Genomic DNA, 57539 nt, shown 5'->3' with positions numbered 1-57539 from the left:
TCGTTTGAGCCCGCGCTGGTTGCCCCCGGCGAATTCGATTTCGAAAGCGGTGTATCGGCCGCTCATGCGTTTCTCAATTCACCCCGCCGCCCTACCGCTATCTTCGCCAGCAACGATGACATGGCCGCCGGGATCCTTTCCGTCGCGCATGACATGGGTCTTTCGATACCGGCAGACCTGTCGGTCGCGGGGTTCGACGATACAACGCTGGCGCGGATGGTCTGGCCGCAACTGACCACCATCCATCAGCCCACCCGCGAACTTGCGCTGGCGGCCACGCAACTGCTGCTGGAAGGCATTCAACTCACGCACCGACGATTGCCGCACGATCTTGTCGAGCGGTCATCCGTCGCATCCATCAATCCCGATCTTCTCTCCTAACAGGACTATCCATGGACCTCCTCCCCCTTCCCGACGCCCGCCGCCCGCTGGGCAAAAGCGGCATCACCGTCTCGGCTCTGGCATGGGGCAACTGGCGCCTGTGCGGCGATGATGTCGGTGCGGTCGTCAAGCTGCTGCACTCTGCCCTGGACGCCGGGATCGACCTGATCGACACGGCTGACATCTACGGCCCGGACAACAACGAGGCGTTCGGCGCTTCGGAAAAGCTGCTCGGCCGCGCCCTTGCCACCGATCCATCGCTGCGCGACAAGTTCGTGATCGCCACCAAGGGCGGCATTTCGATGGGCGTTCCCTACGACTCCAGCGCCTCGTACCTGACATCGGCTATCGACGCTTCGCTGCAACGCCTGGGTACCGACCATGTCGAGCTATGGCAGATCCACCGTCCCGACATTCTGACGCACCCTTCGGAAATCGCAAAGGCCATCGACGAAGCCCATAAGGCGGGGAAAATCCGCAGCTTCGGCGTATCCAACTTCACCACCACCCAGATCGCGACGCTGCAGCAGTTCCTGTCGCTGCCGATCGTGTCCACCCAGCCGGAACTGTCCGCGCTGAAGCTGGCGCCCATCGAAAACGGCGAACTGGACCAGGCCATCGCCATGGACATGGCCGTTCTGGCTTGGTCTCCGCTGGGCGGCGGCCGACTGGCATCGCCTGCAGATGAGCGCGCCACCGCCGTCGCAGCGCTGCTGGACGAGGTTGCGAAGGAATTCAGCGTGTCCCGCACGGCGGCGGCCTACAGCTGGATCATGGCGCACCCCGCCCGTGTCATCCCCATCGTCGGATCACAAAAGGCCGACCGGATCGCCGAAGCGGCGGACGCACTGAAGGTCCGGTGGACCCGTGCCCGCTGGTACGCGGTACTGGTCGCATCGAAAGGAGAGCCCCTGCCATGAACGCGACTTCCGAAAAAACTTGCGAGGTAAGCTGGTTTTCGGCGCTGTGCGACGATGACTACGAATTCCTCGGCCAGCCGGACCCGATGCTGGCGGCCAGCTGGGAGCATTGCCGCAACATCGTGCTGCAGGCGGAAAAGGGCGGGTTCGACAATATCCTGCTCCCCTCCGGCTATGCGCTGGGCATCGATACGACGATGTTCGCAGGCGCCATCGCCCCGATGACCGAGACGATCCGCCTGCTTTGGGCGCTTCGCATGGGTGAGGACTGGCCGCCGCAACTGGCCCGCCGCATCGCCACGCTTGACCGCATCCTGGGCGGTCGCCTGACGGTGAACATCATTTCGTCGGACCTTCCCGGCGAAAAGCTGGACAGCCGCGCCCGCTACCAGCGCACGCTGGAAGTCATGCAGATCCTCAAGATCATGCTGGGCGGTGAGCACCTGAAGTACGAAGGCGAGTTCTACAAGCTCGACCTGCCGCCTGCCCGCATCTCCACCGTTTCGGGCAAATGTCCGCCGCTCTATTTCGGCGGCCTGTCCGAAGACGCGCGTGAAGCTGCGGCGCAGGGTTGCGACGTCTACCTGATGTGGCCCGACACGATGGACAAGGTGCGCGAAACGATCGCCGACATGACGGCGCGTGCTACCAGGCATGGCCGCACGTTGAAGTTCGGCTACCGCGCCCACGTGATCGTTCGTGAGACCGAGGATGAGGCACGGGCCTATGCCGATCGCTTGCTTTCCAAGCTGGACGACGATGCCGGTGAGGCGATCCGCAAGAAGTCGCTCGATAGCGCCAGCGTCGGCGTGACGCGGCAGGCCGAACTGCGCTCAGCCGCCGGTGGCGACGGTTTCGTCGAGGACAACCTGTGGACCGGCATCGGGCGTGCACGCTCCGGCTGCGGGGCGGCCATCGTCGGCAACCCGGATCAGGTTCTGGCCAAGCTGCGCGCGTATCAGGCCGAAGGCATCGATGCCTTCATCCTGTCGGGCTATCCTCATGCGGCAGAAGCGGACTTGTTCGCCCGCCACGTGCTGCCCCACATCGCCCACGCGCCGCTGACCCTGTAAGTATCGCGGACCGTCATCCCGGATCGCCCCGGGATGACGGTCCATCGCATCAGAACAGTACCAGCAATCCGCGCGACGGATCGACCAGACCTTCCCAGATCATCTTTCCGGCGACGTAGACGATCACCAGCAGGCCGACGTACGCCAACCAGCGATACCGCTCGATCACGCGGGCAAGGACGTTCGCGGCAAGCCCCATCAAAGCGACCGACAGGATCAGCCCGATGGCAAGAATGCCGGGATGATCGCGCGCTGCGCCAGCCACCGCCAGCACATTGTCCAGGCTCATGCTGACATCGGCAACGGCGACCGCCCATGCCGCAGCGGCAAAGCTGCGCGGCGCCGATTTCGCGAGCGTGGGGTCAGCCTCGCCGGATGCCTCGCCGCTGTCGGTGCGCAGTTCGCGCCACATCTTCCAGGCAACCCACACCAGCAGCAGCCCGCCCGCGAAGACCAGGCCGACGATCTGCAACAGCTGCGAAACGACCAGGGCGAACGCCACCCGCAGGACCAGCGCGGCGATGACGCCGATCATGATCACCTTGCGCCGCATGGCAGGCGGCAGACCGGCTGCCAAAGCGCCCACCACGATGGCGTTGTCGGCGGCAAGCATGATGTCGATCAGCACCACCTGCCCGAACGCGGCCATCGCGGATGGACTGCCGATGTTGGAAAAATCGGCAACGATGTGCTGCCACAGGTCATTCATTTGAGCATATTCCTTATTGGGCGATGCGGCGAATGCCGCATAGCGTCAGTCTTTAGCCGACGAACGGAAAAGCCAACACCAGCATACCCACGATCGTCATGACCAGGCAGCACAACGTTGCCGGGATCAATGTAAACCGCTGGTGATCCGCCAGATCCACACCGGCAAGGCTGACCAGCAGATACGTGGACGGCACCAGCGGGCTTAGCAGGTGAACTGGCTGGCCCATCAGTGAGGCGCGGGCGATCGCCATCGGCTCCACACCGTAATGCGCGCCCGCTTCCGCCAGGATCGGCAGCATTCCGAAGTAGAACGCGTCGTTGGAGATGAAGAACGTGAACGGCAGGCTGAGCAGCGCGGTGATCGGCGCCATGTACGGCCCCAGCACGGGCGGGATGAAATCGACGACCTGCTTGCTCATCGCTTCCACCATGCCGGTGCCCGAGAGAATGCCGGTGAAGATACCGGCCGCAAAGATCAGCGAGACGACCGCCAGCACGTTGCCGGCGTGGGCACTGATGCGCTCCTTTTGCTCGGCGACGTGCGGATAGTTGGCGATCATGGCGATGGCGAAAGCCAGCATCATCAGGATCGGCAGCGGCAGCACACCCCATACCAGCAGCACCAGCAGCGCCACTACCAGAATGGCGTTGAACCAGATCATCCGGGGGCGGCGGGCCTCGGGATATTGGGAAACGGCCAGATCGCTGGCCTCGATCTGCGAAGGCGTTTCGACCTTGCCGATGCGGTGGCGTTCCTTGCGACCGAAATGGACGGCCAGCAGGATCAGGAACACAAGCCCCGCGATCATGCCCGGGATCAGGGGCACGAACAGTTCCGCCGGGTCCAGCTTGAGCGCGCTGGCGGCCCGCGCGGTGGGACCGCCCCATGGCGTCAGGTTCATGACTCCGCTCGTCACCATCAGCAGGCAAACAAGGTACAGCCGGTTCATGTCATACCGCTTGTACAGCGGCAGCATGGCCGCCATCGTGATGATGTAGGTGGTGGACCCGTCCCCATCGAGGCTGACGAGAGCGCACAGCACCACCGACCCGATGAGGATCAGCATGGGATCGCCGTGAACCAGCCGGATCAGCTTGCCGACCAGCGGGTCGAACAGGCCGGTATCCGTCATCGTGCTGAAGAACAGGATGGCAAACAGCAGCATGACGCCGGTCGGCGCCAGCTTTTGCAGTCCGTCGATCATCATGTCTCCCAGCCCGGCGCTGAAGCCGGACAGGAGCGCGAAAACGGTGGGGACCACGATCAGCGCGACCAGCGGCGTCATCCGCTTGGTCATGATCAGCGTCATGAATGTGGCCACCATCAGGAAGCCGATCAGGGCAAGACTCATGTTCGTCCTTCGGTATCGTTGGTGGGGGTCAGAACGTCACGCCGACGCGCGCGGAGAGCGTCTGGCCATCGTCCTTGCCGGTGTAGGGTCCGGCGGCGTTATCGGTGTTCCAGTGGATCGCGTTGACCTGGAAGCGGGTGAAACTGTTGAGGTACCAGTTGACGCCCAGCGTCGCGGCCCAGCCTTTCGCGCCAAGCGCGATGTCGTCGAATTCCAGGTTTTCGTAGCGAGCGGTCAGCTCGATTGCGCCGGGGCCGCCTTCGAAGATCGGGCGCAGGACCTTGGGTTGGCCGAAGCTGCCAAGGCGCGGGTTGTAGGGGGGCAGATCGCCGGTCAGGAACCAGCCGCCCGACAAGCTCCAGGCGCGGGTAACGAAATCGGGCTGTCCGCTGTCCAGCCGAGCATGGCGCTGGCCCGCTTCGGCCATGACCCAGAGCGGGCCGGAATAGCCGCCCACTTCAATGCCGTAGCCCGTCGTGCCCGTTCCGCCGATGATCGGGCCAGTGGACAACCGCAGCGCGCCATTGAAGCGGCCGCCGATGACGGTGTTGCGGGTGAGCGTGTTCTTGCCGGGGTTCAGTGCCTCGTCGAAGCCCCAGATGCCGAGGTGGAGGACCTGGCGATCGTTCTTGATCGGGTTCCAGTGCGCGCGGGCCAACACGGTCCGATTGTCGGAGCTGGACTGATCGCCGTCGATACGATCGCCCGTCACCGTCAGCGATGCATGGCCGGTCTTCCAGAACAGGCGAGGCATGATGCCAAGGCCGTAGAACGCACGCTGCGGAATGATCGCCGTGGCGACCACGGTGCGTTCCAGGAACGGCGTGGAGTCCGATCCGGTCGACCCTTCGAAACTGCGGTCGTTGAACAAGTGGCCGATGCGAACGTCGTAATCCATGCCGGGCGCGATGCGGTTGCGCCAGCCCATGAAGGCGGTGACGACGTCCACCTCGTTCTCGGAAAAGTCGCTTTCGAACTGGTAGAAGAAGTGCGTGCCGACGGTGCCTTCCAGGCCCATGCGCAGGGCGCGCATGCCGGTGGTCGTGATATTGCGCCCGTCGTAGCGCGAACCCATCGTGCTGCTGACATCGGTGATGATGCGCCCGCGCGGCTTGAAGCTGAACACCCCGTCGGCGGAGTGGAAGACCGGAAGGCCCTGCCCCCATTCGGTGCTCACGCCCGACGCGGTGACGGCGGCGGCGCGCACCCGCTCGATATCACGCTCCGCAGGACCTGGTGGCAGAAGCTGGGCAGCATAAGGCTGAGTCCCGGCTCTGGAGGTCGATGGCGCAGGGGCAGGGGCGGGGGCAGGGGCGGGGGCGGGCGTCGGCTGCACCGGATCCTGCGCGGCCAGAACAGGCGCTGAAGGCGATGGCGCGGCTGCTACGGTGCGTTCCGCCTCAAGCCGGTCCACCCGCTGGCGCAGCGATGCGATTTCAGCCGCCTGAGCGCGGACGAGGTCTGCCAGTTCGTCGCGAGTGGGTGCCTGCGCCAATGCGGGGGTCGCGGCAATCAGCGCCAGCGCAGCCGTGCCGGTCGATAGGTATCGGGTCATCGAGAGGTCGTTCCGGAGGCGAGGATCGCGTTCCAGTTGCGCAAGAAACGCTCACGGGTCAGGCGATCGAGGTTGACGAGAAGTTGAGGCCCAACGCGCACCACGCGCCCCTGCCCGGCAGGAAGACGGCGCACTTGGCCATTGGCGGGAATGTCGCTGCGCACCGGCCACAGGCTGTGCTGGGCCAGCTGGGTCTGTCCGGCGCGGGACAGCAGGAAATCAAGGAACAAACGCGCCGCCGCCGGATGCCGGGCTTCGCGGGAGATAAACGCGATGCGTGACGTCACTAGCGTGTAATCACTGGGAAACACCACACCCAGGTTCGGTTCACGCCGGGCGCGTTCCAGCGCATAGGACCCGATCACGTTGTACGCGATGGCCAGCTTGCCTGACGCCACGCCCGACAGCATCGGCTGCGTACTGGTTTCCAGCACCGGGCGGGTAGCGGCGATCGCTTCCATCAGGCTTCGCGTATCGCGGGTGGTCTGGAAATCCTGCGACAGATAGAGATAGCCCGTGTTCGACCGAGCGGGATCGAACGTCGCCACCTTTCCGATGAACGCCTCGCGGTTTTTCCGCAGCAGTGTTTCCAGATCCTGATGGCTGCGAGGGACCTGCCCGGCCCGCACGAGCTTGCGATTGTAGACGATGCCGATCGGCTCGGCCGTGACGCCAAAGCCCATGTTCTTCCACACGGCGGACGCGGGCAGCGCCGGCTTTTCCGGGCTGGCGTACTGCTGGGCATATCCATCGTTGATCAGCTTGATCTGCAAGTCCATCGCCGATGACCACACGATATCTGCGGAATACTGCCTTGCGCGCGTCTCGCGGGTGAAACGCTGGTACATCTGCGTCGAACCAAGATCGGCGTAAAAGACCTTTATGCCGGGATAGCGGCGTTTGAATTCAGCGACGACGGGGACCAGTTCCGCCCGGTCGGCATTGGCGTAGATGCGCACGCGCCCTTCGGCCTGTGCCGCCTCGATGGTCTGGTCGTAGGAGCGCGGATAACCGGCCGGGCGCGGAACCGATCCGGTCGGCTGCGCTGCGCCTGGTGCCGCAAGCAGCATGGCGATTGCCAGAAGAGGGATGGAGATGCGCATTTCGGTTCCTCTCGCTTTCCGCCTCGAATGTCGGATAAGCTGCGAGCATGGATTACCCGCGCAACCTGTCATTCACCTTTCACGGCTTTCGGCTCGGGAATTCCCATCCATGCGCATTCTGATCGTGGAAGACGATGCGGCTCTGGCGCGCGGCATCCTGTCCCTGCTGCGAGCGGCAGGGCACGCAGTGGATCATATCGGCGGCGGCGAAGAGGCACTGTCGGTCCTTGCTACCGAGCCGTATTCATTGGTCATTCTTGATGTTGGCTTGCCCGATATCGACGGTTTCGACCTGCTCGCCCGCCTGCGCAAACGCGGCGATCAGGTACAGGTCCTGATGCTTACTGCACGCGATGGCCTGGACGATCGCGTGCGTGGCCTTGATCTTGGCGCTGACGATTATTTGCGCAAACCGTTCGAGGTGGAGGAACTGGAAGCGCGGGTGCGGGCGCTGGGCCGCCGGCGTGGAGGTGACGCGGCGCCGGAGCTGCACATCGGTTCGATGACCATCAATCGTTCCACCGGCCGGGTGGAAGTGGCCGGGCGGCCGATCGACCTGCGTCGCCGCGAATGGTCGGTGCTGGAAGCGCTGGCGTCACGCGCCGGGCAGATCGTCTCGCGCGAGACATTGCAGGCCGAAGTGTTCGGGTTCGATGATCCCGTCGGCTCGAATGCCTTGGAAGTGAACGTCACGCGCCTGCGCAGCAAGCTGGCACCCGATGGCCCGGCGATACGCACCGTGCGCGGAGTCGGATACATGCTCGACCGCGCATGACGAACAACACCGCGAGCCGCAGCGCCGTGTCCATGCGCTTCCGCCTGCTGGCGGCAATGATGGGTCCGCTGGTGATCCCGGCGCTGGCGCTGGGCCTGATCGGCTGGGTGCTGATTTCCGACGTCGTCCGTCGCACCAGCGACCGCGTGCTGGGCGGGGCGCTGGGCGCGATCGCGGAAACCGTTCAGGTGGAGCGCGGGGAAGTGACGCTGGACCTGCCGCCCGCCGCGTTTGGGATGCTGGAAAACAGCGAGCGCGATAACGTCTATTATCGCATCGCCGTAGGCGGCCGCATGCTGACGGGCTATCCTGACTTGCCCGCGCCGGACGTAAACGTCCTGTCGCCCGACCAGCCGCGTTTTCGCTTTTCGAAATACCGCGGCCAGCCCATCCGCATCGCCGAAATCCGCCGCGACCTGCCGCGCGTCGCCGCGCCGGTCGTGGTGCAGGTGGCCGAAACGCTGGACAATCGGCGCGCGCTGGAGCGCGGGTTGATGACCGCGCTGCTCATCGGTGAATGCGTACTCGTGGGCATCGTCCTCCTCCTCATCAGGCCCGCCCTGCAGTGGAGCCTGCGCCCGCTGGCCGAGCTGCGCACCGTCATCGAAGCGCGTGACACCCGCGCCGCGCCGGACCTGTCTCCGCTGGATACCGGCCCGCTCCCGGCCGAACTGCAGCCCCTGTCACGCTCGTTCAATCGCCTGCTTGCTCGACTCGACCTCGCGACGACGGGCATGCGCCGCTTCACGGCCGACGCATCTCATCAGATGCGCACCCCGTTATCCGTGCTGAAAGTGCAGGTAGCCCTTGCCCGGCGCGGCTCTGGCGAAGCGCTGGTCGAGATCGAGGAAGCGACGGACCGCCTGGAGCGTCTGCTCACCCAGTTGCTGGCTCTCGCCCGCGCGGACGAGGCCGGAAAGCAGCCTCCGTTCGAGCACGTCGACCTTCGCGAGGTCAGCCAGCGAGTCATATCCCGGCGCATCCGGCAGGCTATCGCCGCTGACGTGGAACTGCTGCTGGACAGTGATGAAAGCACTGCCCCGCATATCCTCGGGCACCGCACGCTGGTGTACGAAATGCTGTCCAATCTGGTGGACAATGCCATTCGCTACAATCGGCGCGGTGGTCTGGTTACGATCGCCATCGATGCCGATCACCGTCAGGTTCGGCTATCGGTCACCGATAACGGGCCGGGCATTCCCGAGGCGCACCGCGAATTGGCGCTGGCGCGTTTTGCCCGGCTGCAGGGCGAACAGGGTCCGCCCGGGAGTGGTCTGGGCCTGGCCATCGTCCAGGCGGTGGTCGACAGATTGGACGCTCGATTGGATCTGGCCGATGCAGCACCCGGGTTACGGGTGACTGTCAGCTTCCCGCCAGCTTAGGCTCCCGCTGGCGGCGTCATCTGCGATCCGCATTCGGTGACGCTGAAGGTCCGGTTCCGGCTGCGGTCGAACAGCTTTTCCTCATCCTCGACGATCATCGCCATCGTCACCGGATCGCCGAGCGAGACAAAACAGGCATCGCGCGTGGCCTCATCCGGAAAATCGATCTCCATCACCACGTCGTAGTCGAACGAATGGTCAATGCCGTCCATCGGCGACAGGAAGCGGCGGACATAGCGCGTGGCATAGCCTGACAGGACAGCTTCCCCTATCTTGCGATGTGTCCCTTCGTAGTAGGCGCGAAAATCCTGCACACTCATGCCGGAACGGCGCTTGAGGAGGGTGATGACGGTAACGGTCACGCCAACTGCTCCATCCAGCCGCGCGTCGCGTCCAGCACGGCCTTGGCTCGCAAGGCAGGATGGGAAAACGCCTCACGCAGCGCCGCCGATCGCATCTCAATCGAAAGGGGAATATCGCGAGGCATGGCCGCAAGCATGGCAGCCAGCGGCAGCACCCCCTCCCCCGGATGTTCGCGCAAGTCGATCGCGTCGGTGATCACCGCGTGGAAGTCATTCGGATCAGGCCTCACGCCGCGCGCATCGCAGAACTGGGCGTACGGCAGCAAGGCCGGATCGATCGCGGCGATCTGGTCCACCGTCGTGCCGGATCGGTCGACATGGATCGGATCGATCAGCACCGCCCGCAGCGGATGGCCGACCTCGTCAAGGACGGCCAGCGCCTGGGTCAGGTTCTTCACCTCGGTAAACACCCCGAATTCCAGCGCCACCCGCATCCCCGATCCTTCCGCATGGCGACATAGAGTGGTCAGTTGATCAATCGTCTGCTGCCGGTCGGGATGGGACGATACGCAAAGGACGTTGGCGGCACCCAGTTGCGCCCCCACGTCCAGCACGCGGCGATGATCGTCCAGCGTGGTGTCAGGCCGGATCCACACGACCTCCACATCCAGAACAGGCATCCCGGTACGCTCAAGCGCATTCTTGGTGTCGCTCGTGTGTTTCTCTGTCCACTCTTTAGGATCGATCCAGAGCCCCACCGCATCGAAACCGCACGCAGACCCCGCTTCGACAACGTCAACAGCGGAAAATTCAGGCAAAACACCCGACGCCAAAGACAATTTGTGCATCAACGACCCTTCCCTGCCACCCCGATCACATTGTCGGCTGGGGCAAGGAGGCATCGTCCTGCAAATACCAGTTCAGCCACTCGTGAAAATACTGATTCCCCCGCTCGTTCTGGCCGAAGACTAAGTCATCATGAGCGCCCGATTCCAAGCCTTTCTGGATCTCGAGGCCGATCACGTAGTCTTCCTCATAGGTCACGTCGCGAAAGAAGTTCATCGCCGCTTCCGCCGCTTCCCGGTCCGCATCATCCTTGATCGGATCACGGCGCAGGTAATTCAGGACCGTCCGGTTCCGATCGGGCGTCGGTCCAGGAAAAAGCTGCGCGACTTGCGTGATTTCAGGCGCGATGAAGATCGACACGTTGGGAAAGAAGATGCGCACGAAGTCATAGCCGTAGTTTTCCCGGCTGCCCCATTCGTCACGGGGCACATCCTTCAATTGCTCGGCAATGGTGTGCTGCGGGAAACCGATGCGGATATTTGGCCCGAATCCTTCGTAATGGGTGCAATTCGATGGCGTTCTCGGGAAGATCGTCTCGGGATGGAGGGACTTGAAATGATACCCTTCCAGATATCCGTCAAATGCGATCTTCCAGTTGGCGCCCTCAATGGTCCGATTGCCAAGGTAGGTCCAATTCGCGAAGTCAAGCGCTTCGAAATCCTCAAGATAGCCCTTGAAATAGTTATCGAGATCAATCGGTGCATTGGGCGTGAGGCACACGAAGATCATTCCGCCCCGTTCCTCGCAAGGAAGCTCGCGAAGGCCCATGCTCGCCTTGTCCACCTGACCGAAGGTGCTCTGCTCGGAGATGCCGATCAGCTTGCCGTCAGCGCCATACGTCCACGAATGGTACTTGCAGGTAAAACGCGAGCAATTGCCAGTGCCTTCCGGCGCAACCGGCGCCCCGCGATGCGAACACACATTGAGAAAAGCCCGGACCTTGCCCTGCTTGTCCCGGTTGATCAGCACCGGCGAGCCTACCGCATCCATCGCCTTGAAATCGCCGGGATTGGGAAGTTCCGCCGTGAACGCCAGCATCAGCGGCACGCGCTTGAACACCAGTTCCATCTCGGCTTTGAACTGATCCTTGTCGGTATAGCTGCTGGTCGGCACGCGAAGCGGCTTGTCCGTCTGATACGTCTTTTTATTCTCTACATAGTCGAGCATGATCTCGGCCACGTCGCCAATGCGCTTTACGCGTTCCACGGTCTTCTCCCGGATAGACTTATGGTGTGATCCTGATGGACCCGTGCGTCGGGTACAAGCTGCGCAAGGTAATAGGCGACAACGATTCAATTCAGGAGGCGACCTTTTTATGCCTTGGCATTTTCGCCAGTTGGCCTGCCTCCGGTTACAGAGCACTCAGGTATTCATGATGGAGAGAAAAAGCCCCGCCTGGGCATGGCTGGAAACGCAACCCGGGCAATTGCCGCAACATCTGGCCGCTTATGCCGGCTCAGGACTGTGGGACGAGCGCACCATCGCCCAGCAGGCAGATGAAGCGGCAAATGCCGACCCCAACTTTGTCGCCCTTATCGACGGCGAGTTCAGCGTGACGCGCTCCGACGCGGTCCGGGATGCAGAGGCGCTGAGCGCCGCTATGTATTCCCGCGGACTGCGCCCGGGCGACGTGGTTGCGTTCCAGGTTCCGAACTGGTGGGAAGCCATGGTCATCAACCTGGCTGCGGCAATGTCCGGCCTCGTCATCAATCCGATCGTTCCGATCTATCGCGACCATGAAGTTTCCCTGATGCTTGCCGATTGCGGGGCACGCGCGATTTTCGTTGCATCGAGCTTCCGCCGTTTCGATTACGCAGCGATGGCCCGGCGGCTGCAAGAAAGCCTCCCCGATCTGCAACACGTATTTACAGTACGCGGCGAAGGAGATGACGATTTCACCTCGCTCGTTGCCGAAGGACGCGCTCTGTCTTTCGCTCGTCCTGCCGTTGATCCCCTGGGCGTCAAGATGGTGCTCTACACCTCGGGGACGACCGGGCGGCCAAAGGGCGTGCTTCACAGCCATGTGTCCATCGCCCGGATCGTTCGTGAAAGCGGCGCGTACTGGGGGCTAACGGCGGGCGAAACCACACTGATGCCCTCGCCCGTTACCCATGTATCGGGTTACGCCAATGGACTGGAAGCGCCATTTCTGTGCGGGACGCGCACAGTACTGATGGAAAGCTGGAATTCCGCCGAAGCGCTTGCTCTGATCGATCGTTACCAAGCCGTCGGCACTGTAGCCGCCACTCCGTTCCTGGTGGAACTCGCCGCGGCTGCGAGGGAAAGCGGTAATCGTCTGCCGTCTTTCCGTTACTTCGCCTGTGGCGGTGCGGCGGTTCCGTCCGACCTGATTCCAGCCGCCAACGCCGCGTTCGACCATTGCCGCGCCTTTCGCGTGTTTGGCTCATCGGAAGTGCCGCTGGTGACCTTCGGCTGGCCCAATGTCGAGGCTTTGGCTGCGTCGACCGATGGCGCGATCGTGGATTATCAGGTCCGCATCGTTGATCATGATGATCACGACCTGCCGGATGGCCAGGAAGGCGAGATTCTGGCGCGAGGTCCCGGCATGATGCTGGGGTATGCTGATGAAGTACAAACGCGAGAGGCGATCACGCCGGAAGGGTTTTTCCGTACCGGTGATCTCGGCGTTCGTTCACCGGACGGCGCAATTACCATTACGGGGCGCAAGAAAGACCTGATTATTCGTGGCGGCGAAAACCTTTCGGCCAAGGAGATCGAGGACGTTCTGCATACCCACCCGGGCGTGCGGGAAGCGGCGGTCGTCGCGATGCCGCACGAACGTCTTGGCGAAGGCGTCTGCGCCTACATCATCGCCCAAGGCGATCGACCTGCCCCGGAAATGCTGGCCGCACACGTGGCCGACAGCGGGCTGGCCCGTCAGAAGATTCCCGAGCGTTTCGAATTTCGCGCTGATTTTCCACGCACCGCCTCCGGCAAAGTACGCAAGGATCTGCTGCGCGCCGATGTGAAGGGACTAATGCAGGCCGACGCCTGACGGTTTCAGTTCGGCGGACAGAAGCGGCGGCGGCATCTTTTCGGGATGCCGCCGCCGGCCCCTTCCTCCCCAGGAACGAAACTCAGGAACCGCTCATGGCGGATGCGACGGCGGCGTCAATCTCTGATTTCATGGGATTGCGGCGCAGGGTTAAACCGCCGTTCACCTGCAGGTTCTCGCCCGTCATGAAGCACTCGTCGCTGGATAGCCAAACGACGGCGGCGGCAATATCGTCGCTGGTGCCGATCCGGCCGAGCGGGTAGCCCGCCAGGAAGGCGTCGAACAGCCCGGGGACCTGCTTGGCATCGGAGGTCATAGGCGTGTCGGTCAAACCGGGGGAAATCGAATTTGCGCGGATCCCCTCGCTTCCGAATTCGTGGGCAACGCAGCGGATCACGTGGTCGGCACCGGCCTTGGTACCCATGTAGGCGGCGTGGTCGTTCAGCATGATCGTGGCCGTCGCGGAACTGATCTGGATGATCGAACCGCCCTGCCCTCCCCGGCTGCGCGCCATCTTGGCAACCATGGCCTGATAGAACTCGAACGGACCGACATACTGCAGCATCGTCATCGCCATCAGTTCATCGTGCGTGGTTTCCAGGAAACCCTTGAGCAGTCCCCAGCCGGTAGCGTTGACGGCTATGTCGATGCCACCAAGAGACTGCGTCGCGCGGTCGGCTAGCAGGTTGACGCTCGCCTGATCGGTCAGGTCGCACGTTGCCCAAGCGCATTTGTTGCGGTCGGCAAAATCGGCGAGCACGTCTTCCTTGCGTCCTGAGACAAGAACACTGGCGCCCTCTTCCATCAGGCGCCTGGCGATATGCTGGCCCATATTATCCGGGCTGCTCGCCCCGAGAATTACCGCACGCTTGCCTTCCAGCCGTCCCATACCACGTTCCTTATCGTTTACCCCGCCATCGCTAGCACGCCGTGATTGCGTGTATTCCTGATCAAACTAATAGTGGCTTCCCCGTCATCGAGCGCCGAAAGCACCATGGCACAAAACGCAGCGTAAGGCAGAGGAGCTATACAATGGATCTCGGACTGAAAGGCCTTAAGGCCATCCTCGTGGGCGCAAACGGTGGCATCGGTCGCGTCGTCGCCCGCGTGCTTGCCGCTGAAGGCTGTGACGTCGCCATTTGCGGACGTTCGCAAGGCAAGGTCGACAATGTACTGTCGGAGATCGGCGCGGCAGGCGTGAAAAGCTATGGTGAAGCACTTGATGTAACGCAGGCCGAAGCGGTCCCAGCATTCGTTGAAAAGGCTGCCGAGTCGCTTGGGGGATGTGATATCTTCATCAGCTTCACCTCGATCAACATGGGAGAAGATTCTGACGCTGGCTGGGAAGCGGTTATGCAATCCGATATTCTACCCTTGCGTCGAGGTGTCGCTGCAGCGCGTCCGTTACTTGCAAAGTCGGACAACGCTTCAATCGTATGCCTCAGCTCGACCGGAGCGGTCGAGGAGTTCATGGGTCCGCAGCCCTATAATGCTCTGAAGGCTGCAATCATGAATTATTCGTCCTCGTTGTCGCAGGCGTTCGCAGGCGAAGGGATACGGGTAAATTGTATCACTCCCGGTCCGATTATGACTGATGATGGCCCGTGGCCGAAGATCAAAGAAGCCATGCCCGATTTCTATCAGGGGACGCTTTCAAATATACCTGCAGGTCGTTTCACGACAGGTGAGGAACTTGCGAAAGCAATTGCATTCGTCGTTTCGCCGGCTTGCAAAGGAATGACCGGGGCAAATATCGTTATCGACGGCGGTATGACCAAGCGCACCCAGTTCTAAGAGACACTCCAAGCTTTCAATTCGGCGGCGGACTTCATCGGAAAGTCCGCCGCTTTTTCAATGCCGCACCATTGCGCCGCCATCCACCCAGATGCCGTGGCCCGAAACGAACCGGGCATCGTCGCTGCACAGGAAAGCCACCACGTCGGCAATGTCCTGCGGTCTGCCGAGCCGGCGAAGCGGCGCTTTCCCTTCCCAGAATGTGCGATATTCCGGCATGTCCGTGAAGGCAGGCGCAGTCATCGGCGTTTCGATGGCGCCCGGTTGGACGCATGTTGCGGTCACGCCAAATGGCCCAAGTTCTGCCGCAACAGACTTGGTGAAGCCCAGTACCGCATGCTTAGAGGCAGCATAAGCACTCAGCCCTTCATCCCCGAAGGTGGAGGTGGTCGATCCGATCGTTACAATCCGCCCGTTTCCATGCGCCTTGAGATACGGCGTCGCTTCGCGGATGAGGCGAAATACCGCGATCAGGTTTACCTCCATCACGCGAAGGAAATAGGCATCGTCGTGCGCCTCCAGCGGATGGAACGCGCTGATGCCCGCGCAAGGGACCACGATGTCCAACCCGTCCATTCGTTCGACCGCCGCCCCTATCAGGCGGGCATTCGCATCGGCTTCGGTAAGGTCTGCGGGGAAATCTACCTCGCCCTGAATGTCGGCAGTGAAAACCTGCGCGCCATCAGCTGAAAGCCGGGCCGCAACTGCTTGTCCAATACCTGAAGCAGCGCCCGTCACCACCGCGCGGCGTCCGTGCAACCTATCTTGCGGGCGTGTTATGCTCATGCGATTTTCAACACGAGTTTGCCGGTATTGGCGCCCGAGAAAAGGCGCATGAAGGCGTCGTAGGCATTCTCCAGCCCCTCCTGCACATCCTCGTCCGCACGCAGTTTGCCTTCGCCAAGCCACTTTGCCATCTGCGCCCCGCCCTCGGCGAAACGATCAGCATAATCGGCGATCAGGAAACCGTGGATCGTGGCGCGACGGGCCAGGATTTGCCACAGGTTGCGTAGTCCGAGCTTCTCCGGGGAATTGTATTCGGAAATCAGTCCGCACAACACAATGCGCGCGTGATGAGCCAGCGCGAATACTTCAGCTTCCATTACCGGTCCGCCGACGTTCTCGAACACCACGTTCACGCCATTGGGAGCGGCATTGCAAATTGCCGAGACAAGCGCCCCGTGATCCTTGCCTTTGTAATCGATAGCTTCATCAAACCCGTAATCTTCGATCAGGCGGCGACACTTGTCCGCGCCGCCGGCAATGCCGATGACGCGGCAGCCCATGATCTTGCCGATTTGTCCCACGGCAGACCCGACCGCACCAGCTGCACCCGATACGAGAAGTGTCTCACCGGGTTGCGGCTTGGCGACTTCGGACAACCCGAAATACGCGGTAAGCCCCACTGCCCCCAGCGCGGACAAGTAGTTCGACGGGGAAGCCACCGCGTCAATATCGATTGGCATAGTAAAGCCGCCGGGCATCACTGCTGAGTAATCCTCAAGCGCATTCAGGCCCATCACCCATTGGCCCGCTTTGAAGTCCGGATTTTCCGACGCGTGGACCACGCCCACCGTCGTTGCACGTACAGGATCGCCCAGCGGGATGGGCGGCATGTAGCTTTCCGCGTCGTCCATCCAGCCACGCTGCGCAGGATCCAATGACGCGTAATGATTTCGTACGACCATTCCACCTGCCGGAGGTATCGGCAAGGGCGCGTGTACGAGCGAAAAATCGTCCGGCACCGGAGCGCCATCGGGCCGCCGCGCGAGCAGAAAACGCCGGTTATCGGCCATGGTATCGATCTCCCATTATCAGGGTGCAACTGCTCGAACTTCCTCCGCTCGAACGCACCTGTGCAAAGCAACAGGTAGGCGTTTTCACAAACAGATGCATAGTGAACACGCAACGACGATCGCCGGTTAGCGATCGCACGGGAGGGAAATCGATGACATCCGCATGTTCTCGCGGAGCGTGGAAAACCACGCTCATCAAAGTCGCTTTGGCATCCAGCGCCCTCACCGGCATTTCAGATGCGGCTTTCGCTCAGGAAGCGTCGGCCACGCCGGAAACCATTGCACCAAACCCTGACGAGATCATCGTTTCGGCTCGCCGCCGGTCGGAAACTCTGCAGGAAACCCCAATCGCGATCACCGCGATAAGCGCAGCAATGCTTGAGAACAAGGCTTCGGCGAATATCGGCGATCTTCAAGGCGCCGCCCCGGGCCTGCTCATCACGCAGCAGAATTCGGGCGCACAGGCTGCCAACATCTCGATCCGCGGCCTTACGTATGCCGACGTGGAAAAGTCGCAAACGCCAACGGTCGGCGTAGTTGTCGACGGCGTTACGATCGGGACCAATACGGGCCAGCTTCAGGACGCCTTCGACATTGCACAGATCGAAGTACTGCGCGGTCCACAAGGTACGCTATTCGGCGCCAATACGATCGGCGGCGTCATCAATATTACCCGAACCAAGCCGACCATGGAGCCCGGTGGCAAAGCTGAATTTACCTATGGTCGCTGGAATACCTGGGCCGGCAAGGCCATCGTCAATTACGGTGATGGCTCGACCTGGGGCATCAAGGGCTGGTATTTCCATAACGAAAGCGATGGCTTCTACCGTAACGCCATCCGCAACACCCGTGCGGGCGGCAGCAAGGCCGACAGCTATGGCGGCAGCCTGCTGTTCCAGCCTGCCGGCACCGGATTCGACGCGCAGCTAACCGTCGAGAACGTCGTCCAAAGCTTTGAGCCAGTAGTGAGCACTCTGACCAACAGTACAGAACTTTTTTGCAATCTACAGAACGAAAATGAAGAATTCGTCGTTCCTCGAAACCAATGCAATCGAAACAATACGACCGATCTATATACGGTATTCACTTCTCCCGCTAAAAGCAAGTATCGTGCGCCAAACGCTACTCTTCAGATGAATTACGATCTGGGAGGCATAAAGCTGTCTTCGATTACCGGCTGGCGCCACAGCAAAGAGGCCCAGACTCAGGACTTCGATGGCACTTCGGCAGACTTGTACTATGCCGATCGCATCCAACGTTACACGCAATGGAGCCAGGAACTTCGGGCTGCCGGAAACCTTTTTCAAGGCTTCGACTATGTCGTTGGCGGATTCTATTTTAACTCAAAGTATAGCCTTACGCAGTGGACTCGATTCTTGGGCTTTAATCCGGCCCTCGATCCAAGGATTTTCGATAAGAACCCACAGACCAATATTGGCAAAACCACCAGCTACGCTTTCTTCGGGGACTTCAACTGGGCATTTGCGGACAACTGGCGCCTGTCCTTCGGTGGTCGCTGGTCTCATGATAACAAGAAACTCACCAATAGCTTCGCCCAGGCTGGCCTGATCGGGTCGGGTGACGCAAACTTCACCAAGTTTACGCCAAAGGTTGGTATCGACTATCGTCCGAATAGCGACGTGATGCTCTATGCCAGCTGGTCTCGTGGCTATCGTTCGGGCGGATTCAGCCCGCGCGCCGCGACGGCTGCTACGGCAAGCACGCCTTTCCAGCCCGAAACGGTCGACGCGTATGAAATCGGCGCGAAGCTTGCGGCCTTTGACCGCAAGCTGGAGATTAATCTGGCCGGCTACGTGTCTGACTACAAGAACATGCAGCAGAACCTGACCGTTCCTGGTGGCCCCGTCGGCAACCAGACGATCACTGGTAACGTCCCCGGTGGTGCTATCATCAAAGGCATCGAAATGGACGGCAGCCTGCGGATCACACCGCAGCTACGCCTGACGACATCTGCGGCCTACATGAAATCGCATTTCCGTAACTTCGTGGTCGGTGGCGCATTCGGCACCGCGATCGTTCCGTTCGACTACTCGGCCAATCGCCTGATCTACGCTCCAAAGTTCACGGCTTCGCTTGGCGCCGAATATGAGCAGCCCACCAGCTTCGGTTCGGTCATCGCCACGGCCGGATGGCGCCACATCAGTCCCTACGACGAGCAGATTTCCCAGAACTCACTCACGCCGGTTACCGATGCCAATGGTGCGGTGACACGCGTGATCGTCAATGGGAATGACTCTCGCGTACGGACGACGACACAGGATCTGGTCGATGCCAGCCTGACGTTCAACTTCGACGTCGGCGACAAGGAAGCTTACTTCCGCGTATTCGGGCGCAATCTGGCTAATGAAAAGACTACAACGCACGCCTTCACGGTTGCTGGCCTATTCTCGTTCGGCATGGCCCTGGAGCCCCGGACTTACGGAGCAACAGTCGGCGTAAAGTTCTGACATTATTCGCCTTTTCGGCGTTGACACGGGGGTGTCTGGCTATTTCTCGCCGGGCACCCTTCCCTTTTGAAAAGGAGTAGCACTATGGGTCGTCTTGAAGGAAAGATCGCGCTGGTCACCGGGGCCGGCAATTCGCGTGGCCTGGGTGCTGCAACAGCGCAGCGCTTCGCTGAAGAAGGCGCCTTTGTCTACATCACCGATCTGGATCGAAATGGCGCCCAATCAGTAGCAGACGCAATTACCGCCGAGGGCGGCAAAGCGGACGCCCTCCCCCATGATGTGAGCAGCGAAGCCTCCTGGGACGAGGTCATCGCTACGATTCAGCAAGGTCATGGCCGGTTGGACGTCCTGGTCAACAACGCGGGCATCGCTGTTCTCAAGCCATTGGCTGAATTGACCGCAGCGGACTGGGAAAAGCAGAATAAAGTGAATCTCGATAGCGTGTTCTACGGCACTCAACGAGCGGTCGCGCTGATGCGCAAAGTTGGTCAGGGCGGATCAATCGTGAATCTCTCCTCGATCGCTGGCTTGGTGGGCGTGCCGATGTGTGGGGCCTACGCAGCGGCAAAAGGCGGAGTACGGCTATTTTCAAAAGTTGTAGCGCAGGAATGTGCATCTGACAATATACGGTGCAATTCGGTCCATCCCGGCATGATTGAAACCGCCATGCAAGACGTGGCACGACGCGACAACCCTGAGGGGTTCAAGGATTTGGTCAGCGGCATACCGATGCGTCGCATGGGAAGCCCGCTCGATATTGCCAACATGAACCTCTTCCTCGCGTCCGACGAATCCGGATACATCACCGGTTGTGAATTCGTCGTCGACGGTGGGGTTACATCGATGTGAAATTATGCGGCGCACTTCGTTGCGAGTGCGCCGCGATCGTCCGCCCTTTCATAGAGCACCAAATCTAAGACTAGCGCTGCTTTTTGTACCATCGCCGAGGAAATGTTGCCGGAAATGCCCCTTAGAAGGCCGATACGGCCCCTCCCCTTACCCCGTTATGCCGAGGTCGCAGAGAGCGCCTCAGAAGCCTCCTAGAGCACTTTCACCTCTACCTCGTCTATGATGCCCCATAACTTGGTCAATCATCGGTAGGTTAGAGCAATGATCGGATGGCGGTTATAATCTCTTCGACATCGGCACCCGAATTTGGCGACACGCGCAGCGCCAGTCCGCTGCGGGCTGAATGCGTATAGCGTAGCATCACCTTTCCGTTGGCCGCCTTCACCACCGCTTCCTTCGCCCTGCTTTCGGGTTGTTCAAGAGTTGATTTAACCAACCGCTTCGCGACTTCCGCGCCGCCCAGCCGCGTCCCAAGGTCGGCCCTCTCTCGCACGATCGCCCTTCCCTCTGCTGCCATAAGCGCAAGCGCGCGGGGATCACCGGCAAGAGGCTTGATATCACGCGCAACACGAACCGTTATGTCATGGGTGTCTGCAAAAGCTTGGGTGATCGTGTCAGGCAACCGCGCTACATCCAGAAGCCGGCTGAGCCATGAACGCGATATCTTGAGGTGCTCTGCCATTTCACTTTGCGAGCCATCATAGAACTCTTCTAACGCTCGCATGTATTCCTTGGCGCGCTCCCAATCGGAAATATCTTTTCTGGAGCGATTTTCGATGTCTGAAACTCTGAAAGCTTCTTCATCGGACACATGCTGGATCGTAACGAGGTAATCGAACTCGGGGTGATGGTGCTCACGCAGCCATTGCACCGTCCACCAGCGTCGCACGCCAGCGATGATCTCAAAGTCATGGTCGGGGTCGTTCTGAAGCCTGCGAACAATAGCCGGGATGCGCTGCTTCTTTGCTGACAAAAAAGCATCGATCAGATCTCTGCATGTCTCGTCGTTGAGATGATCAATGTCGCGGTTGTGCAATCGCCACGGACGACACCTAGCCGGGTCAACCCACTCCGTTCTGTCCGTTACCACCTTCCCCGTCGCTAGTCTGGCCAGTGTCTGACTGCGACTTGCCATGATGCTTTCCGACGGAGCAGAAGCATCCAGCTCAGCATCATCGAGGCCTTCGGTAAGGCTGCTTCCGAACCCACGATTGCCCTTACTCATTCTCAAATTCCTCGCACGAGTCTACGCGATCAGCTTGTTGCCACGTGGCAACCGTCAAGTCACACAATCGAAAAACCATCGAGTCACGCCCAATTTGCCGTGCAGCTGAAAATAATTAAGTGATTGAATATAAACGGTTTACGCCGCGTTGCCACGTGGCAACTCATGTCACTTTACCGGCTTTGCTTTGCCAAGTCCGGAGCACGTCTTGCTCAATGTCATAGCACACCTCGTTCAAAAACCGCACGCAGCGGTTATGTACCTCGTGTGATGTTACGGGCCGATCCAGCTCGTAGACTGTCTTCATCCGGGAGCTGGCGTTGTCGATCTCCGCGCTCACCTTCAGTACTGAATTGATCATGGAGCCGCCAAACACCTGCCTCATCATCGACAGTATCTCGCGATGCATCGACTTGCTGTCGTCGACCCGGCTACCGACCATTCGGATGAAATTGTATGCCGGCCGCACCCTGCCCCCCAGCTGTTCGAGCTGCTTCATTGTTGTTCTAGCCATGTCGATGAACGAGACCGTGGACGCGAAATCGATGACACTGGGCGGGGCGGGTATCACCATTGCATTGGCCGCCTGAAGAACGGCCATGGATACCATCCCGAGCGCGGGAGGGGGGTCCATGATGACAATATCATAATCATCGACAACGGTATCGATGGCGCGCGCGATCAGGTCGATAACATCGAAACTCTGGTTCTGGGCGAGATACCCGGCAATCTCATACTCCAGATTATAGAGCTTGAGATTGGCAGGTATCAGATCCAACCCATGGAAATGGGTTTTTCGAATGATCGATCGCACGCCTAAAAGCTCAGGATTGTGGAAGTGCCCATACAGCGTGTCTTCCTCGGTCAGATCGACATCCGGCCGATATCCGAACATCATCGTCGAGCTTGCCTGACTATCACAGTCGATGAAAAGCACGCGGTAGCCGCGAATGGCGAAGTGTTGAGCCAGATGCAGCGCCAGGGTCGACTTGCCCACGCCACCCTTAAAATTTGAGATGGATATGATCGCCGGCACATCCTCCGGCGCCCGCCAGGGACGCGTACCGAACACAGCGCGCATGTGATCGAGTTCTTCCAAGGTGTATTGGACACGGTGCCCGGATGCAGTTCGATCGCGCGGCGGCAGTCTGCCATCACGTTCCGCTTCCCTGATAGCCGATGCAGTTCGACCAACCAAAGACGCTGCTTTAGAGATTGCGAACGACGGGCCAACCTTGCTCCCCGTTTCCGGATCAAGCGCACCGTCGCGAATGCGTTTCAGGATGGTGAGTGCCTTGCGGTGGAGGAGATCCAGATTATCGCCAAGAAGATCGTCGCCGGTTGGGATCGACAGGGCAGGGGAGGGGGGTATAGTCGCCATAAATACCAGTCTTGTAGGGTTCACCTCCATTTATACCCGCGTTGGAGGTTTCAGGCAACGTATTGGCCACCAACATTCCAAATTGACCGATGATCATCGAGTCCTTTTATACTAACAGCGTTATCTGGATGGTGCCAAAGCTAGCAATAGACCTTAATCGCACGGTCATGTCTGGCCATTGACAGATCATGATCAACCACTTTCGAGCGCGGTGCGCTGCCATTTTTTCGCGAATCGATGATCTCAGTGCGAAACGATGAAACCGGTGCGGCGGGCCGATGATTTGCGAGCCAAAACACCGATGATCTGCGAGCGCTAAACCTATAATAGGAATCCTAATCACTTATCCGATACCGGCATCGGCTTGAATTTCATTTTGAAAGCCTTCAGCACCGAGATCATCGGTAAATTTGTAGGTTTGAAGACAAGAACACCGTTGAAACTGCCAAGAGGCTTGCAACCTGCGCCAAAACCTGTTGTCTGGACCGGACAAACAAGGCCTGAGTCGGGGCGAGACAGGGTTGTATGAAGAGCGACGATAGCAACAAACCGATCGGCCACCAGTATGCTTTGGCAATGCTTGATGGCGGTGAAGACAGCGTTCGTTCGGTAGCGCTCAGGGCCGGGTCTCAACTGACCATGGACGCGTTCATGCGTGTTCAAGACGAAGAACCAGTGCCCGCATTTCTGCATTCAGCTTTGTGCGCCATGTCGCTGCCGACCAAACGGCCCAAGGATGAAACGCAGCCCATCCTGCGCGAAGATGGCAAGTACGCGTTGGCAATTAACCCACGCCCTGTGCTGATGAACGTGGACGGTAAGCCTGTTTTGAAGAGCCTTGGGGTCCCGTATGGGGCATACCCGCGAGTTGCGCTCATTTACCTCCTCTCACAGGCCGTTACGAAACGATCCAGAGACGTGTACCTTGGTCGCAATTTCACTGAGTGGATGCGGCGCCTTGGCTACCAGACGGTGTCCTATGGACCTCGCGGCACCGCCAATCGGATGAAGGAGCAGGTGGACCGGCTTCTGGCCTGCGAGTGGCAGATTCGTTGGGACGGGACCGAGGCCGACGACAACGCCTTCGCCGTTCGGGACGTCAAGATTTCGAACGAATATGCCGGATCGCTGGACAAAAACGGGTCCTTTGCCCGCGAGATACGCATGTCAGAGGTATTCTATAGCCACCTTGTTGAACATGCGGTGCCGCTGAATGAAGTCGCTATCCGCGAGCTGAAAGGCACACCGACCGCGCTCGACCTCTACACCTACCTTGCTTATCGGTTACCTCGCATCACTAGTGACAAGGGCCAGACCATTTCATGGGATCAGCTCGCGCGCCATCTCGGAAACGAGTCTGACAACAAACGCTTTCGGCAGACAGTGCGCGAAACCATGCAATTGGTGTCTGCCGTTTATCCCAACGCGAACGTCGATCTGTCTGGTCGAAAAGTCGTACTAAATCCGTCTCCTGCGCCGCTTGAGCGAAAACTGGTGGGCCATCACCTTCGTCTCGTCGGAGCACCAGCCAGCGAAAAGGCACCGAGATCATCGGTGGCAACGCCTGGGCAACTTGGCCAGCCAACGGCTTCTGAACTGCTTGCATTTCCTTCTGGGAGCCTCAGTTTCGGAACGCGTGAAGCGGCGTTCCGCAAGATTGGCGTAGACAAGGGTCATCCGTGGTCTGTTGATCATATGGCGGACGCATTTCGTGCCGGTTTCCCAGGAATATCTCGCCAACGCAGCGAAACGGAGTGGCTTCGGGTGTGGGACTCGTTCGTCGTGAGCTATGCCAAACGTAGATCGAAGTCCGAGATTGAATGACCGATGATGTGAGAGCCAAACATCTACGCTTGAAGTTTCCATGTCGCCTTTTCGCGTAGGCCTTCGGCTAACGTGGCCACATTTGCCGGCCTGAAACCAATCCCAAAGCAAGATCGCAAATCACGCTTCAAACGAACTGCCATCGCCGTTTGGTGATGGCATTCGCCGCTATAACAGGATGTGTGACCCATATCTCATACAGTCACAACCATCAGTCTCACCTGAAATATAATTCGGCCTATTTATCAGCATCTTAAGCCGAAATTTCAAATGATGATCTAGGGAAAGAGCAAGGTGGTTGCATTTCTTTGTATAGGTATGCAACAACATCCGTCGGAAGTGTGATATATATATGTATTCGCGGACAATTATTGGCGGGGCTATGCGATGCCTGAAAATTGGCGAGCAAGATTAGAATCCACGTCGGGTCCAATTGCAAAAGATGACGAGGCTGAATTCTTACCGATTCACCAAAGCAGTTCGTTCGTAAAAAGCGATAAGCACGATCATTCGACGCCTTTTAACCCGCTGGAACCGATATTAATTGTCGATGATGACATACATTGGGAACAATCCTGTTCTTTTAGTTTACGGCAAATGGGGTACGCGCCATTTATTGCCAAAAGCTCGGGCGAGGCACTCGATTTATTCCTTGCCCATAGCGTGTCCATCGCCATCATCGATTACAGCCTGCAAGGTCTCGATGGTGTTTCGCTCGTCAAGAAGATGGAGGAACTGTCGCAACAGCAAGGACGCCAACTGCGGTTCATCATGGCCGCTGGCAATGCGACCAAGGACGTGGCCGTCGAGGCAATTCGCGCATCGGCAGTAGATTTTCTCGAAAAGCCGATAACAGATGCCGATCTGCGGCGTGCCCTCCAACGCGCAGGCGCGGCAGCACCGTCATCGAGTGTCGCCGAAGCGCTACTGGATAAAATCGCTCTTCTGAGCGTAGAGCTTCAGCGGTTTGCCCGTGTGTTGGACGATGGAGCTAACGAGACAAAGCCGATAGCAAGAGAAGCAACGGTCGCTCCTCGAAATGCGTCGGACATACCGCTGTCGGCGTTGACTGGCTTCATCCGCGACCTGCTTCGTAAAGAAACGAGGCGGCGCCAGATCGGTGGCGGCGAATTGTTTGGTGACCCTGCGTGGGCGATGCTTCTGGACCTCTTGTTGGCGAAGATAGAAGGTCGCAGGGTGTCGGTGTCGAGCGCCTGCATAGCCTCTGGCGCACCGATGAGCACCGCGCTCCGTCTTGTTCGACGGCTGGTGGATGACAAGGTTTTGACGCGGCTACCTGACGAGCACGACCGTCGTCGGCATTTCTTGGTGGTCAACTCAAAATTCGAAGATCCGCTCGTGGAATATCTGAAAGAACAATTCAGCCAGGAAAAATAGGTCGCGAAAAGGCACCGAGATCATCGGTGGTTTTTCGTCGCTCAGGCTGCCAGCGCTTCTGATCGCGGATCAAGGACAACCCGGTTTCTGCCGCTTTTCTTGGCGTCATACAGCGCCGCGTCTGCCGCCTTTATCAGCGAAGAGCCGTCGCGATCCATGGCTTCATCCAGAGTGGCGATGCCGAACGACATTGTCATAGATCCAAGAGTACGTCCGCCTTGCTGGACAGTGAGTTCGCTGATGGCCTGGCGAACCGCCTCGACCCGGCTAGCCAGCACTACTGCCGTTGTCCCTGGTGCGATGATGGTGAACTCCTCGCCCCCGAAGCGGCAGATCACGTCTCCGTCCCGGAAGCGGGTGCGCATTTCCGCTGCGACTACCTGAAGGACGGCATCGCCGGCATCGTGGCCGAACTCATCGTTGAAACGCTTGAAATGGTCAATGTCGCACATGACAACGCTCAGCGGTACGCCGGAGCGATTGGAACGTGCGATTTCCAGCGCGAGAGTTTCCTCCATATAGCGGCGATTGAAGAGGCCGGTGAGGGGGTCGCGGATGGTTTGTTCACGAAGGCCACGCTGCAGGCGATGGTTTAGCAGGGCGGAAGCGATGTTTTCGGTGAGGACGGTGAGGCGGAATCGGTTCTCGACCCCGACCACGCCCTTCAGATAGAGCACGCCGATGACCTCACCGCCTGCGAGCAAGGGTTCGCAATGGTAGTGGTGCATTTCCTCGCCGACATGCGCACAGACGATGTCCGAGCCTGGATCGACCACGAAATGGCTCTGTCCTCGGCGCAATGCCCAGCACTGGTCCGGTGCAAAACCCGAGGCCGCCACGTCCAGTCCGCCCCAGGCCGCGATCGGGACTAGGAGGTTACGGGAATTGTTGTGCGCATAGAGCGCGCCTGGGATTTCCGGCAGCACTCGGGGTACGAAAACCCTGATGATCGCGGCGAGTTCATCGTCCGTGCGTGCCGCCTGCATTCGATGAGCCATACCGCCCAGAAGCTCGATCACTTCGCCTCGTTCGCGCAGGACCTCGGTATTTCGACTAAGTTCGAGGTTGGCGATCCGCAGGCGCTCTTCGCTATCCACCTGATCGGCGACTGCATTTTCGAGTTCGAAGGCCATCGCGTTGTAGCCGCTGGCAAGGCGTTTGAACTCGCTGGAATCCATATCGGTGATGACCCGCGCGGATCGTTCGCCAGCGCCAAGTCTGCCCATCACGGACATCATTTCATCGACAGGGCGCCGGATCCGCCGGATGATTGCGATGGCCATCAAACCGATGGCGATGAGCATGACGGGCGTGCCACCGAACACCAGCCAGCGGATATAGTTCAACCGTTTTTCGACCGCCTGAGTACGCGCGACCGAGAGCGCCCGCTCTTCGTTCAGAAGATCGTCGATCCTAGCTTCCGCCAATTGCATCAGATTGCGGCCACGGCCTGACGCGGTGGCCGATTGAGCGGCAGAAAAATCATTGATTCGGGTCAATTGCGCAACGCTGGCGATTTCCGCAGCGCGCTGGTCGACAAGCTTCTTGATCTGCAACGCCCGGGCGTTTTGAGCCGGATTGTCACTAGTGAGGGCGAGGGTGCTGCTCGCCGCCTTTTGCGCCGCCGACAACTCCGTCCCGACTTCATCTGCGAATTGCGAATTGCGGGTGAGTGTAAAGCCACGCTGGCCGGATTCGGCCTGCTGCAAATGCTGGAGCGAACTATTGGCCGTCCGTATCACGTCAGCTGAGTGGGTAACCCAATGGAGGCTGCGGTTCATTTGGGCAGCGCCATCGATCAGCATGCCCGCGAGCAATACCATCATCAGACACAGGATAGTGCATAGCACAATGATCCGGTTGGATAGTGATCCGACCACGGGAAACTCCGTATAAACGGTGACTATCGCACTCAGTCAATTCGGAAATTTATGCAACATAATTCGACCGGGGCCAGTCCGACGTTTGGCATCCGGACTTTCGGGTGATGTCTCGTCTGTTGCTGGCGCGGCGATGCACGACAGGGCGACCGACCGGCGCGACGCTTGGTCACCGCAGTGCAACAAATCGTCCGAAATTCGTTTAGGAACCGTGCACCTCACTGGCCCAGGAACTGATAAACAGCCCTTCATGAACATCGACCGACGTAGCGCTATCGCGGGAATAATCGGCGGTACTTTCGCCATTGGCATGACGCGCCGGGCTTTAGGCGCGGATGAGGTAGCACGTGTCGATGCCCTGATCGCTCGCATGACCATCGAGGAGAAAGCGGGGCAGATGACGTGTCTGGCCGACAGCTTCCGTCCGTTCAATCCCCCCAATCCGGCCGCCGGAATACAGGATCAGAAACGGCTGTCGCAGGAGATACGAAAAGGCCGTGTAGGTTGCCTGTTCAACGGGATCGGCGTGGCCGGTGCCCGCAAAGCGCAGGAAATCGCGGTGAACGACAGTCGGCTGGGCATCCCGCTGCTGTTCGCCGGGGACGTCATCCATGGCCTAAAAACCGTTTTCCCGGTGCCTTTGGCCGAGGCTTCGAGCTTTGACCCCGCATTGGCACAGCGGACGGCGCGGGCGATGGCGCTGGAAGCCACTGCTGCAGGCCTGCACCTGACGTTCGCGCCGATGGCGGACGTTGCGCGCGACCAGCGGTGGGGCAGGGTGGTGGAAGGTTCGGGGGAGGATGTTACCCTTACGTCGTTGCTGGTGGCAGCACGAGTGCGCGGGTTCCAGGGGCGCGATCTACGGCGGGATGACGCGCTTCTGGCGTGCCCGAAGCATTTCGCCGCGTACGGCGCTGTCGCCGCCGGGTTGGAATATGGCAGCGTCGATATCAGCGAGGAGACGCTGCGCGAGACGCACCTGCCACCGTTCGAAGCCGCCTTTGCCGCTGGCGCGCTGACCACCATGGCCGCGTTCAACGAGATCAATGGCGTTCCGGCAACCGCCGATCGGACGCTTCTTACCGATATGCTGCGGACCGAGATGGGCTTTCGCGGCTTCGTGTTCTCCGATTACACGGCGGATGAGGAACTGGTGGCGCATGGCTTCGCGGAAGATGATCGCGATGCCGCCCGGCTCGCGATCCTTGCCGGGGTGGACATGTCGATGCAGAGCGGGCTGTACATCCGCTATCTGCCTGAGCTGGTCAAAAGCGGCGCGGTGCCCATGGCGACCGTGGACATTGCCGTCAGGCGCATACTCTACGTCAAAGCGGCCTTGGGACTGTTCGACAATCCCTGGCGCTCGCTGGACGAAAACGTGGAAGCGAGCAGGGTAGGGCATCCGGCGCACCGGACACTCGCGCGTGAGGCGGCGACGCGGTCCATCGTCCTGCTGCAGAACGATGGCGTTCTGCCGCTGGATGCTGACAAGCCAGCGCGCATCGCCCTTATCGGACCTTTCGGCGAAGACCGCGACAACGTCTATGGGCCGTGGGCGTTCTATGGCGATCCGGGGAAGGGCATCGACATTGCGACAGGATTGCGCGCCGCGATGCGTGATCCGGCCCGATTGGCCGTCGTGCCCGGCAGTGGCATCCACAAGGCTGTGGATGGAGGCATCGAGGCGGCGGTGAAAGCGGCAAAGTACGCCGATGTCGTGCTGCTTGCCGTGGGCGAATCGCAGGATATGTCGGGTGAGGCGCAATCGCGAACGACCATCGAATTGCCGCCAGCGCAGCAGGCTCTGGCGGATGCAGTGGCCGCGACAGGCAAGCCAGTCATTGTGTTGCTACGTCATGGCCGCGCCCTTGCTCTGCATGACGGCGTGGCGAACGCCAATGCGGTGCTGGCCACCTGGTTCCTTGGATCGGAGAGTGGCAACGCCATCGCCGATGTCGTTTTCGGCAACGTCGATCCCTCAGGCAAGCTGCCTGTCAGTTTTCCCTGGGAATCGGGGCAGGAGCCGTTCTTCTACGATCGCAAGTCCACGGGCCGGCCGGTCACGGGCGCGGGCAGTACCGAATACAAGGCGCGCTATGCCACTACCGACAACAGCGCGCGTTACCCGTTCGGCCATGGCCTCAGCTATACGAAGTTCGCGCTCGACAAGTTGCAGCTGTCCGACAACGCGCTTCGCTGGGACAAAAGCATTACCGTTGCCGTCAGAATCACCAACAAGGGAAAGCGCAGGGGCAGCGAAGTCGTGCAGCTCTACATTCGCGATCGTGTGGCAAGCCGGACCCGGCCCATTCGTGAACTGAAGAAAATGGAACGCGTCACGCTTGACCCCGGCGGCAGCAAGACGATCCGCTTCGCCTTGTCGCGTACCGATCTGGAATTCATCGGAGCGGGCAACAAACGTATCGCGGAGCCGGGGCTGTTCGACATTTGGGTCGGGCAATCTTCAGTGGGCGGACTTCACACGCAAATTACGCTCTACGCCGCCGCTCCCAGCGCCTGAAAGAAAAACCGCACCGAGATCATCGGTGCGGTTTGTTGTTCAAATGGGGATCGGGTCTGCTCAGGTGCTGCCAACTGCACCCGTGGCAACCAGCTTCTCCACCGCATCGGGGTCATAGCCCAGCGACGCAAGAACGCTGCGGGTATCGGCGCCGGGGGACGGCAAGGTTACATGCGAGCCTGGTCGAAGCCCGCCCATCTGCAGCGGTATTGTCGGGAGACGGGTTTCCGCGCCGTTGTCGAGCGTGACCGGTTCCAGTCCGCCTTGGGCCAGTTGCGGATCATCGAACATGTCTTCCGGTCGCGCGATCGGTGCGAAGGGAAGGCCGGTCCCTTCCAGCTTGGCGACCACTTCGTCACGCGTCATGCTCGCGATCAGCGCACGGACGTGCGGCAGAATGCGGTCGCGGGCCAGCACGCGCTGGTTGTTTGCGCGCAGGCTTTCGTCGGCCCACAGCTCGTCTAGCGCAAAGAGCGCGCAGAATTTTGCCCACAAGGGGTCGCTCACCACGCCGATAAAGACGGGCTCGTCCTTGGTCTCGAACACGTCGTAGATCGCCCAGGCGGAAATGCGGGCGGGCATCGGTGCAGCAGCTTTGCCGGTCACCGCAAACTGCGCCATGTGCTGGCCGACGAGGTACGCGGTGGTTTCGAACAGGCTGGCGACAACCTTCTGGCCACGGCCGGTCCGGTGGCGTTCCTCCAAAGCCGCGAGAATGCCGATGACCCCGAACATGCCGCCGGTCACGTCAATCACGCTCGATCCAGCGCGCAGCGGCCGTCCGGGAGGTCCGGTCATGTAGGCCAGACCGCCCATCATCTGCGCGACTTCGTCCAACGCGGTGCGCTCTTCATAAGGTCCCGGAAGAAAGCCTTTTTCCGAGCAGTAGATAAGACGGGGATTCGCCTCCGACAGCGCTTCGTAGGACAAGCCGAGCCGGTCCAAAGCACCGGGGCGGAAGTTTTCGATCAACACGTCCGACCGTTCCGCCAGATTGCGCGCTATCGCCTTGCCGTCTTCGCTCTTGAGATCGACGCAGATGGACTGCTTGCCGCGATTGTACATGGCGAAGTAGCCGGAACCGGACCCCAGCAGTCGCCGGGTCTGATCACCGCCGATCGGTTCCACCCGCACGACTTCCGCACCGAGGCCGGCCAGGATATGGCCGACCGTCGGGCCCATGACCATGTGCGTGAACTCGACGACGCGAATGCCCGCGAGCGGTTGCGGCACAGCGGCCGTGTCTGCGCTCATCGCGCGATCCTTTCGTTGTAGTCGAGCATCGGCCCGGCATCTGGGGTGAAGCCGTAGAGCGGCTCATCGGGCAGGGCGGCGGCAAGAATCTTGCGCACCTCCAACAGGCGTTCAAGGTCGATGCCGGTATCGTAACCCATTGCGTTGAGCATGAGCACCATGTCCTCGGTCACGAGGTTGCCCGACGCGCCGGGCGCGTAAGGACAGCCACCCAGGCCACCGAGTGACGAGTCGAGCGTCGTGATGCATTCGTTCAACCCGGCAAGCGCGTTGGCGAGCCCAAGGCCACGGGTATTGTGGAGGTGCAGGGTGGTCAGCTTGTCGTCGCCCACGGCTGCTTTCACCTTGCGGACAAGACGCGTCACCTGAGCGGGGTCAGCATAGCCGGTGGTGTCCGACAGGCTGAACTCCATGGCTCCCGCTTCCGCCGCCGCGACCGCAAGGCGCACCACCGCGTCTTCGGAGACGGCGCCTTCGATCGTGCAGCCGAACGCGGTAGACAGACCGACCGCGAAATGGACCCCAGCATCGCGCGCGATCTGCGCAACGGCAGCAATCTCCGCCAACATGGCCGGATGATCGCGGCGCACGTTGCGGATGGAATGGGTTTCGCTCATCGAAAAGGGGATGGACATGCCATGCACGCCGGCTTCGACCGCGCGCGTTGCGCCCTTGGCGTTCGGGACAAGCGCCACGACATTCAGTCCTTCGATCCCGCGAGCGAAAGCAACCAGTTCGGCGGTGTCAGCCATTTGCGGCAGCAGGCTGGGCGGAACAAAGCTGCCAACCTCTATCTCGCGGACGCCAGCTTCGGCCTCCGCCTTGATCCACGCTTTCTTGGCCTCCAGCGGCATGACCGCCTTGATGGACTGCAGGCCGTCGCGAGGGCCGACTTCTGAAACGAGTATCTTTTGGCTCACGCCGATTTCTCCAAATATACCCATGGCCTCGCCGCGTGGTCTGCCGAGGTCCAGCTTTCGATGGAGGGCAGCGATTTCAGGGTGAGGTCGATGGCATCCAGCCCTTCGAGCAGCATTTCACGCGGCTCAGGCTCTATTTCAAAGGAATGGGTCGCGCCGTCGGAACTGACGTGCTGGCGGGGCAAGTCGATCGTGACATCCCGCCATGCCAGTGACGCGACTACGTCCGCCGCGAGCACTACCGGGAGCAGTCCATTGCGAATGCAGTTTGCCCGGAAAATAGGAGCGAAGCTCGGCGCAATAACGCAGCGTATTCCGTATTCTGCCAGCGCCCATACCGCGTGTTCACGGCTGGACCCGCACCCGAAATTGTCTCCGCCAAGCAGAATCTGAGCCCCTTGGGCATCGGCTTTGTTCAGCGGGAAGTCTGGATCGGGCTGGCGCGCGGCGACGTCGATGTATCGCCATGGTGCGAACAGGCCATCAGCCAGTCCGGTGCGGCCGGTGCTTTTCATCTCCCGGCTCGGAATGATGGCGTCCGTATCCACGTTGTCGCGCAGGATTGGCACCGCGCGTGAGGAAAGAGTGGTGAAGGGTGTCATTGCGCGGCCTCCTCCAGGCCAGCGCTGGCCAATTCCCGCGGGTCGGCGATTGCACCGGCGATGGCGCTGGCTATCACGGTTTCCGGGCTGGCAATATGCGTCCGGATGCCCGGACCCTGACGGCCTTCGAAATTGCGGTTGGTGCTGCTTATCGTGCGGCTGCCTTCAGGAAAGCGTTCACCGCCCGCGAAGAAGCAAAGCGAACACCCGCTCGCCCGCCATTCGAAACCAGCATCGGTAAAGACCCGGTCCAGCCCTTCGGCTTCCGCCTCGCGTTTCACCGCAGAACTGCCCGGCACTACCATCGCTTTGCGGATGGAGGGCGATATACGCTTCCCTTTCACCAGGGCAGCGGCGCGGCGCAGGTCGGATAGTCGCGCGTTGGTGCACGAACCGATGAATGCCACGTCGATCGGCGTCCCGAGCAGCCGATCGCCAACGTCCAGACCAATGTACTCGTGCGCGGGGTCCGGTCCTTTGGGTACCGTCCCGTCGATCGGCATGGAATGGCCGGGGCTGGTCCCCCAACTGACCATCGGCGCAAGCGACGCTGCATCGATCGCGATTTCCTGATCGAAAACGGCGTCTTCGTCGGTCCGCAATGTTTGCCAGTAAGGATCATCGAACGTGGTGGGAGCGTAACGGCGACCGGCCAGGTAGGCGAACGTCTTTTCGTCCGGCGCGATGATGCCGGTCATGGCGGAGAACTCGGTCGCCATGTTGCACAAGGTCATGCGCGCTTCCATGTCGAGCGCCCGCACCGCTTCGCCCGCGAACTCGACTACGTGGCCCGCGCCGCGCCCAGCGCCGTGCGCCGCAAGCAGGGAAAGCACCATGTCCTTGGCGGTCACACCAGCTGCCAATGTGCCATGGAATGTGACGCGCATCGTCTTTGGGCGATCGAGCCGCAACACGCCTGTCGCCATCGCGTGCTCGGCTTCGCTTGACCCGATCCCCCAGGCGAGGGCGCCCAACGCGCCTTGAGTACAGGTATGGCTGTCCGGGGCGACCAGCGTCACGCCGGGCAGGACGATACCGAGTTCGGGAGAGATGACATGCGTGATGCCCTGGTCGGGGTCATTCACATCGAACAGGGTTATTCCGGCGGCATGGGCGGCCGCGCGAGTCTCGGTGATGAACGCGGAGCCGCCCTCCATCAGCGTGCCGTCGCCGCGACCGAGGCGGGTATCCACGATATGATCCATCACCGCGAAAACGCGTGCGGGATCGCGTACCGGGCGCCCTGACGCGGCCATGGATTTCAAGGCGGCGGCGCCAGTGCGTTCGTGCAGGAATACCCGGTCGATCGCGATCAGGGCCGCACCGCCAGCGGCCGGGGCAACCTGATGCGTATCCCAGATTTTCTGGAAGAGGGTCTTGCTGGTTGTCGTGTTCATAGTTTTCAGACGCATGCTCTTGCTGCGTCAGTCTCCAGACTTGATGATATCTACGACGACTTTGCCCATCGATTTGCCGGACAGCAGTCTTTCCACACCGTCGTAGATGCCTTCGATGCCGTTCAGGGGCACGTCGTCAAAGTGGACCTTGATCTTGCCTTCGGCGTACATTTCGAACAGCCGTGTGCGAGCGTCATCCCAATACTGCGTCAGCAGGCCGTTCATGAAGCCGCGAACCGATGCGCCCTTGTAGTAGATGGCGTGGGCGATGCGCGGAGCGGTAACGACTTCGGGCTTGCCTTCGAGATCGGAAGCGGCACCGCCAACGACCAGCCTGCCGTGAGGCGCAATATTAGCCAGGAATGCGTCAAAAATGGCACCGCTGACCGTGTCCACCGCGACATCGATGCCCTTGGGATATTCGGCAACCAGGACGGCGTTCACGTCCTCAGACTTGTAGTCGATAACGCGTTCGGCGCCCAGCGACGCAACGAATGCGCACTTTTCGGTACCCCCGGCCACACCGATGACGCGGCAGCCCTTCAAGACGGCAAGCTGCACCAGCAAATGACCGAGGCCACCTGCGGCCGCCGAAATGGCAACGGTTTCACCGGACTTCACCTCGCCGATCTGCTCCAGCGCGACGAGCGCCGACACGCCGGTCGATGCCAGGGCCAGGTACTCACGCGTGGCCTCGGGAGCCGGGGCGAATTGTGACACCGGCCCGATGTTCGCTTCTCTGTAGCCGCCGGTGAAGCGAACAGTGACGGCTGCATCACCCGGCGCAAAGTCGCTGACGCCATCGCCGATGGCCTCCACCGTGCCGATCGCTTCGACGCCAGTAAAGGTGGGAAGTGCGATTTTCACATAATCGACAGCGTTGCGCGCGATCTGGGTATCGAAGATCGCGTTGACGCCGCAGTGCAGATTGCGCACTCGAATTTCCCCCGGTCCGGGCTGGCCAAATGGTACTTCGACAATGTCGGCGGCATCCCGGAAGCTGGGCGCGATCCGCTCAAGCCGGATCGCGCGGTACGTTTCTTCTCCGCTCATTGCGCAGCGTCTTTATGCGGGAACCCCAGGCCGCCCGGATTGAACAGGCCCTTCGGATCCGTCACTGCCTTGACCGCGTCGAGCACATTGCGGAACGCTTCGTCCCGGCTGTCGCGATAGGCATAGGCGCGACCGATCTGGAAATGGCCGGCGCCATACTTCTTGCAGATGGACTTCACCTTCTCGCGCGCTTCCGTGACCATCGCGGTCGCCTCGGCATTGGGGCCGAACTGCTTCAGTCGCTTGAGGTGATCGGCTTCGACCATCGAAGCATGAACCGGGCGATAGCCTTCCGGCCAGAAGAACACCGGCTCGATCACGATCGCGTTGGTGGACAGAGACGAGAACAGGAAGCCGGTGTGAACGCCCAACGCATCGAACCGATCCTTGACGGAATCGAAGTACGCGCGAATTTCGCCGAACACAGACGGGGCGGTGGAAAGCGATACCAACCCGTGCACCGGAACCCAGCTTTCGCCCTCCGGCCCAAGGATCGAATTCGGTGCAGGGAAGGGCATCGCGCGGATGACCTTGGCGATCGAATTTTCTATCTCGACGCCTTCGAAACGCTTGGCGATCTCCCGGGCAGCTGCAAGATCAGCCGCAACGCCTTCCGCAGTGCGGCCTTCAGCAGTGATGTGCAGCGGATATTCGTCCTCGGGGATGAAATCGCGGCCGCCCATCGCAATTTTGGCGGCAGCGATCAGACCCTTGCCCCAGGATTTTTCCTTGGCGATGACTTTGCCCAACGTTTTCACATCGCTGGCCATGGACATGCGCTTCATACGCACTTGCGTCAGGCCTGGGTCAAATCCGCAGGTCTCCGCGGCGATCCCGGCGCGAGCCATTTCGGCAAGCGCTTCGAGCATAACTTGACCGGTCTTGAAGGAGAAGCTGGCCGAATCCTCAAACTGCGGCGTGCGCATCAGCCGGAAGGTCGCTTCCGCCTTGATGCCAAGGGTGCCGGAATCCCCACAGAACAGGCCCGCAAGATCGGGGCCGAAGTGGCGATAGTGGGGTGTCTCCCCATCCGGCCCGCGCGCGCCGGTCTTCAGGACCCGACCATCGGCAAGCACGATGGTCAGCGCGATGAGGCTTTCGCTCGACGTGCCGTGGTGTCCCGCGCCGAACATGGCATTCAGCTGCGAAAGGCCGCCACCAATGGTCGAATAGATGCCCGACATCGGCCCCCAGAACGGCGTGCGCAGACCGTGGGGTTTCAGCGCTTCGTTGAGCGCCAGCCAGGTGCAGCCCGCTTCCACCGTGACGGTCATGTCTTCCGGGCTGATTTTCAGCACCCGATTCATGCGCCGCATGTCCAGTGTGATGGTCGTATCAGTGGTCGGCGTGTAGGAGCTGGTGTAGCTCATACCTGCACCGCGCGGCGCTATATCGACGCCCGCTTCATGAGCGGCGGCAACGACTTGCGCCAGTTCACGCGCGTTGTCCGGGGCGACCGCCAGAACACTGACAAAGTCGCCCTTCGACCAGATATCTTCGCTATACAGGCGAAGGTTGTCCTGATCGTCCGAGACATTCTGGGCACCGACGATGCCGTTCAACTGCTGGCGCAGGTCTGCGAATGAAGGCTGGGCACGGGCTATAGTCTGGGCTTCGGGCATTATCGGGCATCCCAAAAGTTGAAGAGGGAAAAATCGGAAAACAGGTCAAGCATCGGTGAGCTGGCCCTCACTGAGACGGGCTGCCGTCATGCCGGCGAGCCGTCCAAAAGTGACGGCCGTCGCCAGCCCCATGGCAGGCAGATACCCCCAGTGCGCCGGACCCGAAACGGAACGGGCTGCGCCGCCGCCAGCCAGCAGATTGGGCAGGGGAGTGCCATCCGGACGCAGCACCCGCGCTTCGGCGTCGATCTGCAGTCCGCCCTGTGTGTGGTAGATGGCGCCCACCACTTTCAGCGCGCGATAGGGTGCCGTCGGCGGTTGGTCATCGCCCCAGTTACGGCCCTGCTCATCCGGGAGGCCACTGCGCTGCGTAGTCCACGCCTCGTTGAGAGTTTCTGCCAGAGCTGCCGAGGGAACGCCGATCGTCGCGGCCAGATCCTCTACGGTGTCTGCGGATCGTGCTGCATTGAGGGCCAGCAATTGCTGCATCTCAGGGATGTAGTCAGCCGTCTTCTCAATACGTTCGTCGAAAACGACCCAGACATGGCCGCCCGGCTGCGCGAGGACGGGATGCACCATCCCGGCAATGTCGGCAGTCTCATTGGTGAAGCGTCGACCGTCGATGTTGACAAGTACGCCGCCTTCGATGGGAACGCCGGGAGGGACGGAGATGCCCTGCGGCTCGGTCAGCATCGCATACCCTTGGTATGATGCCATGTCCCCGAATGCCGCGCCGAGCTGCTGCCCGACCTTGACCGCAATCCCCTGACTGCCCTCGTGACCATTGTTTCGCGCGGTCGCCACTTCCGGCATGTGCTGCTGGATCATGGCGTGATTAGCGGCAAAACCCCCGCATGCGAGGATCAGGGTGTCGCAGCCGACTTGCTCGATCCCGCCGTCGGGCCGTTGCAATGATACGCCAAGCACACGCCCGTCTTCCTGGGCGTGAACCTCTATCAAGCGGGCGCCAAGCATCACGTCGATGCCCGCATCGTCCAAGCGACGATGCAGCAGGTCGACCATGTCCTGGCCACCATGCCCGCGCCATCCATGAACGCGGAAGGTTGAATTGCCGTAGGCGGGACGGAAACCGCGATCCAGTTCCCAGGGCAGGTCGTGAACCTGTGCCATCCAGTCCACTGTGGGTCCGGCATTCTCGGCAATGGCGCGTGCGATCACCGGGTCTGTCTGGCCGCGCGTTTTCGTCATGATATCAGCGTAGAAACGCTCGGCATCGTCTTCGATACCATTGTCGGCCTGGGCTTTGGTGCCGGCGGCGCAGATCAGGCCCTGGGACATCCCCGTGGATCCCATGGGCCGCTCATCCTGTTCGACAAGGAGCACTTCCGCGCCGCCATCATGCGCTGCCAGCGCCGCGACGCAGCCGCAGGCACCGCCGCCGATGACAAGCACCGGGATCACGTATTCGAAGTCGGGCGTCATGCTTCGCGCGCCAGTTCGTCGCCGACGTCGCCGGACGCGACATCGTTGTTGGCCATGGCCGCGCTGTTCTCCTGCTCGACGATGCGCAGGATGCGAGCGATGTATTCCTGGTTCCACATCTGGCGTTCCGCCGAAGCGCCACGATCCGGGACAAAGGCATCGATCTCGCCCGGTGCGAGGATGCCCTTCTCCAGCAACAGGCGCTCCATCGTATCGGCGCGCTGGCGCGATACTGCCAGTTCCTGGGCAACCGCCATCGTGATTGCCAGCACGCGCTCTACTTGAGCGTCGAGAAAATAGGGACGCTTGCCTGCGGGCTTTGCGCCTGCTCCGTCCAACGCATCCGCAAAGCTCATGCGACAGCTCCGATCACGTGCCAGGCGGCCTTGCGGCCATAGTCTTCGGTTTCATCCTCTTCGGCGGCGGGGAACAGCTCACGATCGACGACGGCCGTGACGCCTCCATGGATCAGCTTGTCCCGATCGAACCCGGCGCGCACCATTTCGGTGTCGAGGTCCATTTCGTGCATCCGGCTCCAGAACGGCTCGTTGTTGTAGAACGCGTCCCAATCACGCATCGCCTGTTCAAACAAAGGCATCTGCGGCGTGTATTGGGGCTGTTCCACGTGCAGCACGACGCCGCCCGGCTTCAGCAAACGGCGCGTCTCTGCGAAGATGTTACGAAGCGCGGTGGTCGACAACTCGTGGAGGAACATTGTCGTCTGGATCCAGTCGAAACTGGCGTCGGGAAAACGCGACAGGTCCTCTCCACTGGCCTGAACGAAACGCACGTTGTCCACGCCCATCGACTTGGCCCGTGCCAGGCCATAGCGCAGCACCGGGGCGCCGAGATCGACGATGGTCATGTCGGCTTCGGGGAAAGCCTGCGCCAATGGCAGGCTGGAATGGCCGACGGTTCCGCCGATCTCCAGGATACGCTCAGGTTTGAAGTCCGGCAGGTTGCGGCGCACCCACTTCACCACGGCGTGGCCGCCGCCGTCCGAATACTTGCCGAGCAGGCCGCTGGTCGTCACGAAACCGGCGTGGTCGTAGTTGACGCCGTTGGTTACGTCCTGCGGGTAATACTCGGTATGGTAGCTGCCGGGCATACAGTGATGATCGACCGCGGAGACATAGCGAGGGATCTTAACCGATGGATCAAGTTCAAGCCGATTGTCGCCATCGGTCAACTCGGCAGCGATGCGGTTGGTCCGCTCGCGTTGGCGCAGCGCGGTCCAGCGCCCGGCCTGCTGGCGCTGCTCCATGGTCATGCGGCGCAACGCCGACCAGGACTGAAACGCCGGATCGGCCAGTAGCGCCTTGCGCGCTTCGTGCCTGTCAGTGATCGGTCGGCCGTTGGCGGCTTCGAACGCCGGTGCGACGCGGGTATCATAGGCGGCCTTGACTCCCGGTACGATACGGGCAGCAAGGTGGCGGTTCATTTGCGCCAGAAAGTTGATCCGCTCGACCTCATCATGACTGGTCTGCGGAAAAACCGCATGGCGGCCAATGACGCGGTAGTCCGGCGGGCCATCGTATGCGGCGCTAGGATCGTTTGCGATGGCGCTTGTGGAAGGGGTGTCTGCAGAAGAGTTCACGGCCTGCCTCATTTGTTATAAAGATATAATATATTGACGGCTCGCCAGAAGCAAGGTCATGGTTATCATTATCCGCAAGGCGACAACGCGAGGGACAAATCGATGCTAATTTTCGCGCTTTTCAATCTCAAGCCGGGCGTTTCGCCGGAAGCCTATACGCAATGGGCCAAGGAAACCGATCTGCCCACGGCCAATGCACTGCCTTCAATCGAAAGCTTCCGCGTGTTTCGCACTACGGGGGTACTGGGCAGCGATGAAAAGCCCCCCTTCGGCTACATCGAGGTTCTTGACGTCAAAGACATGGACCAGTTCGGCAAGGACGTATCCACCCAGGCGATGGTCGAAGTGGCGCAGGCATTCCAGGGCATGGTCGAAGTGACGTTCCTGACCACCGAGGAGATCTCGGGAGCCGCTGCGTGAGGTTCGCTGGCAAAGTAGCCGTCGTCACCGGGTCGGGCCGGGCAGGGGGCCTCGGCGAAGCGATCGCTCGCCGACTTTCCGAGGAAGGCGCTAAAGTCGTGATCGCTGATATCGGGGCATCGAAGGATGTCGCTACGCCCGACACGATGATCGGCGGAACCGACGAAATGCAACAGATCGCTGCAGCACTGCCGGGTGATGCCTCCACCTTCGCGTGCGACGTGCGCGACCCCGATCAGGTGAAAGCCTTGGCCGCACACGCGGTCGAAGCGCATGGCTCTTTGGACATCTGGGTGAACAACGCCGGTATCGGTTACATCATGAAGCCACTGCGCGATGTCTCGCCCGATGACTGGCGCGCGGTGATCGACGTCAATCTTACCGGCGCCTGGTATGGGCTTCAGGCCGCTGCCGAAATCATGATCGCGCAGGGACGAGGCGGCAGGATCGTCAACATCGCCAGCCAGGCCGCCAAGTCGGGCTTCCCGCATGCTCAGGCATACACCGCTTCAAAGCATGGACTGGTGGGTCTGGTGCGTTCGGCATCGATCGAGTTGGGCGAGCACGGGATCACGGTCAACAACGTCTGCCCGAACCATGTCACCACCGGCCTCGGCAAATGGCAGAACGAACACTTTGCCGAAGTTCAGGGCATCACGGTCGAAAAATACATAGAGAACATGTCCTCGCGGATCCCGATGCGCCGCCCCGGCTTGCCACAGGATACCGCCAACGCCGTTGCTTTCCTGTGTTCGGACGAAGCGATCTACATCACGGGTGAAAGCATGAACGTGTCGGGTGGCGAGGAGCCGCACTGACATGACTGAGGCCAGTACGACCAATGCCGCCGAAGTGCTGATCGACTATGTGCTGTCCCTCGATTGGGCCAGCATACCCGATGAAGCACGCGAAAGAGCTGCGACTTTCGTACACGATTCGCTGGCGGTTGGCGTGGCGGGGCGCAATGCCGCGCATGCTGATGGCGTACTGGCAATGGTCGAAGGATGGGGCGCTGGCACTGCGGCCTCGGTGCTTGGCCGTCCGGGAGTGCGACTACCGGCCGCTTCTGCGGCGTTCGTGAACGCATTCCAGATCCATGGTCAGGAATACGACTGCGTTCATGAACCTGCCGTGTTGCATCCTATGGCGACTGTCCTGGCGGCATTGCTGGCAGAAGCCGAACGCGGCGCCCCGGTGAGCGGAGAGCAGTTCCTTACCGCTATCGTCGCGGGTGTTGATGTGGCCGTGACGCTAGGCATCGCCGCGCCTGACGGGCTGAAGTTCTTCCGCCCGGCGACGGCGGGCATCTTTGGCTGTGTGGCCGCCATCGCCAATTTGCGGGCGATGCCGCGCCAGCAAGCACTCGATGCCTTTGGCCATGCATTGGCGTTCGTTTCCGGAACCATGCAGGCGCATGTCGAAGGCAAGCCGGCGTTGCCGGTGCAAGTTGCCAACGCAGCGCGCAACAGCTTGGTGTCAGTGGATCTGGCGCGGATCGGCATGCCCGGCGTGACCCGCCCGATCGACGGACCTTTCGGCTATTTCGCCCTCCTCGAATCGCGTGAGGAACTGGCTGCGGCCTTGGCGCAGCTGGGGAAGGTTCACCGCATAACCGAGGTCAGCTGGAAGCCGTTTCCGACCGGCAGGGCAGGTCACGGCGGCATAGTTTCGATCCAGGCGCTGATGGCAAAAGGGCTGACGAGTGGCAGTCTCGATCGTCTGGAATATCGCGCCCCACCGCTGATCCATCGGCTCGTCGGCCGCCCGGCCAAACCGGGTATGGAGCCTGGCTACGCCCGTTTATGTCTGCCGTATCTTGGGGCCGTAACGCTGCTGCGGGGGACGGTGTCGCTGGCCGACTTTGCGCGAGACACGTTGGACGATCCGAAGGTTCTGGAATTGGCGGGGCGCATCACCGTGATCGCAGACGACAATCCGGATATGGCCGCCTTCGTGCCGGCACGTGCCACCGCATGGTTGCACGATGGGGCAACGCTGGTCGAAGACGTCGCGGCCCAGTTCGGATCGCCTCAGTGGCCGCTCAGCGACGATCAGCATTGCGAGAAGGCGCGGGCCTGCCTTGCATTTGCCGGTCTGGCAGAGTGCGAAGATGCGTTGGTTGGTGTTATTGCCGACCTGCCGCAATCCCACGATGCGATCGCTACACTGCAGTCAACCGGCGTGATGGGATGAACTTTATTCAAGCGTGACGATCATCGCGCTTGAATATGTATTAAATCTATATCAATTGTATCGGGTAGGCAGGAGCGACCCGGCATGACCTTATTGAAGTGCGCCACCCATATCGTAGCTGATCTTGGCGCAGCCATCGAACGATACGAAACCTGGATGGACTACCGGGCGGTAGAGCAGGGCGAGCTTGCCGCTGATCTGGCTGCCGCATGGCAGGCTCCCGCCAGCGCCGGTCAGGCATATGCGATCCTTCAGCCTGCATCGGGCGAAGAAGTGTTCCTGCGTTTCATCGAAGGTGATCCCGTCGCGGACTATCTTCCGATACGGTCGTACGGCTGGGCGGCCATTGAGCTATGCGTTACCGACGTCGAAGCCGTGAACGAACGGATGTTGCGCAGTCCCTTCGACGTCATCGGGCCGCCACGCCCGCTGGATGGATTTGCCACGGTAAAGCCAATGCAGGTGCGTGGTGCGGATCAGGAAACCGTTTACCTGACCCAGATCCTTCAGCCAGGGCCGGATACTGGTTTGCCTCAGCCAACATCGCTGATTGATCGTCCCTTTATCATGGTTCTGGCTTGCCCCGACCTGCGAAAGTCCGCTCAGTGGGTGAAGGACGTGCTGGGTCTGCCGGTGATTGATCCGGTTGCGATCCGCTATTCTATGATCACGCAAAGTTTTGGGCTGGCAGAAGATGCCAAGACCGAACTCGTCACCGCAAAGGGCGGGGGGCAAGTGTTCATCGAGCTGGACCAATACCCCCAAGAAGCCACGGAACGCCCCCGCCATCCCGGCGCGTTGCCGCCCGGCGTAGCGATCACGACCATGCTGCATCCGGACTTCGACCGGCTGGAAGGGCATTGGGCCTCGCCCCCGGTCAAACGCGACGGCGCGCTGTATGCCGGACGCCGAACCGGTGTGTTGCTGATGCCAGAGGGGGCGCTTCTGGAAATCATCGAAGGCGGGGAAATCTGATCATGAGCACCACCAAAATCCGTCGTGGCTTCGTCGATGTCGCGCATGGCCAGATGCACTATCGTCAAGCGGGCGAATCGGGCGAGCCATTGCTGATCCTCCACGCGTCTCCTGGCAGTTCGCGCCAGCAAGTGCGCCTGATCGAGGATTTCGCCGGAGAGGCGAGGGTATATGCCCCCGACACCCCCGGCAACGGTGACAGCGTGGCGCTTTCCGATGGCGAGCCCACCATGCCGGACCTTGCCGCTGCGATGCTGCAATTCATGGACGAGGCCGGTCTCGACAAAGTGCGCGTCTACGGTTCGCACACCGGCGCTGCGATCGGTGCAGAACTTGCCATTCTTGCGCCTGACCGTGTCTCCGCACTCGTGCTGGATGGTGTCAGCCTGATGGAAGGCGAAGAGCTAGCGGAAATTCTCGCGACGTATGCTTTCCCGTTCGAGCCGGACCTGGACGGTGCATATCTGACGCGGCTGTTCCAGTTCTGCCGCGATCAGTATGTTTTCTTTCCCTGGTATCGCCGTACTCGTGCTGGACGCCGTGATGGTGGTCTTGGATCTCCGGAAGATCTGCACGCGTGGATCGTCGAAGTGATGAAGGCGAGTACTACGTATCATCTCAATTATCGTGCTGCTTTCAAGTGGCCGGCAGACAAGCGCATGGGCCTGATTACGTGTCCCACGCTGGTGACAGCGGCGGTGAACGATCCGCTATATGATTCCAGTGTCGCACTTGAAAAGCTGTTGCCGAATGGCCGTTTCGCCGAATTGCCGCGGCTGGACGCGCCGGAATTCCGCGCGGCCCGGCATGATGCGATGGCAGCACTCTTCGCTGCCGGGAACTGAGCCATGGATATTGCTCTGTCGCTCCTCACTCTCCTGCACATTCTGATCGCGGTTTACTGGCTGGGCGGTGACCTTGGCGCTTTCTACAGCTCCAGCTTCATGGTCGACCCCAAGCGCTCAGTCGCCGAGCGCATGATGGCGCTCAAGATACTGAACAACATCGACATGGCCCCCCGCACCACGCTGATCCTTGCATTTCCTACAGGTTTCGGCCTGGCAGTCGCGAAGGGCTGGCTTGACGTGCCGGGAAGCTGGGCCGTCGCCGTGTGGGTTGTGTTCCTGGCGTGGCTGGCTCTGGCGTGGACGGTCCACATCAAGCATGGGCCGCAGGGAGCCACCTTCAAGCGCATTGATATCGCCGTGCGCTACATCGTATTGGCTGGCCTGGTAGCTGGTGGTATCGCCGGGGTGTCCGGCGCCATCGCTCTGCCGTTCTTTATTGGGCTGAAGCTGCTGATATTGGCAGGCTGCATCACCTTGGGGCTGATCGTGCGCCGTCAGTTGGTGCCGCTATTCCCCGCTATCATTCAGATGCGTGAAAGCGGTCCGACACCGGACACCGATCGCATCATCGCCGCCGTCAATTCGCGGGCGCGGATCAGCGTCATCAGCATCTGGGTGCTGGTCCTGGCGGCGAGTTTCCTGGGCATTGCCACCCCGGTTTAAGACCTGACAGTACCTCACAGAAGGAAGGGAGATCATCGTGCAACAGCATCGGACCATCACCGGAAAGATACTCTACACCTCGCGCAAGCCTGGCCGCGAAGGCCACGAACGAGGCCGGGAGTTCTTCACCTTCACTCACCACACCGACGGCAAACGGTCACTGCGCGCGCGGTGTGAAATCGACGAGCCAGCGCCGACCGTACATCGCGATATCGTCTACAGTCTCGATGAAAACGACCGTCCGATGGACTGCTTCGTACGCCTGACAGTGGGCGACAAGTTCATGGGCGCCGGGATGTTCATAATCGGCAAGGACACGGTCGAATGTGAAAGCTACGGGCCGACGATCGGCCGCGTATCACAGACGCTGCATATCAATGGCGAATTCGACGGGTTTGGGACGCATCCGATCTCGGGCGATGCTTACATCACCAAGAAGATCGACCGCTCGCGCGGGCCGCACAAGCGTAATTTCCGCTGCTTCTTGCCTTCAGCAGACCATCGCGGCGCGACGCCGCCCCTGATCGCCGAATCGAATATCGATTTGGCTTATGTCGGTCAGGAAACGGTGACTGTTCGCGCCGGGACGTTCGATTGCCACAAGTATCAGTTTACCGACGATGCCGGCGGCATGATCTCGATCGACGGCCACGCCCACCCGCCGTACGAAGTATGGGTGACAGCGGACGACGACGCCATCTTTGTTCAAGGCGGAGTCGGCGGATACATGCAGACCTGGTACGAACTGGTCGAACTCGAGCGTTCCGACGCCAAGTAAGTGATAGAGGGGGCGCCCATTCGGTGCCCCCTTTTTCGTCACTACCAGGCCGGCGCCAACGGAAGTGGCTCTGCCCAGGATTGAGGCGTACCTTCCGGCATGACCGGCCGATAAGGCGCACCAATCGGCAACGGTCGCAATTCATCGCTCCAATGAGTGACGATGCGGTTGGCGCCGGGCGAACGCATGATCTGCAGGCATCCCGTTTGCGAAACATGCGGTCCATGCAGGATGTTTGGTGGGCGATAGAAATAGGCACCCTGCCGCATGCAGCCTTCGGGTGCCCACATCTCACCCTGCAGCATGAACATCTCCTCGGCATGGTCATGCCGTTCGGGAGGGAGCCGGTCCTCCTGCGGAACGCCGTGAGGCATCCCCATCAGCAGGAACGTGCGGCAACTGTCGCTGGGGCCCAGTCGGAGGACCTTTCGCGCCAATCGCAAGTGAATGAGCTTGGGGTCGTATGTAGATACGTCCCACGGCATCGCCGTCGTATCTAGGGCAAGGTGTTCCGCGACACCGCTGACTGAGTTGGGATCGTCGCGCCCGTAGCGAAAGACCAGCATTACGGCGCCCGCTGCGGAATGACGAATGCCAAGACCTGAGCCGCGAGGCAGGAAGCCGTAGCCGTGAAGACCCCGCTCGGTGCCGTCCATGACAATCGAACCGCCGAGTACGAGGAATTCTTCCGCACCTTCAACGGTTCTATTGGCGTCGCGAGAGTATCCCGCCGGATACTGAACCAGCATTGTCGCTTCGCCTGACTCCGGGTCGGCATTCAGCAACTTGATGGAACTGCCATCGGGTTGCGGCTCCCAATCGACATTCTGGGTCTGCACGAATTCGATGTGCGGGCGGGCCATCAGCGTCCTCTCTTCAAAACAGTTCCAGCGCGCCCGGGTTCATCAATCCATGGGGATCGACGGTGCGCTTCAATGATTGCAGAAGATCGCGCGCTTCGGGGCGCAAGACGGAAGCGTAAGGATACGTCCGGCCGATCTGATTGGACGCAGCGCCCTGTTCCGCGAACAGATCGATAAGTTCGGCGCGGACCTGCATCACCAGCGCCCGCGCATCAGGAGCCGCGTCCGGTTCAGCGAACGTATTTGTTCCGGCCAGAATGTCCTTATGCAGCGGCATCCACGCATCGCGCCAGTTCAGCACTGGCTCGTAACTGAAGGCATGCGTGCCCAAGACGGTCAGCAGCCGCGAGACGACGACCCCGGCAGCGTCCAGCGCTGGTTTGTGCCGAGTGATCAGTGCTTCGATCGATGCAGTGAGCCGCTGGGCTTCGCTATGCGGGACTTTGGCATTCAAAGCGATCCAGCGGTCCGAATTGGGGCCGACGATCAGCCTGTCCACCGGCATGAACAGTTCCGCCCTGCCAGCGCGAGGGATTGAGTCGGGAAGTTCCGAACCGCCGAAGCGCGCGACGATGGATCGCGCTTCGGCGATGTCCGCGTCTACCGTCTGCTCGCTCCGCCCGGCAAGGACCAGGTGCAGCGAATGGCAGCCGTCTTCGATGAAGTTGCGACCAGCCATCGCCAATTTGGCGCCCGCCTTGATGCCCTTGAAAAGACCGCGTTCCTGGCCGACGACTTTGACCAGGGTGCGGGCATCGCGGGCAAGATCGCTGGGAGTGGCGAGAGCGGTTCGCGTCTTGTCCGGATCCATGAGATACGCGTCTTCGGCGATATCACAGCGCGCTACTTCGCAGAGAGCCTTGATCCCGCTAGCCTGATCGCCGAATCCGAACGACAGGTATCCGGTGTGCTTCGGGGCACGGACAAGCCGCAAGCTAATACGCGCCTTGATCCCAAGAGCACCTGCATCATGCACGAATAATCCAGTCGTGTCTGGCCCGAAGGTGCGCATGAACGGTTTGGGCGCGTTCGCCACGGCCCTCTGCCCTGTATGGAGCTGGGAGCCGTCTGCCAGCAGGATCTCCATGCCGATGACGGCTTCTGCGGCTGACACGTGCCGGGCGGTGCCAAGGAACAGCGCACCGTTGGAAAGGCCGCCTCCCACAGTCGCACGATGGCCGGAAAAGGTGCCGAAGAATGGGAGCCGCAAGCCAAGCGGGGTCAAAGCCTCGTAGATCTGCCGCCACGTCGCCCCCGCTTCGACGGTTATGACCATGTCTTCTTCGCTGACGTCGAGGATGCGGTTGAGCCGCGCGACATCGATTGCGGCGAACGGTCGATCCGTGGGCGTATAGCCGCGAACGTATGTCAGACCACCCCCGCGTGGGGCCATGGCGATGCCGGCCTTGCCGATAAGTGTCACGGCCTGTGTGAGTGCTTCGACGGTGGAGGGGCGAACGACCATGATGCAGGCAGCGCCCTGGTCCAGCAGGTCGGATCCATGGAGCCGCAGCGATTGCTCATCGGTCAGCAGCCCGTCAGGGCCCAGGATGGCGCGAAGGTCATTGATCAGGTCGTCAGTGACGGTAACGGTCATGCATCTTCCTTTTCGGCGAGTGCGAGAGAGGCTTCGCGAAATCCCTTGCGGGCAGCCATGAGGATCAGGAGCGCCGCAAGTCCGCATCCGAAGAATACGCAGCCCAGCGCCCAGGCGATGCCGGTCCGCCCGGTGAAGACGGTGTCGGAGAGGAAACCCACGATGAAATTGCCCGCCGTCAGCGCGACAAGTCCGGACGCGATCGTCTGCAGCGCCATGACTTGCGCGCGCAAGGCATTCGGCGTGATCTGCGCGAAGCCGGAATAGACCGCAGACGTGTTCCAGTTGAGGAACAGGGCGTTCAGGGCATATCCCAGCAACGCCAGTCCACCGGTCGGCGCAAGGCAGGCGAGAGTGCCGAACACCACCATCGACAGCGCGCAACCCATCGCGCACAGCACCGGCGCGTCGACATGCCCGCGTCGGTTCAGCCAAGCCATGACCCAACCGCTGTTCACGGCGGCGAACACCGACACTGGCAGGCCGACCATGCCCAGTATCTTGCCGGTCTCAGCCGCTTCCCATCCGTGCGCTCTGATGAAAAGGGCAGGGAACCAGCCGATGATGGCATAGACGCACACAAGGTTTAGCACCGACCCCAGCATGAACAGGCCGTAGGCGCCGGGTCGGTCGAGGAAGAGGCGGATGATCGGTTTCAGGCTGATCGGTTCCGTCGAAGGGCCGCCGCGTCGGAACGGTTCGCGGCTTGTCGCGAGGAATACCAACGCGAGCAGGATGCCTGGCGTGCCGCACAGGACGAAGACGACTTGCCATGGCTGCATTGCGCCAAAGATCGATGGAATGCCAACGATCAGGCCGTCCGCCCAGTCAAGGAATATGCCGCCAAGCGCCATGGCTGCGGCGGTTCCAAGCGAGCTTCCGGTAACGAAGATGCCGTAGGCCTTGGGCCGGATGTCCGGGGCGAAATAGTCCGCGATCAGCGATGTCGCCACCGGAACCAGTGCCGCCTCCCCGACGCCGACCATCATGCGCGCGAAAAACAGTTCATGAAAGTTCGACGCGAACGAACAGCCGATGGTGGCCGCGCTCCACAATACGAGGCCGCCGAAGAGCAGGGTGACCCGTCGGCGGCGGTCGCTAAGCATGCCCAGCGGTAAACCTAGAACGCTGTAGACGACACTGAACGCCATCCCCTGCAGCAAACCGAACTGCGTATCGTCAATGTCCATCGCTTTTTGCAGCGGCTCGATCAGCAGGGCGATCGAGACCCGATCGAGGATCGCCAAAGCATAGGCGAGCGTCAACAGCGACAGGACATACCAGGCGTAGGAACGGCGCGGCCAAGGGTGCGCGGCGCGAGCGGCGCGGTCAACTGCCTCGTCCGTCAATTCACGCACTCCGCTGCAGCGACCTGATCCAACGCGGCAACCAGAACGGCGGCATCGGCTTCCATCACGCCAGTGATGGGCATACTCCGCGCACGGGGGGCGAGAGCGAACAAGTCCGCCGACTGGGCCATCGCCGGGTCATTGCCTTCGCACGCGAGCATGGGCGCTGATACCGCACGCCAGACCTCGGGCCGCGCCACGGACAAGGATGCCCGAACTGCCTGATCATAATGGCGACGCTGCTTCAGCACACCGGTAAGCGCGTGATGCAGATCGGCCGCGTCGCTTATGCCGAACAGGGGACGGGCGGCGTGCGGGTGGCTGTCGTTCCATGGAAACTGGACCTGACTGTCGCGCAGCATGTGCCATATCTGGTGGAGATGCGATCCCGCCACCGCGTCGAACTCGATCGGCGGACAGATGGAGTCGGCAAGCAGTACATCTGCTGTATCGATTGGCGGTGCGCCTTGCACGGTGATCGACGCCACATGCCCCTGATGGCGGCTGGCGAAGTGGGCGCCCAACGGTGAGAGCAGGTCGATCGCCAGCACGTCCACCGTGCCGAGGTCCAGGGCTTCGACCAGAACGGCCAGCGCATCTGCCATCGCGACGGGCGTCGCTTCCCTGAGGGGGTCTGAGTTTCCGTGGCCCGGAAGGTCCGGCACAATGACACGGCGGTGGGGAGCCAGTGCCCGCGCCCATCGCTCCGCCTCCAGCGTGGTCGGCCCGGACAATGCCAGTATCGCCCGACCGGTGGCCTTGCCGAAACTACGCCAATGGAGTTGGCCGCCATCAAGATCGACATATCCTCGCGCCAGATCGGCACCAGCAAGCTTTTCCGATAGCTGAGCAGGCAACTGACCTGTGGCCATCCCGAGCGTTCGAGCTATCCATTCGACCCACGCATCCCGATCCGGTCCCAATCGCTCGACCGACAAATTGCGGTTTTCCGCGCAGGGCACTTTATCAAGATGAGCATAGAGCACGTCATCGCTGCGCGCGCCGATTACGGTCCGCACCGGAACGCGCACCAGATCCGCCATCGGGTTCCACCGCATCGCGGCGGCATAGGCGTCGGCGTACTGCGGGCCGGCACTGAACAAGTCGATCCCGTAGTCTTCCATCCAGTCAGCAGACGGCGGTTCCATCGGGATGCGATTGGCTGCCGTCACCGCGAACCAGGGGAACCAGCGCAGCATGTCACGCGTGCGGCTCCATTCCGCCGCGATCCAAGCGCCGGTCGGCTCTGGCTGGAACGGGCGCATGTACTGTTCGATGAACGCCTCGGGCGTTGTTGCTGCAGGAATGGACAGGCCATCCAACATCAGCAAAGGCATCGTTCCACCGCGAACGGCAAGCGCGAGGGCGATCTTGGCGCTCGTATGGGTCGCGTAGACCGGGGCGTGGCCAATGCCTATCGCCGCGATTGCAAGGCCGAGGGCCTCAGCGAAATCCGCGATGCCGGGGCCTTCCATCCCGATCGGATCGGAATCACCGTAACCCGGCGTATCGATGGCAAAAACCTGGAAACGATCGGAAAGCTGTTGCATCAATGGTATGTGCAGCCGTGACGATCGGGGGGAATCGTGCAGCAGGACAATGGCCGGACCAGACCCGCAGACCCGGTAATGAACCAGACGCCCGGCGGCTTCGACGTAGTGACACGATATTCCAGCGCTCATGCGGGACTGTACCTTTGCTCCGAAGGGTCTTCACCACGACAGACGAGTCATTATGGTATATTCCTATAACTATTAGTGTGCCATGAAGATGGCGTTGTCCAGTGCCGTACGCGGCAGACCGTAAACAGGTGATCGATGGTCTCGAGCGTTATCCCCACCGAGCCGAACGTGCCGGGCAGAACTACGGCTGCGCTACCCGACCGGGATGGCAGGGCAGGGTGGCTGGTGGTCGTGGCGGCGATGGTCGGACTGTCCGTCGGCCTCAGCCCGCTGCCGTTCTATACGATCGGCATGTTCGCTCCGCAGTTGCAGGCACAGTTCGGCTGGAGCTTCGCATCGTTGATGGGGTCGATCACGGTCCAGTCTCTTGTCGTCATGGCGACCGGGCCGATGGCGGGCGTGGCCATCGATCGCTACGGGGCCAGACCGGTTGCGCTGGTATCGCTGGTGCTGTTCGGGCTGACCTTCATGAGCTTGGGGCTGAACAACGGCAACATCTGGCTCTACTATGGCCAGTGGGTTATCATGTCGACCGTAGGCGCGGGCACGCTGACCGCCACGTGGACCTACACGGTTAACGGCTGGTTCGAAAAGCATCGCGGCCTCGCCATCGGCATTGCCAGCACCGGGACGGGTGTGACGGGATTCCTGATCAAACCCCTCGCCGCTTGGTTGATCGAGAACTACGGCTGGCGTCTGTCCTTCATGGCGATCGGCCTGCTGCCGATTATCATCGGCGTTCCGATCGTGGCATGGTTGTTTCACGAAAGGGGCGGCGGCAAGATCAGGCCCAAGCGGGGCGCGTCCATCATTGCCGAAGCGCCGCCCAGCGAGGCAGGCCTGACGCTTCGCGAAGCCGTGGCCAGTCGTCAGTTCTGGATCATGATATTCGCGTTTCTGCTCATCGCCTTTGCCCTGACAGCGCCGACGCCCAATCTGGAAAACATCCTTCGCACTCAGAAATTTTCGCTTGCGGAGATCGGCGGCATCACTGCCGGGTTCGGCCTGTCGGTCATCGCCGGGCGGGTAATCGGTGGATGGCTGCTGGATCGGTTCTGGGCGCCTGGATGTGCACTGGTAATCCTGCTGCTTCCCGCAGCCGGCAGCATCCTGCTCTCTCGCCCTGACATCGATACGGGTCACGCCATTGTTTCCGTGATCGCCCTAGGACTAGGCGCCGGGTTTGAATTCGACCTTCTGGCTTACCTGATCGCCACGTATTTCGGCAGGCGCGCCTACGGCAAGATCTACGGTTGCCTTTACACCGTGATCGCATTGGGCGGCGGGCTGGGTCCGGTTGTCTACGGTTGGTCATTCGACAGGACGGGGCGGTACGACATCGCTCTCGCCGGAGGCGCAGGGCTGGTTATGGTGGGCGCGCTATCCCTCTTGCTTATGGGCAAGTACCCTCGCTGGACGAGCGAGGCGGCATGACCGCAGACGAGCCGCTGCCTGCCCTGAGCTACGTGTTCGAGGGCGGCGATACTACCCCCGGCTTGACTATGGGTACCTTACCGCCAATTAGCGTGCGGTCGACGGGGGCCGAAATGAGCAGTCAGGGAATGGAAATGCTGGACCGCGAGGGGGCGGTACCTCTTTACCACCAAATATACCTGCAATTGCGCGACCAGATCATGTGCGGTCAGAGGGCCTATGGCAGCGCCCTGCCGACCGAGCAGGAACTGTCCGAGATATACAGCGTATCGCGCATCACCGCGCGTCGGGTGCTCAACGATCTGGCCGAACAGAATTATGTCGAGCGCAAGCGGCGGATCGGCACTCGCGTGACCTTCCGCTCCCCCGCCAGGCCGATCGAAGCCAACATCGATCAGGCCGTGGACTCGCTCATGGCGCTGGGCGAGGGTACGACCGTCAACGTCATCTCGGTCGAGACACGCGGTGCGACGGACATCATCGCTGACGCGCTGAAGATCGAACCCGGCGCCGATGTGGTAAGGGCGGTTCGCGTCCGGCGGCTCAACGACGTGCCGATCGGGTACGTGGTCAGTTACGTTCCCGGTGATCTGGCGCATATCGTCACGCAGGATTCGCTGATGAGCGGCCCGATCCTGAAATTGCTGGACAAGGCGGGGTATCACGCCGCCCATGCCGAGCAGCTGATAGGCGCGATGCAGGCGGACGCCTTGCTGGCAGATACGCTGCAGGTGGCCTTGTCATCGGCGATCCTGCGCATCACCCGCACCGTCTACAACGCGGATGACCGGCCATTCCTGCGCACGTATGCGCATTATCGCGCTGATCGCTTCCATATCCGGCTGGATCTGCAAAACCCCAAGTCAGCCTGAAAGACGGCTCGCATAAAAAAGGACCGCCAACCGAAAGGCTGGCGGTCCAGTTCAGGCTCGTCAGGGCCTTGGGTCAGATCTTGAAGCGCAGGCGCACCGTGTAACGACGCGGATCACCTGGGAAGAGCGAGAGGAAGTTCGCCGTGACCGTCTTTTGGTCGGTCAGGTTGGAAACTTCGAACGACACCTTGTAGCTGTCATCGTCATCGGTGAAGCTGAGACCGGCGTCGATGAAGTCTTCAGTCGTGGTGCGCGAGGTATTTGCCACAGCCACCCAGTAGGGCGAGTTGTGCCGGTACGTGACGTTAGCCGTGAAGTACCCGCTAAGCGACTCAACCGGTATCTCGTAGGCCGCGCCGCCGCTGAACTGGAACTTCGGCACGCGAACCGGGATCAGGTCGGTGCTGAGCGTTGTCGCCAGCGGTGATATGTACGTGTAACGGCCGTGCATGTACGATGGGTTGGCAAACAGGCTGAGGTTGCCGAATTTAGCCGTGCTTTCCACTTCGACGCCGTATACTTCAAGTGTCCCGGCGTTGAAAGGAAGGCTTGCGATCACGCCCAGGTTGTTCACGACGCCTGCGGTCACCTGAAGGTCCTTGGTGCGGGCATAGTAACCGGTCAGGTTGAAGCGAACCTTGCGATCGAACAGTTCCGACTTGATACCGCCTTCGTAGGACCAAGTCGTTTCCGGACGGAACGTCACCGCGTTCTGCGGCAATGCCGCGGTGCCGTTCCAACCGCCCGACTTGAAGCCGTTGGTCGCGGATGCAAAGACCATGACGTCAGGATTGATCTTGTAGTTCACCGCTATTCTTGGAGTGAACTTCTTGACCGTCTGGGAAAGCGGAATGCCGTTGGCCAGTACGGCGGCATCGTCATACGACAACGTCGGGAACTGGGTCGATTTGATGATGTGAAGGTTCTTTTCTTCCCAGGTGTAACGTCCGCCCAGGGTAAAGGTCAGCGCGTCTGTCGCATGAAGGTCCGCCTGCGCGTAGATCGCGGCAGTCTTCACTTCATGATCATAGGCAGCGTCCTGGATAGGACGGAAAGCCGTGGTGCCGCCAGAGAAGCTGGTCTGGCGATCGTCCGCAGTCTCCCGAAGGTAGAAAACGCCGGTAACCAGATCAACGACGCTGCCGAACGAATAGTTCAGCTTCAGTTCGTGGCTCTGCTGTTCGTACTTGCCGTTATCAACCAGGATGTACCCAGCGTACTTGTTGACAGCCGATGCGTTGTATTCGTTGATGTAGCCTTGATCGAGATGACGGTATCCGGCGATGTAAGTGAACGCACCGTTGTCCAGTTCGTAATTGACGTTTCCGCTGAACGCTACGACCTCAGACAGGTTACAGTTGCCACGCCCCGTAGTGAGCAGCGTGGTGACGTTGTCATCCGTACAGCCGGTGTTGGGCAGTCCCGATGCGTTCTCGTAAAATACCGGACGATTGGTGGCGTTCGGTACGTAAGGGTTCGTACCCGGCACATAACGGAGGCCGGAATACGTGCTGGCGTTGCTGGTGTATTCGCCGGACACGTCGATCGTCAGCCGATCCGTCGGCAGAAGCCTGATGTCGCCACGAATGCCGTAGCTCTTTTCACCGTTCAGCCAACCGCCAGTGGTTACCTTTTTTAGGTAGCCACGATCCTGGACGGCGAAGCCGGAGATTTTGGTGAGAATCTTGTCGCTCAGCGGCAGATCGGCGCTGGCCTTCACGGTGTAGCGCTCATACGAGCCGCCCGTGATTTCCATCTTCATGCCGGGCGTAGCCGCCGGCTTGCGCATAATGACGTTGATGGCGCCGCCGGTCGTGTTGCGTCCGAATAAGGTTCCTTGCGGACCGCGCATTACTTCAACGCGCTCCGTGTCGAAGAAGGCGTAGTTATTGGCGTTCTGTCGCGCAATGTAGATGTCGTCCACGTAAGCCGTGACGGGGGCATCGAATGTTGCGGTAGACTGACTGTTGCCCAGACCACGCAAATAGTACGCGTTGGCAGATGCGAGGCCAGCGTTATGCTGCGAAATCATGCCAGGTACGAACTTCGACGTGCTCAGCGTGTCCTGTACGTTGAGTCGTTCAAGCATCGCATCGCTGAATGCGGAAACGGTTACCGGCACATCCTGAAGTTTTTCAGCTCGGCGCTGGGTGGTTACGACGATTTCTTCCAGTCCTGACGACCCGTCCCTGGGCGCCGGCGCGTCTGCGTCTTGCGCATGCGCCGCTACGGCGACGAAAGTGAGAGATGATAGAACCGTCGTTAACAGCAGTCGGTGATTGGTCATGGTCTAAGCCCTCATCTTTGGCGACCTTTCGCCGGAGCTTATTGTTATAATGATATATCTATATGTCAAACAATTGACGCATTGAGATCAAGTTTATCATTTTATCACGATAATCCAATGACATAACGTTGAAAAGGCATAGGCTGGCTTGCGTGTGCTCGAAGCAAGGGGTGGAGGCAAAACCGCAGGAATGGTATCGAATTCGATTGAAAAATTGGCTTATTCCGGTGACGATTTTGGCATCGCAAGCGGCCAAGCCGATGATTCGACGAAATAACGCGAGTAACATAAAAGTTACAAACGATAGCGTGCGTTATCCGCCGCTGGAGATCCAGATCGTCGCGGCATAATGGTCGGCATTCGACAGAAACTGCGATCGCGCAGGCAGATCCCTGACCCTTCGAAACCATCCCGACGCTTCTATCACATCGTTGCAGACCGGATTTATGTAAGCGATGCGCAAAGGCGCGGTGACGGCCGCCCTGTGCCGATCCCTGCGGGCCCTTTCCAAGACCTCACCCATGATGTGATGCCCGAAGCTGTGAAAGATGTAGCACACCGTGGTAGCGCTCAAGTCGTGATCGATTGCGTTGGCGGCGATTATCTCCACCTTCTTTGTGCGGAGACGACCTTTCTGGTGGTTGATCTGTGCCTGCTGCGCGAGGCTTGCAACCAACTCAACTCCCTCGACCCTACATGCGCCCATATGAGCGGCGGCGAATACGGCGCGACCCATACCGCAGCCCAGATCGGTCACCGTGTCATCGGCGTTCAATCCAGCAGCTTTGAAGACTTCGAAGATATCCCGGTAGGGCGATGGGATGTAATGCATGTACCACTCGCGATCACCGGGGCCTCCGGTGCCGGGGTGGAAGCCGAACGTGCTTACGCCGAGGTATCGGTCCCATAACTCGTCGGCCGGCTGACGCAGCCTGGCGCTGAGATTGTGGTTACGTAAGCTGGACCACACCGATTTCGCCTCCTGTTACGTGACCGGTCGACGGATTTCCCTCTAGCCAGTGCTTTCGAAGACTTCGTTCGATCGCTTCAGACAACTGGCTGAGCATGTCGTACCGCCTGCGATATAAAGCCCGCTTGCGTGCCGGGATCTGATCGCGTGCGCGCACTGTCGCGCGTA

General features: G+C 60.7%; 50 protein-coding genes (2 of these 50 running past the window's edge). 21 read left to right on the top strand and 29 right to left on the bottom strand.

Annotated elements, in window-relative coordinates; translation table 11 throughout:
* The 3 genes in view from ACZ1JM_RS04165 to ACZ1JM_RS04155 are tightly spaced (at most 11 nt apart) and all read left to right on the top strand, a layout consistent with a single transcriptional unit that may run on beyond the window.
* Positions 1–381, top strand: partial view of a LacI family DNA-binding transcriptional regulator gene (locus tag ACZ1JM_RS04165; RefSeq protein ID WP_465131869.1) — the final stretch only. It extends 636 nt beyond the left edge of the window; 381 of the gene's 1017 nt are visible here — the last part of the coding sequence; its start codon lies off the left edge, out of view; its stop codon occupies positions 379–381.
* 11 nt (positions 382–392) lie between these two features.
* Positions 393–1301 (top strand): aldo/keto reductase, encoded by a 909-nt coding sequence (locus tag ACZ1JM_RS04160; RefSeq protein WP_465131868.1) that lies wholly within the window; start codon positions 393–395, stop codon positions 1299–1301.
* A complete protein-coding gene (locus ACZ1JM_RS04155; RefSeq protein ID WP_465131867.1) occupies positions 1298–2374 on the top strand; it encodes an LLM class flavin-dependent oxidoreductase in 1077 nt (358 codons plus the stop codon). The genes ACZ1JM_RS04160 and ACZ1JM_RS04155 overlap by 4 nt, the downstream gene beginning before the upstream one ends.
* Before the next feature lie 49 nt (positions 2375–2423).
* On the opposite strand, the gene ACZ1JM_RS04150 is transcribed toward ACZ1JM_RS04155, so the two are convergent.
* From ACZ1JM_RS04150 to ACZ1JM_RS04135, 4 genes are read right to left on the bottom strand one after another with little or no spacing between them, the layout of a single operon-like run.
* Positions 2424–3083 carry a YjbE family putative metal transport protein gene (locus tag ACZ1JM_RS04150; protein WP_465131866.1) on the bottom strand — a complete coding sequence of 220 codons (660 nt, stop codon included), beginning with the start codon at positions 3081–3083 and terminating at the stop codon, positions 2424–2426.
* A gap of 52 nt (positions 3084–3135) precedes the next feature.
* Positions 3136–4437: a CitMHS family transporter gene (locus ACZ1JM_RS04145; protein WP_465131865.1), complete on the bottom strand. Its 1302-nt coding sequence runs from the start codon at positions 4435–4437 to the stop codon at positions 3136–3138.
* Positions 4438–4465: 28 nt separating this feature from the next.
* Positions 4466–5992, bottom strand: a complete 1527-nt coding sequence (locus tag ACZ1JM_RS04140; protein WP_465131864.1) for an OprO/OprP family phosphate-selective porin — start codon at positions 5990–5992, stop codon at positions 4466–4468.
* Complete coding sequence (locus ACZ1JM_RS04135; protein ID WP_465131863.1) at positions 5989–7095, bottom strand: ABC transporter substrate-binding protein; 1107 nt, start codon at positions 7093–7095, stop codon at positions 5989–5991. The genes ACZ1JM_RS04140 and ACZ1JM_RS04135 overlap by 4 nt, the downstream gene beginning before the upstream one ends.
* 109 nt (positions 7096–7204) lie before the next feature.
* Here ACZ1JM_RS04135 and ACZ1JM_RS04130 point away from each other — a divergent pair, with 109 nt between their 5' ends.
* Together ACZ1JM_RS04130 and ACZ1JM_RS04125 are read left to right on the top strand one after the other, a co-directional pair.
* Complete coding sequence (locus ACZ1JM_RS04130) at positions 7205–7870, top strand: response regulator (protein ID WP_465131862.1); 666 nt, start codon at positions 7205–7207, stop codon at positions 7868–7870.
* Positions 7867–9252: a sensor histidine kinase gene (locus tag ACZ1JM_RS04125; RefSeq protein WP_465131861.1), complete on the top strand. Its 1386-nt coding sequence runs from the start codon at positions 7867–7869 to the stop codon at positions 9250–9252. Before ACZ1JM_RS04130 ends, ACZ1JM_RS04125 begins: the two co-directional genes overlap by 4 nt.
* Here ACZ1JM_RS04125 and ACZ1JM_RS04120 read toward each other — a convergent pair.
* Genes ACZ1JM_RS04120 through ACZ1JM_RS04110 form a run of 3 tightly spaced genes read right to left on the bottom strand, consistent with a single transcriptional unit; the run spans position 9249 to position 11606 of the window.
* A complete protein-coding gene (locus ACZ1JM_RS04120) occupies positions 9249–9614 on the bottom strand; it encodes an EthD domain-containing protein (RefSeq protein ID WP_465131860.1) in 366 nt (121 codons plus the stop codon). The genes ACZ1JM_RS04125 and ACZ1JM_RS04120 overlap by 4 nt on opposite strands.
* Complete coding sequence (locus ACZ1JM_RS04115) at positions 9611–10402, bottom strand: sugar phosphate isomerase/epimerase family protein (protein WP_465131859.1); 792 nt, start codon at positions 10400–10402, stop codon at positions 9611–9613. The genes ACZ1JM_RS04120 and ACZ1JM_RS04115 overlap by 4 nt, the downstream gene beginning before the upstream one ends.
* Positions 10403–10427: 25 nt before the next feature.
* The gene (locus ACZ1JM_RS04110; protein ID WP_465131858.1) at positions 10428–11606 is read right to left on the bottom strand and encodes an aromatic ring-hydroxylating oxygenase subunit alpha; all 1179 of its coding nucleotides are present in this window, start codon (positions 11604–11606) and stop codon (positions 10428–10430) included.
* A gap of 166 nt (positions 11607–11772) precedes the next feature.
* On the opposite strand from ACZ1JM_RS04110, the gene ACZ1JM_RS04105 reads away from it, so the two are divergent.
* Positions 11773–13416 carry an AMP-binding protein gene (locus ACZ1JM_RS04105; protein WP_465131857.1) on the top strand — a complete coding sequence of 548 codons (1644 nt, stop codon included), beginning with the start codon at positions 11773–11775 and terminating at the stop codon, positions 13414–13416.
* An 82-nt stretch (positions 13417–13498) separates the two neighbouring features.
* Here ACZ1JM_RS04105 and ACZ1JM_RS04100 read toward each other — a convergent pair whose 3' ends face one another.
* Positions 13499–14305: an SDR family NAD(P)-dependent oxidoreductase gene (locus tag ACZ1JM_RS04100; RefSeq protein ID WP_465131856.1), complete on the bottom strand. Its 807-nt coding sequence runs from the start codon at positions 14303–14305 to the stop codon at positions 13499–13501.
* Between the two features lie 143 nt (positions 14306–14448).
* Between ACZ1JM_RS04100 and ACZ1JM_RS04095 the strand changes: the two genes are divergently transcribed.
* Positions 14449–15210 (top strand): SDR family NAD(P)-dependent oxidoreductase, encoded by a 762-nt coding sequence (locus ACZ1JM_RS04095; RefSeq protein WP_465132577.1) that lies wholly within the window; start codon positions 14449–14451, stop codon positions 15208–15210.
* Between the two features lie 57 nt (positions 15211–15267).
* Here ACZ1JM_RS04095 and ACZ1JM_RS04090 read toward each other — a convergent pair whose 3' ends face one another.
* Both ACZ1JM_RS04090 and ACZ1JM_RS04085 read right to left on the bottom strand, forming a co-directional pair.
* Entirely contained in the window at positions 15268–15996 is a 729-nt protein-coding gene (locus ACZ1JM_RS04090) for an SDR family NAD(P)-dependent oxidoreductase (RefSeq protein ID WP_465131855.1), read from the bottom strand.
* Positions 15993–17006, bottom strand: a complete 1014-nt coding sequence (locus tag ACZ1JM_RS04085) for an NADP-dependent oxidoreductase (protein WP_465131854.1) — start codon at positions 17004–17006, stop codon at positions 15993–15995. Before ACZ1JM_RS04085 ends, ACZ1JM_RS04090 begins: the two co-directional genes overlap by 4 nt.
* Positions 17007–17158: 152 nt before the next feature.
* Between ACZ1JM_RS04085 and ACZ1JM_RS04080 the strand changes: the two genes are divergently transcribed.
* Both ACZ1JM_RS04080 and ACZ1JM_RS04075 read left to right on the top strand, forming a co-directional pair.
* A complete protein-coding gene (locus ACZ1JM_RS04080) occupies positions 17159–19474 on the top strand; it encodes a TonB-dependent receptor (protein ID WP_465131853.1) in 2316 nt (771 codons plus the stop codon).
* An 84-nt stretch (positions 19475–19558) separates the two neighbouring features.
* On the top strand, positions 19559–20323 hold the full coding sequence (locus ACZ1JM_RS04075; protein ID WP_465131852.1) for an SDR family NAD(P)-dependent oxidoreductase: 765 nt from the start codon (positions 19559–19561) through the stop codon (positions 20321–20323).
* A gap of 253 nt (positions 20324–20576) precedes the next feature.
* Here the strand turns inward: ACZ1JM_RS04075 and ACZ1JM_RS04070 are convergent, their stop codons facing one another.
* On the bottom strand, positions 20577–21548 hold the full coding sequence (locus ACZ1JM_RS04070) for a ParB/RepB/Spo0J family partition protein (RefSeq protein ID WP_465131851.1): 972 nt from the start codon (positions 21546–21548) through the stop codon (positions 20577–20579).
* 163 nt (positions 21549–21711) lie between these two features.
* A complete protein-coding gene (locus ACZ1JM_RS04065) occupies positions 21712–22929 on the bottom strand; it encodes an AAA family ATPase (protein WP_465132576.1) in 1218 nt (405 codons plus the stop codon).
* 525 nt (positions 22930–23454) lie between these two features.
* Here ACZ1JM_RS04065 and ACZ1JM_RS04060 point away from each other — a divergent pair.
* A complete protein-coding gene (locus ACZ1JM_RS04060; RefSeq protein WP_465131850.1) occupies positions 23455–24753 on the top strand; it encodes a replication protein RepA in 1299 nt (432 codons plus the stop codon).
* A 387-nt stretch (positions 24754–25140) separates the two neighbouring features.
* On the top strand, positions 25141–26151 hold the full coding sequence (locus ACZ1JM_RS04055) for a response regulator (protein ID WP_465131849.1): 1011 nt from the start codon (positions 25141–25143) through the stop codon (positions 26149–26151).
* A gap of 41 nt (positions 26152–26192) precedes the next feature.
* Here ACZ1JM_RS04055 and ACZ1JM_RS04050 read toward each other — a convergent pair whose 3' ends face one another.
* Entirely contained in the window at positions 26193–27974 is a 1782-nt protein-coding gene (locus ACZ1JM_RS04050; protein ID WP_465132575.1) for a sensor domain-containing diguanylate cyclase, read from the bottom strand.
* A 307-nt stretch (positions 27975–28281) separates the two neighbouring features.
* Between ACZ1JM_RS04050 and bglX the strand changes: the two genes are divergently transcribed.
* Entirely contained in the window at positions 28282–30552 is a 2271-nt protein-coding gene (gene bglX, locus ACZ1JM_RS04045) for a beta-glucosidase BglX (RefSeq protein WP_465131848.1), read from the top strand.
* 60 nt (positions 30553–30612) lie between these two features.
* Here the strand turns inward: bglX and ACZ1JM_RS04040 are convergent, their stop codons facing one another.
* The 9 genes from ACZ1JM_RS04040 to ACZ1JM_RS04000 are packed head-to-tail and all read right to left on the bottom strand — an operon-like array spanning position 30613 to position 40440.
* Positions 30613–31806, bottom strand: coding sequence for a CaiB/BaiF CoA transferase family protein (locus ACZ1JM_RS04040; protein WP_465131847.1), 1194 nt, complete (start codon positions 31804–31806; stop codon positions 30613–30615).
* Positions 31803–32726 carry a hydroxymethylglutaryl-CoA lyase gene (locus ACZ1JM_RS04035; RefSeq protein WP_465131846.1) on the bottom strand — a complete coding sequence of 308 codons (924 nt, stop codon included), beginning with the start codon at positions 32724–32726 and terminating at the stop codon, positions 31803–31805. The genes ACZ1JM_RS04040 and ACZ1JM_RS04035 overlap by 4 nt, the downstream gene beginning before the upstream one ends.
* Positions 32723–33328 (bottom strand): 3-isopropylmalate dehydratase small subunit, encoded by a 606-nt coding sequence (leuD, locus tag ACZ1JM_RS04030; RefSeq protein ID WP_465131845.1) that lies wholly within the window; start codon positions 33326–33328, stop codon positions 32723–32725. Before leuD ends, ACZ1JM_RS04035 begins: the two co-directional genes overlap by 4 nt.
* Positions 33325–34740, bottom strand: a complete 1416-nt coding sequence (locus tag ACZ1JM_RS04025; protein ID WP_465131844.1) for a 3-isopropylmalate dehydratase large subunit — start codon at positions 34738–34740, stop codon at positions 33325–33327. The genes leuD and ACZ1JM_RS04025 overlap by 4 nt, the downstream gene beginning before the upstream one ends.
* A 12-nt stretch (positions 34741–34752) precedes the next feature.
* Positions 34753–35778, bottom strand: a complete 1026-nt coding sequence (locus ACZ1JM_RS04020) for a zinc-binding dehydrogenase (protein WP_465131843.1) — start codon at positions 35776–35778, stop codon at positions 34753–34755.
* Positions 35775–37400, bottom strand: a complete 1626-nt coding sequence (locus ACZ1JM_RS04015; RefSeq protein WP_465131842.1) for an FAD-binding oxidoreductase — start codon at positions 37398–37400, stop codon at positions 35775–35777. Before ACZ1JM_RS04015 ends, ACZ1JM_RS04020 begins: the two co-directional genes overlap by 4 nt.
* 45 nt (positions 37401–37445) lie before the next feature.
* Entirely contained in the window at positions 37446–38843 is a 1398-nt protein-coding gene (locus tag ACZ1JM_RS04010) for an FAD-dependent oxidoreductase (RefSeq protein ID WP_465131841.1), read from the bottom strand.
* Positions 38840–39199: a hypothetical protein gene (locus tag ACZ1JM_RS04005; RefSeq protein WP_465131840.1), complete on the bottom strand. Its 360-nt coding sequence runs from the start codon at positions 39197–39199 to the stop codon at positions 38840–38842. The genes ACZ1JM_RS04010 and ACZ1JM_RS04005 overlap by 4 nt, the downstream gene beginning before the upstream one ends.
* Positions 39196–40440 carry a class I SAM-dependent methyltransferase gene (locus ACZ1JM_RS04000; RefSeq protein ID WP_465131839.1) on the bottom strand — a complete coding sequence of 415 codons (1245 nt, stop codon included), beginning with the start codon at positions 40438–40440 and terminating at the stop codon, positions 39196–39198. The genes ACZ1JM_RS04005 and ACZ1JM_RS04000 overlap by 4 nt, the downstream gene beginning before the upstream one ends.
* A 102-nt stretch (positions 40441–40542) precedes the next feature.
* On the opposite strand from ACZ1JM_RS04000, the gene ACZ1JM_RS03995 reads away from it, so the two are divergent.
* From ACZ1JM_RS03995 to ACZ1JM_RS03965, 7 genes are all read left to right on the top strand, one after another.
* The gene (locus ACZ1JM_RS03995; RefSeq protein ID WP_465131838.1) at positions 40543–40860 is read left to right on the top strand and encodes an REDY-like protein HapK; all 318 of its coding nucleotides are present in this window, start codon (positions 40543–40545) and stop codon (positions 40858–40860) included.
* Positions 40857–41678 carry an SDR family NAD(P)-dependent oxidoreductase gene (locus ACZ1JM_RS03990; protein WP_465131837.1) on the top strand — a complete coding sequence of 274 codons (822 nt, stop codon included), beginning with the start codon at positions 40857–40859 and terminating at the stop codon, positions 41676–41678. The genes ACZ1JM_RS03995 and ACZ1JM_RS03990 overlap by 4 nt, the downstream gene beginning before the upstream one ends.
* Before the next feature lies 1 nt (position 41679).
* Positions 41680–43053, top strand: a complete 1374-nt coding sequence (locus ACZ1JM_RS03985) for an MmgE/PrpD family protein (protein WP_465131836.1) — start codon at positions 41680–41682, stop codon at positions 43051–43053.
* Between the two features lie 84 nt (positions 43054–43137).
* Complete coding sequence (locus tag ACZ1JM_RS03980; protein ID WP_465131835.1) at positions 43138–44028, top strand: VOC family protein; 891 nt, start codon at positions 43138–43140, stop codon at positions 44026–44028.
* Between the two features lie 2 nt (positions 44029–44030).
* Entirely contained in the window at positions 44031–44873 is an 843-nt protein-coding gene (locus ACZ1JM_RS03975) for an alpha/beta fold hydrolase (RefSeq protein WP_465131834.1), read from the top strand.
* Positions 44874–44876: 3 nt separating this feature from the next.
* Positions 44877–45539 carry a hypothetical protein gene (locus ACZ1JM_RS03970; RefSeq protein ID WP_465131833.1) on the top strand — a complete coding sequence of 221 codons (663 nt, stop codon included), beginning with the start codon at positions 44877–44879 and terminating at the stop codon, positions 45537–45539.
* A gap of 37 nt (positions 45540–45576) precedes the next feature.
* Positions 45577–46317 carry a hypothetical protein gene (locus tag ACZ1JM_RS03965; RefSeq protein WP_465131832.1) on the top strand — a complete coding sequence of 247 codons (741 nt, stop codon included), beginning with the start codon at positions 45577–45579 and terminating at the stop codon, positions 46315–46317.
* A gap of 41 nt (positions 46318–46358) precedes the next feature.
* Here ACZ1JM_RS03965 and ACZ1JM_RS03960 read toward each other — a convergent pair whose 3' ends face one another.
* The 4 genes from ACZ1JM_RS03960 to ACZ1JM_RS03945 are packed head-to-tail and all read right to left on the bottom strand — an operon-like array spanning position 46359 to position 51808.
* Positions 46359–47180, bottom strand: coding sequence for a cupin domain-containing protein (locus tag ACZ1JM_RS03960; RefSeq protein WP_465131831.1), 822 nt, complete (start codon positions 47178–47180; stop codon positions 46359–46361).
* Between the two features lie 13 nt (positions 47181–47193).
* Positions 47194–48777: an FAD-binding oxidoreductase gene (locus ACZ1JM_RS03955; RefSeq protein WP_465131830.1), complete on the bottom strand. Its 1584-nt coding sequence runs from the start codon at positions 48775–48777 to the stop codon at positions 47194–47196.
* Complete coding sequence (locus ACZ1JM_RS03950; protein ID WP_465131829.1) at positions 48774–50135, bottom strand: MFS transporter; 1362 nt, start codon at positions 50133–50135, stop codon at positions 48774–48776. The genes ACZ1JM_RS03955 and ACZ1JM_RS03950 overlap by 4 nt, the downstream gene beginning before the upstream one ends.
* Positions 50123–51808, bottom strand: coding sequence for an alpha/beta fold hydrolase (locus ACZ1JM_RS03945; protein WP_465131828.1), 1686 nt, complete (start codon positions 51806–51808; stop codon positions 50123–50125). Before ACZ1JM_RS03945 ends, ACZ1JM_RS03950 begins: the two co-directional genes overlap by 13 nt.
* A gap of 135 nt (positions 51809–51943) precedes the next feature.
* Here ACZ1JM_RS03945 and ACZ1JM_RS03940 point away from each other — a divergent pair, with 135 nt between their 5' ends.
* Both ACZ1JM_RS03940 and ACZ1JM_RS03935 read left to right on the top strand, forming a co-directional pair.
* Entirely contained in the window at positions 51944–53242 is a 1299-nt protein-coding gene (locus ACZ1JM_RS03940) for an MFS transporter (protein WP_465131827.1), read from the top strand.
* The gene (locus tag ACZ1JM_RS03935; protein WP_465131826.1) at positions 53239–54114 is read left to right on the top strand and encodes a GntR family transcriptional regulator; all 876 of its coding nucleotides are present in this window, start codon (positions 53239–53241) and stop codon (positions 54112–54114) included. Before ACZ1JM_RS03940 ends, ACZ1JM_RS03935 begins: the two co-directional genes overlap by 4 nt.
* Before the next feature lie 73 nt (positions 54115–54187).
* Here ACZ1JM_RS03935 and ACZ1JM_RS03930 read toward each other — a convergent pair whose 3' ends face one another.
* The 3 genes from ACZ1JM_RS03930 to ACZ1JM_RS03920 all read right to left on the bottom strand — a co-directional run.
* Positions 54188–56401, bottom strand: a complete 2214-nt coding sequence (locus ACZ1JM_RS03930) for a TonB-dependent receptor (RefSeq protein ID WP_465131825.1) — start codon at positions 56399–56401, stop codon at positions 54188–54190.
* A gap of 313 nt (positions 56402–56714) precedes the next feature.
* Positions 56715–57371 carry a methyltransferase domain-containing protein gene (locus ACZ1JM_RS03925; protein WP_465131824.1) on the bottom strand — a complete coding sequence of 219 codons (657 nt, stop codon included), beginning with the start codon at positions 57369–57371 and terminating at the stop codon, positions 56715–56717.
* Positions 57352–57539, bottom strand: partial view of a DUF535 family protein gene (locus tag ACZ1JM_RS03920; RefSeq protein WP_465131823.1) — the end only. 802 nt of this gene lie beyond the right edge of the window; only the last 188 of its 990 coding nucleotides appear in the window; its start codon lies off the right edge, out of view — the gene reads right to left on this strand; the stop codon is at positions 57352–57354. Before ACZ1JM_RS03920 ends, ACZ1JM_RS03925 begins: the two co-directional genes overlap by 20 nt.

Source organism: Novosphingobium sp. BL-S-24, assembly GCF_055521575.1.
Note: the sequence above shows the minus strand (reverse complement) of the source record. Positions and strands in the feature narration are given on the sequence as shown.

Excerpts from the sequence above, each read along its gene's own strand:
- ACZ1JM_RS04070 (WP_465131851.1), bottom strand. The coding sequence starts at position 21,548 with ATGAGTAAGGGCAATCGTGGGTTCGGAAGCAGCCTTACCGAAGGCCTC.
- ACZ1JM_RS04040 (WP_465131847.1), bottom strand. The coding sequence starts at position 31,806 with ATGAGCGCAGACACGGCCGCTGTGCCGCAACCGCTCGCGGGCATTCGC.
- leuD (WP_465131845.1), bottom strand. The coding sequence starts at position 33,328 with ATGACACCCTTCACCACTCTTTCCTCACGCGCGGTGCCAATCCTGCGC.
- ACZ1JM_RS04145 (WP_465131865.1), bottom strand. The coding sequence starts at position 4,437 with ATGAGTCTTGCCCTGATCGGCTTCCTGATGGTGGCCACATTCATGACG.
- ACZ1JM_RS04050 (WP_465132575.1), bottom strand. The coding sequence starts at position 27,974 with ATGGTATTGCTCGCGGGCATGCTGATCGATGGCGCTGCCCAAATGAAC.
- ACZ1JM_RS03945 (WP_465131828.1), bottom strand. The coding sequence starts at position 51,808 with ATGAGCGCTGGAATATCGTGTCACTACGTCGAAGCCGCCGGGCGTCTG.
- ACZ1JM_RS04005 (WP_465131840.1), bottom strand. The coding sequence starts at position 39,199 with ATGAGCTTTGCGGATGCGTTGGACGGAGCAGGCGCAAAGCCCGCAGGC.
- ACZ1JM_RS04140 (WP_465131864.1), bottom strand. The coding sequence starts at position 5,992 with ATGACCCGATACCTATCGACCGGCACGGCTGCGCTGGCGCTGATTGCC.
- ACZ1JM_RS03980 (WP_465131835.1), top strand. The coding sequence starts at position 43,138 with ATGACCTTATTGAAGTGCGCCACCCATATCGTAGCTGATCTTGGCGCA.
- ACZ1JM_RS04055 (WP_465131849.1), top strand. The coding sequence starts at position 25,141 with ATGCCTGAAAATTGGCGAGCAAGATTAGAATCCACGTCGGGTCCAATT.
- ACZ1JM_RS04150 (WP_465131866.1), bottom strand. The coding sequence starts at position 3,083 with ATGAATGACCTGTGGCAGCACATCGTTGCCGATTTTTCCAACATCGGC.
- ACZ1JM_RS03970 (WP_465131833.1), top strand. The coding sequence starts at position 44,877 with ATGGATATTGCTCTGTCGCTCCTCACTCTCCTGCACATTCTGATCGCG.
- ACZ1JM_RS03975 (WP_465131834.1), top strand. The coding sequence starts at position 44,031 with ATGAGCACCACCAAAATCCGTCGTGGCTTCGTCGATGTCGCGCATGGC.
- ACZ1JM_RS03940 (WP_465131827.1), top strand. The coding sequence starts at position 51,944 with ATGGTCTCGAGCGTTATCCCCACCGAGCCGAACGTGCCGGGCAGAACT.
- ACZ1JM_RS03955 (WP_465131830.1), bottom strand. The coding sequence starts at position 48,777 with ATGACCGTTACCGTCACTGACGACCTGATCAATGACCTTCGCGCCATC.
- ACZ1JM_RS03985 (WP_465131836.1), top strand. The coding sequence starts at position 41,680 with ATGACTGAGGCCAGTACGACCAATGCCGCCGAAGTGCTGATCGACTAT.
- ACZ1JM_RS04155 (WP_465131867.1), top strand. The coding sequence starts at position 1,298 with ATGAACGCGACTTCCGAAAAAACTTGCGAGGTAAGCTGGTTTTCGGCG.
- ACZ1JM_RS03960 (WP_465131831.1), bottom strand. The coding sequence starts at position 47,180 with ATGGCCCGCCCGCACATCGAATTCGTGCAGACCCAGAATGTCGATTGG.
- ACZ1JM_RS04125 (WP_465131861.1), top strand. The coding sequence starts at position 7,867 with ATGACGAACAACACCGCGAGCCGCAGCGCCGTGTCCATGCGCTTCCGC.
- ACZ1JM_RS04080 (WP_465131853.1), top strand. The coding sequence starts at position 17,159 with ATGACATCCGCATGTTCTCGCGGAGCGTGGAAAACCACGCTCATCAAA.
- ACZ1JM_RS03995 (WP_465131838.1), top strand. The coding sequence starts at position 40,543 with ATGCTAATTTTCGCGCTTTTCAATCTCAAGCCGGGCGTTTCGCCGGAA.
- ACZ1JM_RS04085 (WP_465131854.1), bottom strand. The coding sequence starts at position 17,006 with ATGGCCGATAACCGGCGTTTTCTGCTCGCGCGGCGGCCCGATGGCGCT.
- ACZ1JM_RS04010 (WP_465131841.1), bottom strand. The coding sequence starts at position 38,843 with ATGACGCCCGACTTCGAATACGTGATCCCGGTGCTTGTCATCGGCGGC.
- ACZ1JM_RS04100 (WP_465131856.1), bottom strand. The coding sequence starts at position 14,305 with ATGGGACGGCTGGAAGGCAAGCGTGCGGTAATTCTCGGGGCGAGCAGC.
- ACZ1JM_RS04105 (WP_465131857.1), top strand. The coding sequence starts at position 11,773 with ATGATGGAGAGAAAAAGCCCCGCCTGGGCATGGCTGGAAACGCAACCC.
- ACZ1JM_RS04075 (WP_465131852.1), top strand. The coding sequence starts at position 19,559 with ATGGGTCGTCTTGAAGGAAAGATCGCGCTGGTCACCGGGGCCGGCAAT.
- ACZ1JM_RS04065 (WP_465132576.1), bottom strand. The coding sequence starts at position 22,929 with ATGGCGACTATACCCCCCTCCCCTGCCCTGTCGATCCCAACCGGCGAC.
- bglX (WP_465131848.1), top strand. The coding sequence starts at position 28,282 with ATGAACATCGACCGACGTAGCGCTATCGCGGGAATAATCGGCGGTACT.
- ACZ1JM_RS03930 (WP_465131825.1), bottom strand. The coding sequence starts at position 56,401 with ATGACCAATCACCGACTGCTGTTAACGACGGTTCTATCATCTCTCACT.
- ACZ1JM_RS04160 (WP_465131868.1), top strand. The coding sequence starts at position 393 with ATGGACCTCCTCCCCCTTCCCGACGCCCGCCGCCCGCTGGGCAAAAGC.
- ACZ1JM_RS04135 (WP_465131863.1), bottom strand. The coding sequence starts at position 7,095 with ATGCGCATCTCCATCCCTCTTCTGGCAATCGCCATGCTGCTTGCGGCA.
- ACZ1JM_RS04015 (WP_465131842.1), bottom strand. The coding sequence starts at position 37,400 with ATGCCCGAAGCCCAGACTATAGCCCGTGCCCAGCCTTCATTCGCAGAC.
- ACZ1JM_RS04130 (WP_465131862.1), top strand. The coding sequence starts at position 7,205 with ATGCGCATTCTGATCGTGGAAGACGATGCGGCTCTGGCGCGCGGCATC.
- ACZ1JM_RS03935 (WP_465131826.1), top strand. The coding sequence starts at position 53,239 with ATGACCGCAGACGAGCCGCTGCCTGCCCTGAGCTACGTGTTCGAGGGC.
- ACZ1JM_RS04115 (WP_465131859.1), bottom strand. The coding sequence starts at position 10,402 with ATGCACAAATTGTCTTTGGCGTCGGGTGTTTTGCCTGAATTTTCCGCT.
- ACZ1JM_RS04060 (WP_465131850.1), top strand. The coding sequence starts at position 23,455 with ATGAAGAGCGACGATAGCAACAAACCGATCGGCCACCAGTATGCTTTG.
- ACZ1JM_RS04025 (WP_465131844.1), bottom strand. The coding sequence starts at position 34,740 with ATGCGTCTGAAAACTATGAACACGACAACCAGCAAGACCCTCTTCCAG.
- ACZ1JM_RS04090 (WP_465131855.1), bottom strand. The coding sequence starts at position 15,996 with ATGAGCATAACACGCCCGCAAGATAGGTTGCACGGACGCCGCGCGGTG.
- ACZ1JM_RS04095 (WP_465132577.1), top strand. The coding sequence starts at position 14,449 with ATGGATCTCGGACTGAAAGGCCTTAAGGCCATCCTCGTGGGCGCAAAC.
- ACZ1JM_RS04020 (WP_465131843.1), bottom strand. The coding sequence starts at position 35,778 with ATGAGCGGAGAAGAAACGTACCGCGCGATCCGGCTTGAGCGGATCGCG.